The sequence below is a fragment of the Micromonospora arida genome (assembly GCF_003857035.1).
In the GTDB taxonomy this organism is placed as follows: Bacteria; Actinomycetota; Actinomycetes; order Mycobacteriales; family Micromonosporaceae; genus Micromonospora; species Micromonospora arida.
In genome coordinates, this window is the sequence record NZ_QGSY01000161.1 from 1 (window position 1) to 56819 (window position 56819).

The following is a 56819-nucleotide window of genomic DNA, read 5'->3' on the forward strand; positions in this document are numbered from 1 at the left end:
GCGCCATGGCGTAAGTGCGTCGGGGCGCGGTGGGCGGTCGGGGTGGGCTCTGCGTCGATGCTGTGGTGCGTACCACTTCTCGACACAAAGAGGTCATCGTGGCTCTGTCTCACCGGCGCCGCCGATCCGGGCTGATCACCCTCGGCGCCGCCCTCACCCTGGCGGCCGGGTTCACCCCACCCGGCGCGGGAGCGGCCGCCGCCCCGCCGAACAATCCCGACCGCCCGGCGGGTCAACCCCCGGCCGCCGCCGGACGCGCGTCCACCGTCACCCTGATCACCGGTGACACGGTCACCGTCACCACCGCGGCGGACGGCAGCACGGTGTCGACAGTGCGCCGGCCGGACGGCAGCACCCCGAGCTTCCACCGCACCGTGCGCGACGGCGACACCTACGTCTACCCCGACGCCGCGCTGTCCTACGTGACCAGTGGTGTGCTGGACCGGCAACTGTTCAACGTCACCGACCTCATCGCCGACGGCTACGACGACGCGCACACCGACGCGCTTCCGCTGATCGTCACGATGACCGACGCGGCGGCCCGCAACCGCACCCGCCCCACCGTCGACGGCGCCGAACTGGTCCGACCGTTGGACAGCGTGCAGGGCGCGGCGCTGACCCGCCAGCGCGCCACCGCCGACCGGTTCTGGACCGCGCTGACCGCCGGTTCGACCCGGCGTACGGGTGACGCCCCGACCCTGGCCAACGGCATCGCCAAGGTCTGGTTGGACGGTCGGGTGCACGCGGACCTGGCCGAGTCCACCGCGCAGATCGGTGCGCCGAAGCTGTGGGCCGAGGGCAACACCGCCGCCGGTGTCGACGTCGCGGTGCTCGACTCGGGCGCGGACGCCGAACACCCGGATCTTGTCGGCCAGATCGCCGAGTCCAGCAGCTTCGTGCCCGAGGAGCCCGACATCCTCGACTACAAGGGCCACGGCACGCACGTCGCCTCGACGATCGCCGGCACCGGCGCCGCGTCCGGTGGCGCGGAGCGGGGCGTCGCCCCGGGTGCCCGCCTGCACATCGGCAAGGTGCTCAACAGCGAGGGCAGCGGACAGAACTCGTGGATCATCGCCGGCATGGAGTGGGCGGCCCGTGAGCAGAAGGCCCGGGTGGTCAGCATGAGCCTGGGCGGTGAGGCCACCGACGGCAGCGACCCGATGAGCCAGGCGGTCGAGCGACTCAGCGCCGAGACCGGCGCCCTCTTCGTGATCGCCGCCGGTAACAGCGGCCCGGCCACCATCGGCAGCCCGGGTGCCGCCGACTCCGCGCTGACCGTGGGCGCTGTCGACAACACCGACCACCTCGCCGACTTCTCCAGCCAGGGTCCGCGGGCCGGCGACGGCGGGCTCAAGCCCGAGATCACCGCCCCCGGCGTGGACATTCTGGCGGCCCGCTCGCACCTGGTGCGGGGCGGCTCCGGCGACTACACGCTGATGAGCGGCACGTCGATGGCCACCCCGCACGTGGCCGGCACGGCTGCGCTGGTCGCCGCCGCGCACCCGGACTGGACCGGTCAGCGGATCAAGGAAGCGCTGGTCAGCACGGTCAAGGCCACCCCTGAGTACACCCCGTACCAGGCGGGTGCCGGCCGGGTCGACGCGGTCGCTGCCGCGCACGCCACCGTCTTCGCCACCCCGAGCGCCTACTCCGGCTTCCAGGCGTGGCCGCAGCAGCCGGGCAGGACCGTCGACCGTACGGTCACCTACACCAACCTCGGCAGCGCGTCGGTCGACCTGAAGCTGGCCCTCGACGCGGCCACCGCGCCGGCCGGCCTGTTCGCGCTCTCCGCCGACCGGGTCAGCGTGCCCGCGGGCGGCACCGCCACCGTCACGGTGACCGCCGCGTACGACAAGCTGCCGGTGGAGAAGCAGGTCAGCGGCATGATCGTCGCCACCGACGACGCCGGTGCGGTGCGTGGCCGCACCCTGATCGGCGCCGGCAAGGAGGGCCAGCGGCAGAACCTGACGCTGGTCGCCAGGGACCGCGACGGCAAGCCGCTCGTCGGCAAGGTCATCCTCACCGCCGACACCCTCTTCACCGCCGTGGATCTGCCCGAGAGCGGCACCGCCACGCTGCGGCTGCCGGTGGGAAGCTGGAACGGTTGGATCTCCGCGGACGTGCGCGGCGCGCATGGGCCGCACTCCAAGGGCATGGCGATGCTCAGCTTCACCGACGTGAACCTGGACCGCGACCGCACCGTCACCCTGGACGCGCGCGCCGCCCGACAGGTGCAGGCCCGGGTGCCGCAGGAGGCCACCGCCAGCGCGCTGCGGATGGACATCCACCGGTCCACGAAGAACGGTCTCACCGAGAGTCAGGTGCTGCCCGACGACTCGTACGACAGCATGTGGGCGTTGCCGACGAGCCGTCCGGTGACCGACGGCGAGTTCGAGTTCGGTGCCCGCTGGCGGCTGGAGCAGCCGGCCCTGACCGTTTCGGCGGGCGGTCGCTCGTACGACGATCTGTTGGTGAAGCGGGCGACCCCGGCGCTGCCGGCCGGTCGTCGTCAGCTGGACGCGGTCTACGTCGCCGACGCATCGGCGACGGGGCTAGCGAAGCGTCCGGTCCGGGATCGAGCCGTGGTGGTGCGCCGCAGTGACAGCGTGGACATCGCCACCCAGGCGCAGGCCGCCGCGGCGGCCGGAGCGACGGTGCTGCTCGTGGTGAACGACGGCGTCGGTCGGCTCCAGCCGTGGGACGAGGCACCGTGGAGTCCGGAGAGTCCGGCCCCGGTGACCGTGGCGACCCTCGGCGCCGACGAGGGTGGGCAGCTCATCGCCGCGCTGGAGCGCGGCCCGGTGCGGCTCACCGTCGAGTCGCACCCGGAGACCACCTACCTGTACGACGTGGCGCACCACTGGACCGGCACGGTTCCGGCCGACCCCACCTACCGGCCCACGAAGCGGCAGTTGGCCCGGGTCGACGTGGAGTTCCGCAACTACCGGCAGGGCAAGGCGCTGGAGTTCCGCACCGACGTCTGGCGCGGCTGGGCGTCGAGCAACCAGGAGCCGGCCCCGGCGCAGGGCCGACGCACCGACTGGGTGAGCGCCGACCAGCGGTGGATCGACGACGCGTTCATCGCCGGCGAGACCGGTCAGCACCTGATGGCGGTGACCACGTACCCGGCCGGCAAGCCGAGCGCCGTCACCTGGTTCGGGCCGATCCAGCGACCCCGGATGGGCGGCAGCTACGTGCCGGTCCGGTACCTGGACACCGTCTACCTGCCCGCGCCCGGTTGGGGCGACGGGGGCGGGCACATCGGTGAGGCGTACGCGAACTACGACATGGTCAACCGGACCACCCTCTACCAGGGTGACAAGGAGCTGAACTGGGGTAACGCCGAGTACCTCCAGGTCTCCGGGCTGGCGTCTCAGCGACTGCCGTACCGGCTGGTGTTGGAGAACGACCGGGCCGCGTGGACCAACCCGTACTCCCGGCAGACCCGCACCGAGTGGGGCTTCCACTCGTCGGTCACCGGGGAGGAGTCGGCCGAGGTGCTGCCGATGATCCAGCTCGACTACCAGGTGGCCATCGACTCCACCGGCAGGGCGTCGCGGCGGGCACCGCTGACCGTTGTCGCCTCCCACCTGCCCGACGTCACCGGCACGATCGGCGCGGTGACCGTCGAGGTGTCCTACGACGACGGGGCGACCTGGCAGAAGCAGCGGCTGACCCGGCACGGCGACGGCTGGCGTACCTCGCTGGCCGCACCGGCGAAGGCCGGCTTCGTGAGCCTGCGCACCACGGCGCGCGACACCGCCGGCAACACCGTGAGCCAGAGCATCAGCCGGGCGTTCGGCCTGCGCTGACAGCACCGCGGCCGGTGCCGTCAGTGGAGTTCCTCGGCGAGCTGGTCCCAGTCCGTGACGACCGGCAGCAGGTCCCCGGCCAGCCAGGCGGCGCTCTGGTCATTGTGGTGCGGATCGCCGGGCACCCCGCAGGCGCCCAGGGGGACCACCCAGCGGCTGTCCGAGCGGCGGGCCAGGTCCCAGACGAAGCGCGCCGCCGGCCCCCGGAAGCACCAGTGGGTGACCCCGGGGACGCTGGAGGTTGCCAACACACAGTCGTGGTCACCGCCGAGCCGAGGGCCGGGCCCGGTGTCCGGTCCGGGCAGGGCCCGCCACGGCGCCAGCCGGTGCAGGTCCCCCCAGGGCACCTGCCCGGCTGCCGCGTCGGCGACCTCCTCGGCCGCCGCGCGTACCAGCGCGGTGATGTCCACACCGGGCAGCGGGGTCGCGCCGAGCAGGTGCTCCAGCGCGTGACCGACGCGCGGCGTCAGCGCCAGCCAGGGCGCGAACACCTCGGGGTACGCGGGCAGCTCGGCCAGCTCGGCCAGCGCCGGGTGGGCGGCGATCCGGCGTACGACAGCCGCCCGCAGGAGGGCGTAGGCCGCCGCGTCCGTGCTGTCGGCGGCCATCCGGCGGTCCCAGCGCAGCAGTCGTTCACGCAGCGCGGTGGCGGCCTGACCGAGTTCCGTCGACTCGCCGAGGACGGCCAGCAGCGCCCCGGCCGCGCCCAGGTACGTGTCGGTGTGCACCGAGGCCATCTCGTCGGCCGTCCAGGCCGAACGGGCGTCGAGCAGCTCGGCGATGCGATGCGCCCGGTGCGGTGGGGCGAACTCCACTCCGAATGGCGCCGCCAGCCCGCGCTCGTTGGCCATCACCGACCGACCGACCACCTCGGCGCGGGGCATCGGCGCGTGCCAGCCCTGCCAGGCGTACGCGGAGTCCCATCCGGGGACCACCCGCCGGCCGTTCTCCGGGTGCCGCGCCGGCACCGTTCCGGCGACCCGGTGCAACAGCCCTCCGGCGGTGTCCGCCGCCTGCACCACGTTGACCGGCTCCACCCAGTGCCGCAGCGCGTGGTCCACATCGGCCACGGTGCGGGCGCGCAGCAGCTCGGGCAGCGTCGCGAAACCGAGGTCGCCCCGGACCCGGGGCGGGTAGCGCAGGCTGACGGCACTCTCGTCGTCCGGCCCGCCGGCGATCACCGGACCACGATCGGTCTCCACCACCTCGACCTCGACCGGCTCGGCCCTGGCCACCTCGATCGTCTCGACGTGGCGGTGCGCCGGTCGCCAGCCGTCCGGGCCGAGCGCCTGCACCCGGGGGCCGTCGCGGCGCAGCCGCTCCGCGTACACGTCCTGGTAGTCGGCCATCGCGTTGGTGATCGCCCAGGCCACCGCGCCGGTGTGCCCGAAGTGCGCGATGCCCGGCACACCCGGCACCGCCAACCCGACCACGTCGTACTCCGGGCAGGCCAGCCGGATCTGCTGGTAGACGCCGGGATCCTCGATGAACCGGTGCGGATCGCCGGCGAGCAGCGCGGCCCCGGTGCCGGTGCGCTCGGCGGCGAGCAGCCACCCGTTGCTGCCGGCCACGGCCGGCCCGTCGGTGGCGAACAGGTCGATCGCGTCCGGCCCGAGCCGCTGCGCCACGTGCTCGCGCCAGAGCTTGCCGGGAAACCCGGCGAACAGGATGTGGTGGCCCAGCCAGACCGCGAGCGGCGTCCACGGCTCCCACCGACCCGGGCGCAGCCCGGTGGCGGCGAACTCCGGTGATCGGGCCGCCCCGGCGGCGAGAGCGGCGTTGACGCCGTCCACGTAGGCGCCCACCCACTCGGCGGTCGCCGGGTCCAGTGCCGCGTGGCACCGGCGTGCGGTGTCGTCGAGCCGGACCTGCCGCACGAACCGGTCCCAGCCGAGCGCGTCGGGGCCGAGAAACGCCGCGCTGGTGCCTTGGGCGCGGTGCCGTTCCACCTCGATCTGCCAGGCCCGGTCGTACGCGGTCACCCGGCCCTGCGCCGCCGCCAGCGCGAGCGGGTCGTCGGCCCGCAGGTGCGGCACCCCCCACGGGTCGCGGAAACGGCGCTCGTTGCTGTGCTTGCTGGCTCGCTCGCGCCGCTCGCTCACGCCGGCTCCGGGGCCAGGGTGGTGGCGCGGCGTCGGGCCGCGGGGACGACCAGCGGGGTCCCCGTCTCCGGGTCGTCGATCACCCGGCAGGGCAGCCCGAACACCTCCGCCACCAGGTCGGCGGTGACCACCGACGCCGGCTCCCCGGCGGCCACCACGCGCCCGTCGCGCATGGCGATCAGGTGGGTGGCGTAGCGGGCCGCGTGGTTCAGGTCGTGCAGCACCGCGACAAGGGTGCGGCCCTGCTCCTCGTGCAACCGGGCGCAGAGGTCCAGGATCTCGATCTGGTGGGCGATGTCGAGGTACGTGGTCGGCTCGTCGAGCAGCAGCAGGGGCGTCTGCTGGGCCAGCGCCATGGCGATCCAGACCCGCTGCCGCTGCCCGCCGGACAACTCGTCCACCGCCCGGTCGGCGAGGTCGTCGACCCCGGTCGCGGCCATCGACTCCTCGACCACCCGCTCGTCCTCGCGGGACCACTGCCGCAGCAACCCCTGATGGGGGTAGCGACCCCGGGCGACCAGCTCGGCGACGCTGATGCCGTCCGGTGCGATCGACGACTGCGGCAGCAGGCCGAGCGTACGGGCCACCTTGCGGGCCGGCAGATCGTGAATGTCCCGTCCGTCCAGCAGCACCGCACCGGCGCTGGGGCGCAGCATCCGGGACAGGGCGCGCAGCAGCGTCGACTTGCCGCACGCGTTCGGGCCGATGATCACCGTGAAGGACCGGTCGGGCACCGCCACGGTCAGGTTCTCGGCGATGGTGCGCTGGTCGTAGGCGAGGGTCAGCGCGGTGCCGCCGAGTCGGGATTCGCCGGGTCGCATGGGTGCTCCTTCGAGGGCGTCACGGGTGTTCACAGCCGGCCCGCCCGACGTTCCATCGCCAGCAGCCAGACCAGGTAGCCGCCGCCGATCACGCCGGTCACCACGCCGACCGGGAGTTGGTGCCCGGCGAACGCGCGCTGCGCCACCAGGTCGGCCCCGACCAGCAGCGCCGCGCCGACGGCCATCGACGGCAGCAGGTTCGGACCCGGGGCCCGGGTCAGTCGTTTCGCCACGTGTGGGGCGACGAGCGCCACGAAGGACACCGGCCCGGCGGCGGCAGCCGCGAACGAGACCAGCAGCACGGCGGCAGCGAGCAGCACCAGGCGCAGCCGGCGTACCGGCACGCCCAGGGCGCTGGCCGCGTCGTCGCCCAACTCCATCATCCGCAGCGCCGGGGCGCAGCCGACGAGCACCAGCGGCGCCAACACGACCAGGACGACGAGCAGCGGCCCGGCGTTGGCCCAGCCTCGCCCGTCCAGGCTGCCGGTGAGCCAGAGGACCGCGCGGGCGGCCTCCATCAGGGGCGCCCGGGTCAGCAGGTAGCCGTTGACGCCGGTCAGGATCGCGGCCACCCCGATGCCGACCAGGATGAGCCGGTAGCCGTGCACTCCGCGCCGCCAGGCGAGCGCGTAGATCACCAGACCGGTACCGAGGCCACCGACGACCGCGGCGCCGGCCAACGCCAGGCTGCTGCCACCGAGGACGACCACCACGAGCGCTCCGGTCGAGGCACCCTGGGTGAAGCCCAGGATGTCCGGGCTGCCAAGCGGGTTGCGAACCAGCGACTGGAACACCGTGCCGGCGAGAGCCAGTGCCGCACCGACCAACAGGGCGGTGACCAGTCGGGGCAGGCGCAGTTCGAGCACGATGAACTGCTCCGCCACGGTGCCACCGCCGGTCAGCGTGCGTAGCACGTCCGCCGGTCCCATCGGGTAGTCACCACTGCCCAGGGCCACCAGACCGAACCCGGCGGCAAGCACCGCCGCGCCGGCCCCGACGCCCAACGCGCGGGGCCGGAACCGCAGCGACAACCCCCATGAAGTACGCAGAACTGTCACGGTTGCGCCACCGGTCGGCGGGTGACCAGCCACAGGAAGAGCGGGCCGCCCAGCACGGCGGTCACCATGCCGACCTGGAGTTCTCCGGGGCGGCCCAACACCCGGCCGAGCACGTCGGCGCCGAGCAGCAACGCGGGTGCGAGCACCGCGCAGTACGGCAGCAGCCAGCGCAGGTCCGGGCCGGTCAGGGCGCGGACCAGGTGCGGCACCAGCAGCCCGACGAAGACGATCGGCCCGCATGCGGCGGTCGCCGCACCGCAGAGCAGGGTGACGGCGACGATCACGGCGGCGCGGATCAGCGCGGGTCGCGCGCCGAGGGCTCGCGCCGCGTCATCGCCGAGCGCCAGCGCGTTCAGCGGACGAGCGGCACCGAGCGCGACCAGCAGCCCGATGAGGATGAACGGCAGCACCCGGGTGACGGTCGCGGAGTCGGCGCTGGCCAGTGAGCCGACCGTCCAGAAACGCAGCCGCTCCAGCGACGCGGTGTCCAGCAGCATCACCGCGCTCACGTAGGAGTAGAGGGTGGCGTTGAGCGCCGCCCCGGCCAGCGCGAGTCGGGCCGGGGTGGCGCCGCGTCCGCCGCCGACGGTGTAGACGAGCGCGGTCACCGCCGCCGCGCCGAGCAGCGCGAACCAGACGTACCCGCCGACGGCGGTGACGCCCAGGAACGCGGCGGCGGTGGCGACGGCCGCGGACGCGCCGGCATTGATGCCGAGCAGCCCGGGGTCGGCGAGCGGGTTGCGGGTGAGGGCCTGCATGATCGCGCCGGCCACCCCGAGGGCGGCACCGGCGAGCAGCCCGAGCAGGGTGCGGGGCAGGCGCATCCGGTGCACCACGGCGTACTCGGTGGCGTCGCGGTGCAGCAACCCGGACCAGACGTCGGCGAGCGGCATCGCCTTCGCGCCGACCGCGATGCTGAGCACCACGATCACCGCGAGCAGTGCCACGGCGGCGACCAGGCCGGCGGCGCGGGCGGTCCGACGGCCACGCCGGCGAGGGGGTGCGGCCGTTCCCCTGGCCGGCACGGGCGGTGCCGGTCGGGTGACGGTGGGTGTGGCGTCCAGTGTGGGCTCCGGGGTGGTGGCGACACGGCGAACCGCTGTTGACAATGACCGAGGTTAGGCTAACCTAACCCCGCTGCCCCGGTCGACCCCGGCCAACCCTTGATCGAAAGACAACACCATGCCCGATGCTCTGTCCGCCCGTCGCCTCTCCCGCCGTGGCCTGCTGGCCGCCGGTGGCGCTGCCACGCTGGCCACCTTGCTCGCCGCCTGCGGCAAGGACGATGCCGCCAAACCCGCCGCCGGCAACGGAAGTGGCCCCTGGGCGTTCACCGATGACCGCGGCACGAAGGTCGAGGCCCCGGCCCGTCCTGCCCGCGTGGTGGCCTTCACCGGTGTGGCGGCTGCCCTGATCGATTTCGGTCTCGACAAGCAGCTCGTGGGCGTGTTCGGTGAGACCAAGCGCGCCGACGGCACCGCCGACCCGCAGGCCGGCGACCTGAACGTCGAGGGCGTCGAGATCCTCGGCAACGTGTGGGGCGAGTTCAGCCTGGAGAAGTACGCCGCGCTGCGCCCCGAACTGCTGGTCACCCACATGTACGACCCGGACGCGCTCTGGTACGTGCCGGACGAGAGCAAGGCCAAGATCCTTCCGCTGGCGCCCAGTGTGGCGATCACCACCGCCCGGGTGCCGATGACCAAGCCCATCGAGCGGTACGCGGCGCTGGCCGAGTCGCTCGGCGCGGACCTGTCCGCGAAGAAGGTCACCGACGGAAAGGCCCGCTTCGACGCCGCCGCCGAGGCGGTCCGGCAGGCGGTCAAGGCCAACCCAGGGATCAAGGTGATGGCCTGCTCCGGCAGCCCCGACCTCTTCTACGTCTCCAACCCGAAGGTCAGCACCGACCTGATGTACTTCGCCGAGTTGGGCGTCGACATCGTGGTCCCCACCAAGCTCGAATCCGGCGACTACTTCGAGGCGTTGAGCTGGGAGAGCGCCGGCAAGTTCCCGGCCGACCTGATCCTGCTGGACAACCGCAGCACCGCGCTACAGGCCAAGGACCTCACCGCCAAGCCGACCTGGCAGCAACTGCCGGCGGTCAAGGCCAACCAGGTGAGCCCGTGGGACGCCGTACCCCGCTTCTCGTACGCCGGCTCCGCGCCGTTACTGGAGAACCTCGCCACCGCCATCCGGAACGCGAAAAAGGTCAGCTGACGAACACCACATCCCCCAGGCGCACCGCCGCGCCTGGGGTGGGTTCCGGCTGCCCTCGTCCAGAACGTGGAAGGACTACCAGTGACCGTGCCGACGTACCCCGCCGAGACCACCACGCCGCCACCGGCGTCGACCGCCGCGCGGGCCCAGCTGCTGCATGGCGGCTCGGTCGAGCAGTACCGCCGGACGATCGCCGACGGCATCGACCGGGTCGCCCGCCGGGTGGCCACCGTGGACCGTCCCGGCACCGGGATCACGCCGGCCGAGCTGGCCCCCCTGGTCGACCGGGTGGACCTGGACCGTCCGCTGGGCGACGCCGGCGCCGCCCTCGACGAGCTGGAGAACGTCTACCTGCGCGACGCCGTCTGGTTCCACCACCCCCGCTACCTGGCCCACCTCAACTGCCCGGTGGCCATCCCGGCACTGCTCGGTGAGGCGGTGCTCACCGCCGTTAACTCCTCCCTGGACACCTGGGACCAGAGCGCCGGGGCCACCCTCATCGAGCGCCGGCTGATCGACTGGACGGCCGAGCGGATCGGCCTCGGCTCCCGCGCCGACGGCATCTTCACCAGCGGCGGCAGCCAGTCCAACCTCCAGGCGCTGCTGCTGGCCCGGGAGGAGGCGTGCGCCGACGCCATCGGCCCGGCGGCGCGCGCCGAACTGCTGCCCCGGCTGCGCGTGCTCACCTCCGCCGCCGGTCACTTCAGCGTGCAGAAGTCGGCCAAACTGCTCGGCCTCGCCCCGGACGCGGTGATCGCGGTGCCCACCGACGCCCGGCGACGGATCCGGCCGGCCGCCGTCCGCGAGGAGATCGCCCGGTGCCGGCAGGCCGGGCTGGTGGTGATGGCCGTCGTCGGCACCGCCGGTACCACCGACTTCGGCTCGATCGACCCGCTCACGGACCTGGCCGCGATCTGCGCGGCAGCCGGCGTGTGGCTGCACGTGGACGCCGCGTACGGGTGCGGTCTGCTCGTCTCGTCGACGCGCCGGCACCTGCTCGACGGCATCGAGCGGGCCGACTCGGTCACCGTCGACTTCCACAAGTCGTTCTTCCAGCCGGTCAGCTCCAGCGCGCTGCTGGTCCGCGACCGGCGGACGCTGCGGCACGTCACCTACCACGCCGACTACCTCAACCCGGCCCGGATGGTGGAGCAGCGCATTCCCAACCAGGTCGACAAGAGCTTGCAGACCACCCGCCGTTTCGACGCGCTGAAGCTCTGGCTCACCCTGCGGGTGATGGGCCCGGACGCGCTCGGCGGGCTCTTCGACGAGGTCGTCGACCGCGCCGTCGACGCCTGGCAACTGGTCAGCGAGGACCCGCGCTTCGAGGTGGTGACGCGCTCGGAGCTGAGCACAGTGGTGTTCCGCTACCTGCCCACCGGCCCCGGCCGGGAGTTGGCCGACGCCGCCAACCTGTACGCCCGGGAGGCCCTGGCGGCGTCCGGTCTCGCCGTGGTCGCCGGGACCCGGGTGGACGGCCGGCACTTCCTGAAGTTCACCCTGCTCAACCCGGCCACCACCGTCGACGACGTCGGGTACGTGCTCGACCTGATCGCCACCCACGCCGGTCAGTACGTGCACGACCACGTCGACGCCGACCTGACCTGCCCCGTCGGCTGACGCCGGTGACCACGAATCCGCGCCTGGAGACCCCGATGTCCACCCACGACTTCATCGCCATCGGGTTGGGCCCGTACAACCTGGGCCTGGCCTGCCTCACCGCGCCGATCGACGACCTCGACGGGGTGTTCCTGGAGGCCCGGCCGAGCCTCGCCTGGCACCCCGGGATGCTGCTGGAGTCGGCCCGGTTGCAGACCCCGTTCATCGCCGACCTGGTCAGCCTCGCCGACCCGACGTCGCCGTACTCCTTCCTCAACTACCTCAAGGAGATCGGCCGGCTCTACCCGTTCTACATCCGGGAGAGCTTCTACCCGCTGCGCAGTGAGTACGACGCGTACTGCCGGTGGGCGGCGGCGAAACTGCCGAACCTGCGCTTCGGTCAGAGCGTGACCACTGTGGAGTACGACCCCGCTGACGAGCGGTACGTGGTGCGGGCCAGCACCGGCACGGGGGAGACCGTGGAGTACCGGGCCCGGCATCTGGTGCTCGGCACCGGCACCCCGCCGCACCTGCCCCCGGCCGTGGCCGAGTTGCCCGGCGACGCCGTGCACAACTCCCACTACCTGGAGCACCGCACGGCGCTGCGTACCAAGCGCAGCATCACAGTGGTGGGCAGCGGGCAGAGCGCCGCCGAGATCTACCACGACCTGCTCGGCGACATCGACCGGTACGGCTACCAGCTCAACTGGGTGACCCGGTCGCCGCGGTTCTTCCCGCTCGAATACACCAAGCTGACGCTGGAGATGACCTCACCGGACTACGTGGACTACTTCCACGCGCTGCCCGAGGTGACCCGCTACCGGCTGGAGTCCGAGCAGAAGGGCCTGTTCAAGGGGATCAACGTCGACCTGATCAACGACATCTTCGACCTGCTCTACGCGCACAGCGTGGACGGTCCGGTGAACACCCGCCTGCTCACCAACACCGAGCTGGTCAGCGCCGAGCACCAGGACGGGCAGTACACGCTGGGGTTGCGTCAGGTGGAGCAGGAGCACGACTTCGTGCTGCGTACCGAGGGGTTGGTGCTGGCCACCGGCTACCACTACCGGGTGCCGGAGTTCCTCACGCCGGTGCGGGACCGGATCCGTTGGGACGCGCACGGCCGCTTCGACGTGGCCCGCAACTACAGCATCGACCACAGCGGGCGGGGCATCTTCCTGCAGAACGCGGGCACCCACACGCACAGCATCACCTCACCGGACCTGGGCATGGGCGCCTACCGCAACTCCTGGATCATCCGCGAGCTGCTCGGCCGGGAGCACTACCCGATCGAGAAGAGCATCACCTTCCAGGAGTTCGGGGTGTCGTCGTGACCAGCGTCTTCACCCGGGTCGACGAGGGGCTCGGTGAGTTCGCGCTGCGGCCGCTCGATCCGGACGCCGACGCCGCGCTGCTGCACGCCTGGGTGACCCACCCGAAGGCGGCGTTCTGGATGATGCAGGACGCCGACCTGGCCCAGGTCACCGAGGAGTACCGGCGCATCGCCGAGCACCCGCACCACGACGCGTACCTCGGCCTGTGGCGGGGGAGTCCCGCCTTCCTCGCGGAGCGCTACGACCCGGCCCACGTCGAACTGGTCGGCCTGTACGACCACCAGCCCGGTGACGTGGGCATGCACTTCCTCTGCGCGCCGGTCGACGCGCCCGTGCACGGCTTCACCCGGGCGGTGATCGGTGCCGTCATGGCGTGGCTCTTCGACGACCCGACGACCCGGCGGGTGGTGGTCGAACCGGACGTGCGCAACACCGCCGTGCACGCGCTGAACGCCACCGTCGGCTTCACCGTCGTCGGCCCGATCGCCAAGCCCGAGAAGGACGCGCTGCTCAGCGTCTGCACCCGAGCCCAGTTCCAGGCCGCCGCCGACCGCGCCGCCGCCGACCGCGCCGCCGCCGCCGACCGCGCCGCCGTCACCCGAACCGAAGGAGCCCCGGCGTGACCACCACCGCCGTCCCCACTCACCCGCCCGTCGCCACCGCGTACAACGCCTCCGGCGACCCGGTCGGGCACCTCACCCCGCAGCGCTGGGCCCGGGCCAACCGGCTGCTGGTCCGCAAGGCGCTCGCCGAGTTCACCCACGAGCGGCTGCTGGCCCCGGAGGCCGTGGCCGGCCCCGACGACCAGCAGTGGTACGAGGTCCGCAGCGACGACGGCGGTGTCACCTACCGGTTCGCGGCGCGGGTGCTCGCCCTGGCGCACTGGCAGATCGACGCGGACAGCATCACCCGACACCGCGACGGCACCTCCCTGGCCCCGGACGCGGTGGACCTTGTCGTCGAACTGCGCGACACGCTCGGGCTCTCCGCGCGGGTGCTCCCGGTCTACCTGGAGGAGATCACCTCGACGCTGGCGGGTACGGCGTACAAGCTGGCCCAGGCCGCGCCGAGCGCCGCCGAGCTGGCCGAGGCGGACTTCCAGACCATCGAGACCTCGATGACCGAGGGCCACCCCTGCTTCGTGGCGAACAACGGCCGGCTCGGCTTCGGCATCGACGAGTACCACCGGTACGCCCCGGAGGTCGCCGCGCCGGTGCGGCTGGAGTGGCTGGCCGCGCACCGGGACCACTCGACGTTCAGCAGCGCCGCCGACCTCGACTACGACACGCTCATGGAGAGTGAGCTGGACGCCGAGACCCGGACCCGGTTCGCGGCCACGATGGCCGATCTCGGGCTGGATCTCGCCGACTACCACCTGATCCCGGCGCACCCGTGGCAGTGGTGGAACAAGCTGGCGGTCACCTTCGCCGGTGAGCTGGCGGAGCGGCGGCTGGTGCACCTCGGCCCCGGGCCGGACGTGTACCTCGCCCAGCAGTCCATCCGCACCTTCTTCAACGTCAGCGAGCCGGGTCGGCACTACGTCAAGACCGCGCTGTCGGTGCTGAACATGGGCTTCATGCGGGGGCTGTCGGCCACGTACATGGAGGCCACCCCGGCGATCAACGACTGGCTGGCCGGCCTGATCGCCGCCGACGAGGTGCTGACCGGCACCGGCCTGACCGTCATTCGGGAGCGGGCCGCTGTGGGTTACCGGCACCGGCAGTACGAGGCGGCGACCGAGCGCACCTCCCCGTACCGCAAGATGCTGGCCGCCCTGTGGCGGGAGAGCCCGGTGCCCGAGCTGGCACCGGGGCAGCGACTGTCCACCATGGCCGCGCTGCTGCACGTCGACGACGAGGGCGGCTCACTGGCGGCGGCGCTGATCGCCCGGTCTGGCCTGGCGCCCGAGGTATGGCTGCGCCGCTACCTGGACGCCTACCTGACCCCGCTGCTGCACAGTTTCTACGCGCACGACCTGGCCTTCATGCCGCACGGCGAGAACGTCATCCTGGTCCTCGACGAGCAGGACACCGTCCAGCGTGTGATCTTCAAGGACATCGCCGAGGAGATCGCGGTGATGAGTGACAAGGTCGAGCTGCCGGCGGCGGTGGAGCGGATCCGCGTCGAGGTGCCCGACGACACCAAGCTGCTGAGCATCTTCACCGACGTGGTGGACTGCTTCCTGCGGCACCTCAACGCGGTCCTGGTAGAGGCCGGCGTGCTCGCCGAGGACGACTTCTGGCGCACTGTCGCGGCCTGCGCCGCCGACTACTTCGACCGGGTGCCGCACCTGGCCGAGAGGGTCCGTCACTACGACCTGTTCGCCCCGGAGTTCACGCTGTCCTGCCTCAACCGGCTGCAACTGCGCAACAACCAGCAGATGATCGACCTGGCCGACCCGTCGGCGGCGCTCCAGTTCGTCGGCACCCTCACCAACCCGCTCGCCGCTTACGCTCCGGCCCGGTGACCGCTGTCGCGTCTGGTCGGCGGGCACGCCGACGCGTGCAATAGGGCGGATGGGAGTTCTGAGTCGCGCTGCTGTTCACGGCTCAGTCGGTCGGCTCTGCCGTGCCGGCCCGCTGGAACGCGCGGGCCAATTGGGCGAGGTCGAAGCCCTCGAAGTGCTGGAGGAACCGGCGGCGTACGGCGGCCAGGTGGCTGGGCCAGGCCTCCTGCAGGCGGGCGTAGCCCGCGTCGGTGAGGACGGCGTTCCAGCCGCGCGCGTCCTCCTCGCACCGCTCCCGTCGGACCAGGCCCTGCGTCTCCAGCCGGATGATCGTGCGGGTCATGCCGCTGAGGGAGAGGTAGCAGAGCGCGGCCAACTCGTTCATGCGCATCCGCCGGTCCGGTGTCTCGGAGAGGTTCATCAGCGCGGTGTACTCGGTGAGCGGTAGCTGACGGTCACCGACCATGTCCGCGTCGATCGCGCGGGGCAGGACGTGCATCACCTGACCCAGGGCGCGGACCAGGGATTCCTCGTCGGGGGTGAGGGGTTGCGGAGTCGCTGCGGAGGGGTTGGGCATCCTCCCATCGTACTTGTTTGACCGAGCAAATGCTTACCCTCCGTGTGACCACGCCCATAGGCCAGATATTTGCTTGACCAATCAAGCTCCGGTTAGCGTTTCCCGTCGTCAGGCAAGGACCCTCTGAAAGGCGCCACACATGACCAGGATCGGGATCATCCTCGGAAGCACCCGCCCGGGGCGTAACGGCGAGGCCGTCGCCCGCTGGGTGCTCGAGATCGCCAAGCAGCGCTCCGACGCGGAGTACGAGCTGATCGACCTGCTCGACTACCAGCTGCCGCACCTCGACGAGGCGTACCCGCCCTCGATGGGCCAGTACACCCAGCCGCACACCAAGCGGTGGGCCGAGACGATCGCGTCGTTCGACGGGTTCATCATCGTCACCCCCGAGTACAACCACTCGACCTCGGGCGCCCTGAAGAACGCGATCGACTTCCTCTACTCCGAGTGGAACAACAAGGCCGTGGGCTTCGTCAGCTACGGCTCGGTCGGCGGGACGCGCGCCGTGGAGCACCTGCGTCTGATCTCCGGTGAGCTCCAGATGGCCGACGTGCGTTCACAGGTCGCGCTGTCGCTCTTCACCGATTTCGAGAACTTCAGCGTCTTCAAGCCCAACCAGTTCCACCAGGACTCGCTGACCGCCACGCTCGACCAGGTGGTCGCCTGGAGCACGGCGCTCGCTCCGCTGCGCAAGGGCTGAGCGTTTCACGTCGTCCGGAAACGGCCGCGCGGGATCCCGCGGCCGTTTCCGGACGTTCAGGCACGCTGCGCGCCGGCGAACAGGTCCAGCGAGAGCTGCCACAGCCGCGCCGCCGCCGCGGGGTCGATCGCGTGGTCGGCGACGCCGCTCAGCGGGTCCGCCGGGTCGTGGCGCACCGCCTGCTGGCAGTCCTCGAAGTACCGGCCGCCGATGCCCTCCAGCTGCGGCCCCGCAGCGAGCAGCACGGAGGTCGCGGCCCCCTGCTGCGGGGTCTTGAAGTCGAACGCCGGAAGCTGTGCGTAGTCCTCCTCGGTGAGGTGCCGTCCCAGGTTGGTGGCGACCGCCCCCGGGTTGGCCACGTTGACGGTGATGCCGTCGCCGGCCCAGCGCCGGTTCGCCTCGACCGCGAACAGCGCGGTGGCGGTCTTCGACTCGCCGTATGCGAGCAGACGGTCATAGGGGCGTGCCCGGAAGTTGACGTCCTCGAAGACCATCGGGGCCGAAACGTGGGCGATGGAACTCAGCGACACCACACGGGCCCGACCGGCCTCGGCGAGCGCCCGGTGCAGCCCGTTGGCGACTGCGAAGTGACCGAGGTGGTTGGTGGCCAACTGCAACTCCCAACCCTCCGCCGTGCGCATCTCGGGGGTCGCCGACACCCCGGCGTTGTTGACCAGGATGTGCAGGGGCCCGTCCCAGGCGGCCACGAACGCGGCGACCGACCGCTGGTCGGACAGGTCCAACGGCGCGACCCGGAGCAGCCGGTTCCCGGTCCCGGCGCCAACCTCCCGCGCCGTCCGTTCTCCGGCCCGCACGTCCCGTACCGCCAGGGTCACCTCGGCGCCCGCCGTGGCGAGCGCCCGGGCGGTCTCCACCCCGATGCCCGACGAGGCACCGGTGACGATGGCGCGTCGCCCGGTCAGGTCGACACCGGCCACGACGTCGGCGGCGGTGGATCGGGCGTTGAACGGTGTGTTGACGCGTGTTTCCGACATGAACGTCTTCCTTCGGTTGGTGTCCTCACGTGGCCGTGCCGGTTCGCGGTACCGGTGCCGCCCTTCGCACCGATCGTGCGCGGAGGTCTGAGCGGACGGCCAACACGCTCTTCCTGGCGTGGCTACAGTCTGTTCCTGTGGCGACGCCTGAGCTGCGACAACTGCGGTACTTCCTGGTCCTCGCGGAGGAGCTGAGCTTCACCCGGGCCGCCGTCCGCCTGATGATCGCCCAGCAGTCGCTGTCGCAGCAGATCACCGCCCTGGAACGCGCCCTCGGGGCGAAACTGTTCGACCGTGACAGCCGCGGCACCACCCTCACCGACATCGGCGCCCTGTTCGTGCCCGAGGCGCGCGCTGTCACCGACCGCGCCGAGCAGGCCGTCGCCGTCGTGGAACGGGCCCGGCGGGGTCAGGTCGGCACCCTCCGGCTCGCCTTCCTGACCACCGTCGCCAATCACCTGCTGCCCCCGGTGGTCCGGGCAGTCCGCCACCACCTCCCCGACCTGCACGTGGCCACCGAGTCCACCAGCATCGCGACCCTGGTGCAGGGCGTCCTCGAAGGGCGGTTCGACGCCGCCTTCACCCGGACCCCGCTCGTTCCCGGCCTGGAGTCCAGGAGACTGACGACCGAACCGGTCTGCGCGGTGCTGCCCGAGGGCCACCCGCTCGCCGGGCGCGACGAGTTGACCCTCGCCGACCTGGCGAACGAACCGTGGGTCATGACCCCGCGCAGCTCCTGGGAACCCTGGCACCGCGCCTACGAGGAGCAGTTCCGGGAAGCGGGCTTCGTACCGACCGTCGTTCAGGAGGAGGCCGGCGTGCAGAGCCTCCTCGGCCTGGTCGCCGCCGGTCTCGGCGTCACCCGGCTCGCCTGCTCGGCGGCGAGCCTTCGCCGCACCGGCGTGGTGTTCGTTCCGCTGTCCGGCGCCTACGCGTACACCGAGATGGTGTGGTTGGCGGGCAACACCGCGCCCGCGCTGCACCGGTTCCTGGACGTGGTCACGGAACTCGCGGCGACCACCGACCTCACCAGCACCGGCTGACGGCGAGCCGGCCGGCTCACCGCGCCGCGAGGTGGTGGGTGGTGCCGTCGGCGACGGCGCGAAGCTTGTCGGGGTTGGCGACGTTGTGGATGGCGGTGATGCGACCGCCGGCGTCGATGTCGAGGGAGACGGTGGCGACCACCCGACCCCCACCGCTGAACACCAGACCCGGCCCCCCGTTGATCTCGACCAGGGCGGCACGCATGTCGTGCGGCGCGACGCCCTGGTAGGTGACCGTGCCGATGGCCGCGAACCACGCGGCAACCGTTCCCGCACCCCTGATGGGAAGCAGGGCCTGGCGGACCTTGCCGCCACCGTCGGTCCACAACGTGACGTCCGGAGACAGCAGCTCCAGCAGGGTGTTGATGTCGCCACCGGTCGAGGCGGCGAGAAATCGCTCGGTGACCCCACGCTGCTGCGACCGGTCCGCCGTGAAACGTTGCCGCTGGCCTCGCACGTGCTCGCGAGCCCGGTGGGCGGTCTGGCGGACCGCCGCCTCGGAGCGCTCCACCGCCGCCGCGATCTCCGCGTGGCTGAAGCCGAAGACCTCCCGCAGGACGAACACGGCACGTTCGAGCGGGCTGAGCGTCTCCAGCACCACCAGCATCGCCATCGACACCGACTCCGCCTCGGTGACGGCGTCGGCGGCGTCCCCATCGGTCAGGACGGGTTCGGGCAACCACGGCCCCGGATAGGTCTCGCGGTGGTGCCGGGCCGAGCGCAGGCGCTGCAACGCGAGGTTCGACACGATGCGGGCAAGGTACGCCCTGGGGTCGGCGACCTGGGAGCGGTCTGCCGAGGACCAGCTGATCCAGGCGTCCTGCACCGCGTCCTCGGCATCGGCCGCGCTGCCGAGGATCCGGTAGGCCACCGAGAACAGCAGGTTGCGATGACTGTGGAACACCTGCTCGTCGGCGTCCGGCCGGTGCGTCACCGCGCGTCCCGCAGGCGGGTGAAGCGGCCGCCGCGCGGCCAGAGCGCGCCCGAGGAGGGCAACCGCGACATGCGACGGTAGGTCGGCCAGGGCGAAGCGCTCACGGTCTCCTTGTACCAGACCGCCATCCGCCCGGTCAGACACCCGCGGCGAGGGCTGTCGTCGGGGCGGGTGAACTGCACGACCGCGTCGTTACGGCCCAGGCTCACCGGCGTGTGGTAGTAACCGAACCGGAACGGCCTGGGTTGCCTGCCCCGCAGCGCGCGGGCGATCGACACCGCCGCGTGTACACCGGTCGGCATCCCGCTCTGGCAGGTGCCGTGCAGCACCCCGTAACCCTGCCGGATCGCTGCCGCATCGCCGATCGCGTACACGTCGGGGTGCGACACCGACCGCAACGCGGAGTCGGTGACGACGCGACCGCGTTCGTCGACGGTCAACCCGGCGGCGGCGGCCAGCGGCGCCACCCGGGTACCACCCGTCCAGAGGACGACGTCGGCCGCCACGGTCTCCGCACCGGCCAATTCGACCCCGTCGGGCCGGACCCTGGTGACCGCCGCTCCGGTGATCACCTGGACGCCGAGGCGGGTCAGCGCGCCCCGCAGGTACGCCCGGGCCTTCGGGTTCATGCTCGCTCCCGGGTCCTGCTGGCCCACCAGCGTGACACCGATCTGCGGGTGCCGTTCCGCGATCTCCGCGGCCGCCTCGACCCCGGTCAACCCGCAGCCGACCACGACGACCGTGCCGGCACCGAGCCGTGCCAGCCGGTCCGCCAGCGTGGTCGCGCCGCTCGGACCGTCCAGGGCGTACGCGTGCTCCTCGACGCCCGGGACCGCCGCCGTGTCCGTCACGCTGCCCAACGCGTAGACCAGGGTGTCGTAGCGCAGCACCCGACTGTCGTCGACACGGACGGTCTTCGCGTGGGCGTCCACCGCCGTCACCCAGCCGCGCACGAACTGCGCACCGGTTCCCGCCAGCAGCTCAGGGATGTCCAGCTCGGCGAGCCGCTGACCGGTCGCCGTCATGTGCAGCCGGAGACGCTCGGTGAACCGCTCCTGCGCGTTGACCACCGTCACCTGCACGTCGGCCCGCCTGGTCCGGGCCGCCAGTTGGGTCGCCGCGGCCATGCCCGCGTAGCCCGCGCCGAGGATCAGTACGCGGTGTGTGCCCGCCGGGACCTGTCGATGCGCTGTGCTCATTGTTCCGCCTCTCTGATCGGACTGACGACCACGAGATGCGTGGCGCTCGTCGGTTCGTGACATGGCAGCGATGTGACGCCCGCCACGGCCGGCGCAGGAGGGGCGCGTTCACTACCCTTGGCGCGATGAGCCGATCCGTCGCCGCTGGTCGGGCTCCGCTCTGGCGGGACCGGACCTTCGGCACGTACTGGGTCGCCCAGTCGCTCTCCGCGGCCGGCGACTCGTTCGCCTACCTGGCGGTGCCGCTGCTGGTGCTCCAGGCGACCGGGTCGGTGGCGCAGATGGGCCTGCTCACCGCCGTCGCGGGCGCGGCGTCCGTCGTCGCCGGGATCTTCGGTGGGGTGCTGGTCGACCGGTACGACCGGCGCACCCTGATGATCGTGGCGGACCTGACCCGGCTGGTGCTCTACGCCCTGGTGCCACTGGCGTGGCTCGCGGGCCCGCAGGTCTGGCTGCTCTTCGTCGTGCTGCCCATCTGCGAGGCGGCCGGCATGCTGTTCCAGGTCGCCGCGGTGACCGCGGTCCGCAACCTCGTCGACTCCGACCGGATCACCGAGGCCAACGGCCGGTTGCAGGCGACGTACGCGTCGGCGGCCGTCCTAGGGCCGCTGCTCGCCGGTGTGGTGGCGGCCCGCTTCGGCCCGGCCACCGCCATCGCCGTCAACGCGGCGAGCTTCGCGCTCTCGGCGGCCGGCCTGTGGCTGATCCGACTGCGCCCCGTCCAGGTGGACGAGGGGGTGGCCCGGCAACGCCCGCTGGCCGAGTTCCTGGCCGGGGCGCGGTTCCTGTGGCGACAGCCCGTCCTGCGCGCGCTGACCGTCCTGTTGTCGGTCTTCATCTTCCTCACCTACGGCTTCGTCGACGTGCTGATCTATCACGTCACGCACGACCTCGGCGGCTCGGAGGGCACCGTCGGCACGGTGCTCGGCCTGGCGGCGCTGGGCACGGTCGCCGGCGCGCTGCTGGTGGCGCCGCTGCGCCGCCGTCGCGGCTTCGGCGCCACCTGGATCGGCGCGCACGCGATCTGCGGTTTCGCCGTGGCGGGGGTCGGCCTCGCCACCACCGTGCCCGCGGTCACCACGCTGACCGCGGTGTACCTGTGCTGTCTCAGCGTCGGCGGGATCTGTTCGATGTCCCTGCGGCAGGAGATCACCCCCGATCACCTGCTGGGCCGGGTCACGTCGGCGTTCTGGAGCACGCACTACGCCCTCGGTCCGGCCGGGGCTGTCGTGCTGACCTGGGCCGCCGGCCGCTACGGTGCGCCGGCGGTCACACTCACGGCCGGCGCGGGGTGCCTGCTGGTCGCGGTCGGCGCCCTCTTCACCCCGATCCGCCGTGCCGGCGCGGAGCCGGCCGCCGGCCAGCCCAAACTGCGCCCGGCCCCGGCCGGCGGCTGAGTCCTCCCGGTCGATCATGGACTTATGGTGGGCGCGTTGTGAGCGCCTGCCCCTTTTGCACACCACCACAAGTCCATGATCGACCGGAGGCCGGCGCGGGCCGGCGTGGGCGCGGTCAGAACTCCTGGTACATCACGTGCAGGCCGACCCGGCCGAGGGTGGGGTGACGGAACGCGCCTGGCACGGTCCCGACCACCTCGAAGCCCTCCCGCCGATACAGCCGCACCGCCGAACTGTTGCTCTCCGCCACGGCGTTGAACTGCATGCCGGCGTACCCCTGCCGGCGGGCCCAGGTGAGGGCGTCGCGGCACAGCGCGGTGCCCACGCCCCGGCCCCGCGCGTCGGCGGCGACCATGAAGCTCGCGGTGGACACGTGCGCGCCCGGCCCGGGCCGGTTGGTGCCCATCTTCGCGGTGCCCAGCACCCGTTCGCCGTCGACCGCCACGACGGTCCGCCCCGGCGCCGCCTCGACCCACATGCCGTACGACTCCTCGGCGGTCATCGCGGGGTCGTAGGGGAACGTCTCCTGGGCCCGGATCACCTCCTCGATGATCGGCCACACCTGCGACCAGTCCCGGTCGACGAACTCCCGAATCAGCACCCGGGGAGGTTAGGCCCGGGCAGGAGCCCCGGACAATCCGTTATCCGTGGGTGCATCTGCGCGGCCTACCCGGTGCGAAGCATGGATCGTGACGAGACGTCACGGATCCGTCGCTTCGACGAAAGGCCCGCTGATGAAGATCGCACGACTCGCCGCCAGGATGGCGGTGGGCGCCATGGCCACCGCGCTGGCCACCACGGCCATCGCTGTGCCGGCCGCTCAGGCGACCGGCAAGGCCAAGCCGCTCGGCACGAACTCACTCGCCGCGGTGCTCACGAAGGACACCAGCGGTTTCGACCGCAACTCGCGGGACTTCGACGTGCTGACGGCGGCTGTGCTGGCCGTGTTGGAGGCCAAGCCGAACTCTCCGGTCAAGGTGCTCACCGATGGCACCGTGGCGCTGACCGCGTTCATCCCCACCGACGCTGCCTTCCAGCAGTTGGTCCGCGAGATCACGCAGGCCCGGAAGCTGCCGAGTGAGAGTGCCGCTTTCACCGCCGTAGCCGGGCTGGGCATCGACACCGTCGAGTCGGTGCTGCTCTACCACGTGGTCCCGGGGGCAACCATCGACCGCAAGACGGCGGTCCGGGCCGACGGCACGGACCTGACCACCGCGCTCGGCTCGACCGTCGAGGTCGACGTGCGCACCTACCTGTACTTCTTCCGGCAGGTGCGACTGGTCGACGCCGACACCGACGACCGTGACGCGCGGGTCGTCTCCTACGACGTCAACAAGGGCAACCGGCAGATCGCGCACGCCGTGGACCGGGTGCTGCGCCCGATCGACCTGCCCTGACCGAGGGCGGGTGGCGTCCGACCACGCGTCGGACGCCACCCGCGCCGGGCGGTCAGCCCGAGGCGAGCGCGGCCAGTTCCTCGTCGAGCAGGGCCGTCAGCCCGGCCTGCCGTCCGGGATGGCTGTGCGCGGTCATCCCACGGCTGGGCATCTCCACAATCATCAGCAGGTACAGGTGCAACCGGTAGAGACCGAGCCGGCGGCGTGCCGAAGCGTCCAGCACCAGCGGTTCGGCTGCGCTGGCCTGGTAGCCGCGCAGCAGAGGGTGCTCCGGCTCGTCCTCGACGCGCCGGAAGAGCAGCGGCGACACCAGGTCCAGCAGTGGGTCGCCGTAGAGGAACCGCTCGCCGTCCACCAGGCCGCGCAGCCGCAACCGGCCGTCCCCGTCGGGCGCCACCAGCACGTTGCCGTCCCAGCAGTCGAAGTGCAGCAGCGCGGGCCGGCGCACCTCGTCGAGCACGTCGCCGTGCCGCCCCACCAGCGCGTGCAGCTGCTCCGGGGTCACCGGCAGTGGGACGTCCCAGTCGACCGCGTCGGCCAGGAGCGCGTCGAGCATCGCCGTGAACGCCGCCCGCCAGGTCGGTGCGCCGGCCCGGTCGTCGTCGTACCCGAACCGCTCACCGGTCACCCGGTGCAACGCGGCGAGAGCCACCCCGAGGTCGTAGCGCGCCGGGCCGTCGTCGACCACGACACCGGCCTCGGCCAGGTCGGCCAGCGACCGGCCGGGCAGCAGCGCGGTGACCAACCACTCGCCGTACGCCGGGTCGGCGCCGCGCCAGAGCACCGGGGGGACGGGCACCTGCGGCGCCCGCTGCGCGACGAGCCGAAAGTACCGCTCCTCGGCAGCGCAGAGCCCGCGCTCGTAGCGCAGCAGCGGCGTTCCGGCCGGCGGAGCCAACTTCAGCACCACCCGACGGTCGTCGTCGAGCAGCGCCCACCAGACCGTCGCGTAGCCGCCGCCGGCCAGCGGGCCGGCGTGCTTGACCCGGGTGTGTGGCCCGAACGACGCACCGACCAGGTACGCCACATCGGCGCGCGTGAGGGGCCGCTGAGTCGGGCTGGCACCGGTCATGACGTGCTGTCACCTCGTCGTGCACGTGGCGCGGAACCTGCCGTGGCGCGGGTGGACGGTGGGACGAAACCGGCGGTGTCGCGGCGGACCAGCTCGGCGGGGAGCACCTCGACCCGGGGCGTCGGGGCCCCGACGCCGAGCACCAGGGACATCGCCCGCACACCCATGTCGACGAGGGGCAGCCGCACGGTGGTCAGCGCCGGGGTCACGTCCCGGGCGATCGGCATGTCGTCGAAACCCAGCACCGAGATCTGCTGCGGCACGGCCAACCCACGCGCGCGCAGGGTGGCGAGCGCGCCGATGGCCATCGAGTCGTTGAGCGCCACGATCGCGGTCAGCTCCGGGTCGGCGTCGAGCAGTCGGGCGGTGGCCTCGGCGCCACCGTCGCGGTCGAACTCCGCGTACCGGATGCGCCGTTCGGGCAGCTCGCGGCCCTGCTCGCTGAGGGCCTGCCGGAGCCCGGCGAGCCGGTCGGTGGTGGTGGTCAGGATGCGCGGGCCGGCGACCACGCCGATCGCGCGGTGCCCCAGACCGCACAGCTCCCGCCCGGCGAGGTAGCCGCCGGTCCGGTTGTCCGGCATCACCGCGTCGCCGGAGTGCTCGTGCCGGCCGATCACCGCCACCCGCCCGCCGGTGGCCTCGTACGCGGCGAGCTTCTCGTTGAGTTGCCGGGTGAACGCCTCGTCGTGGTAGCCCGAGCCGGCCAGGATCAGCGCCGCCACCTGGTGGCCGCGCAGCAGCTCCACGTACTCCAACTCGCGGTCCGGGTCGCGGTAGCTGTTGCAGATCATCAGCAGCCGGCCCTGGTCGGTGGCGACCCGTTGCAGCCCTCTGGTTATCTCGGCGAAGTACGGGTCGGAGACGTCGTGCACGATCACGCCGACCGCGCTGCGGTGCGAGCGGGCCAGCAGTTGGGCGTGCGCGTTCGGCACGTACTGCAACTCGGCGACGGCGGCGAGCACCCGTTCGCGCAGCTCATCGGTGACCGGCTTGCTGCTGCCGTTGATGACGCGGGAGGCGGTGGCGGGCGAGACGCCCGCACGGCGGGCCACATCGGACAGGGTCGCCATGGCCCGCCCCCTCGATCTGTTGACGGCGTTTCGTCGTGCCGGCTAGCGTCACCGTACCGCAGAGAAAGCCCTTTCCCGCAGGGAGGTCCGGCCGTGTCCGATCGCTTCGCGGTACTTCAACTTGACGACCTGCCCGCCCGGCGCTGCTCGTGTGGGACCACCCGCCGGGGTTTCATCGCCGAGAGCGAGGGCCAGGCCAGCGTGCATCTGCTCCAGGTGCAGGACGCGGTGACCCACCACCACCGGATCGCCACCGAGTACTACGTCGTGCTCGCCGGTGAGGGCGAGATCGAGCTGGACGGCGTCCGGCACCCGGCCCGGCCGATGTCCGCGTTCCTGATCAAGCCGGGCTGCCGGCACCGGGCGATCGGCGATCTCACCGTGCTGCTGGTGTCCCTGCCGGCGGCGGACGACGCCGACGAGTACTTCGATGCGTGATCGGCCGGCACCGCTGCCCGGCGGGGTCGGCGTGTCCCGGCTGCGCGTCTACGACACCGTGGCCGCGGACGGCCTGGTCGGCGGCACCCCGCACGTGCACCTGTGCTGCACAGAGGGGTACGTGGTGACCGACGGCGAGGGCGCGGTGCAGACCCTGACCACGGCCGGCTACCGGGAGACGCCGCTGCGGCCGGGGGTGGTGGTCTGGTTCGAGCCGGGCACCGTGCACCGCCTGGTCAACACCGGCGGGCTGCGCATCGTGGTGCTGATGCAGAACAGCGGCCTGCCCGAGGCCGGCGACGCGGTGCTGACCTTCCCACCAGAGGTGCTGGCCGACCCGGCCGCGTACGACGCCGCGGCGGCGTTGCCCGACGGGGGAGCGCCGGGCGCGGACGTGCACGCCGCGTACCGCCGTCGGGATCTGGCGGTGACCGGCTTCCAGGCGCTGCGGTCGGGCGGTCCGGCGGCGCTGGCCGCGTTCCACGCCGCCGCGATCGCCCTGCGCCAGCCGTTGCTGACGCGGTGGCGGCAGCGGTGGGAGGCCGGCGCGGGCCGCGCCGCCGCCGACACCGCCGCGCAGCTCGACGCCCTGGAGCGGGGGGATCCCGCCCATCTGGGCGACGCCGGTGTGTACGCGGTGAACGAGCCGGTCGAGCGGGGCCGGTTGGGCATGTGCGGCCTCCTCGACACCTATCCGGCGACCGGCTGACCGTCCCTTCGGGACAGTTGGCGGACTGCCAGGCATCGGCGGAAACAGATCGAGGAAAGGCCTTGCCCGGCGTGAGGGGGCCGCCTACGCTCCAGGAAAGCGTTTGCCTGATCCGCCGAATGCCCGGTCCATGGGTGCCGTGCCGGGCCCCGAGGAGGTTCCGCGTGACCGAGAACTCTTTGGACACGGCGGGCCGGCAGGCCGCCGCCGACCAGGCCAGTGGTGCGCGAGCAGCCGCTGCCGGGCCCGGCAGCGTTGGTGCGGGGGACGGCCTCGACGGTGCGGCCTCGTCCACGGTGGCGATACCGCCACCCAGCGGCGGCCGTCCACCACGTCCCACGCTCGGTCGCCGGGCGGTGACCTTCGCCGACTCGCTCTGGCGCCCGGCGCTGGTGCTCGCGGTCTTCTTCGCCGCCTGGTGGTTCGTGGCGGCCCGCGAGTACGTCCCGAACTACCTGGTGCCCACCCCCGGCCAGGTGTGGGAGACGATGACCACCCAGTGGTCGGAGCTGGCCCGGCACACCCTGGTCACCCTCTACGAGACGGTGCTCGGCTTCGTGCTGGCCGCCGCGTTGGGTCTGGTCACCGCGGTCGCCATCGCCTACTCCCGCACCCTGGACAAGGCGCTCTACCCGATCGTCCTGTTCGCACAGGTCATTCCGAAGATCGCCATCGCTCCGCTGCTGGTGGTCTGGTTCGGCCTCGGCCTCACCCCGAAGATCATCCTGGCGGTGCTCATCGCGTTCTTCCCGGTGGTCATCTCCGGGGTGGCAGGGCTGCGCTCCACCGACCCGGAGTTGCTCGACCTCGCCGCCACGATGGGCGCCGGGCCGTGGCGCACCTTCCGCAAGATCCGCTTCCCGAACGCGTTGCCGCACCTGATGGCCGGCCTGAAGGTGGCCGTCACCCTCGCCGTGGTCGGCGCCGTGGTCGGTGAGTTCGTCGGCGCCAGCGAGGGGCTCGGCTATGTCCTGTTGCTGGCCAACGGCAACCTCGACGCCCCACTGCTGTTCGCCGACCTGATCCTGATGTCGGCCATCGGCATCGTCCTGTTCGTCCTGGTCGAGATCGCCGAGGCACTGCTCATTCCGTGGCACGCCAGCCGTCGGGCCGGCGTGTCCCTCACCACCTCCTGACCGACCCCATCACGGAGGCACCGATGAAACGCACCGCCACCACCATCCTGGCCACCGCCGCCCTGCTCCTCGCCGCCACCGGCTGCGGTGGGGACGATCCCGCCGGCAAGACCGGCGCGGACGGCAAGAAGCAGGTCACCCTCACCCTCAACTGGGTGCCCTACGGCGAGCACGCGCCCTTCTACTACGGCCTGCAGAAGGGTTACTACTCCGCCGAGGGCATCGACCTGAAGATCCTGCCCGGCAACGGCTCGGGCAACACCATCAAGCAGGTCGCCCAGAAGCAGACCGACTTCGGGTGGGCGGACAGCCCGGTGCTGCTGAAGTCGGTGGCCAGCGGCATGCCGGTGCGCAGCCTCGGCGCGTACCTGGAGAAGGGGCCCTCCTCGGTGGAGTTCTTCACCGAGGAGAACATCAAGACACCGGCCGACCTCAAGGGCAAGACCGTCGGCGGCACCCCCGGCGACGCCCTCTACGCCACCTTCCCGGCCTGGCTTGAGAAGAACGGCCTCAAGAAGGACGACGTCAAGGTGGTCAACGTCGACGCCGCCGGCAAGATCGCCGCCCTGGCCGAGGGCAAGGTCGACGCCATCATGGGCTTCTTCCACGACCAGGCGCCCACCATCGAGAGCAAGACCGGCAAGAAGGTCGACGTGCTGCTCTTCGCCGACTACGGGATGAACCTGCTCGGCACCGGCCTGATCGCCAACACCCAGACCCTGCAGAAGGACCCGGAGTTGGTCCGCAAGTTCGTCCGGGCCACCCAGAAGTCCTGGGCCGACGCCGCCCGGGACCCGGCCGGCGCGGTGAGCGCGATGACGGCTCTGGCCGAGAACGAGCCGGCGCCCGAGGTGCTCACCAAGCAGCTCACGCTCAACATGCCGCTGATCGGCGCGGACGGCCCGCCCGGCGTGAACACCGAGGCCCAGTGGACCGAGACCATCAACCTGATGTCCCGCTACGCCGAGCTGAAGGACCCGGGAGCGCCCAGCGCGTACTGGGACTCCTCGTACGCGGCGCAGGGGTGACCCGGTGACCGCCGCGCCGGCAGCCACCGGCACCGCCATCGGGATGTCCGGGCTGACCGTCCGGTTCACCACCCGACGGGCGCAGACCACCGCGTTGGACGACGTGTCGCTGGACATCGAGCCGGGCGAGTTCGTCACGATCGTCGGCCCGTCCGGCTGCGGCAAGTCCACCCTCCTGAAGATCGTCGCGGGGTTGGTCAAGCCGACCAGCGGTGACGTGTCGCTGTTGCAGCGCCCGGTGCGCGGCCCGCAGAAGGAGATCGGCTTCGTCTTCCAGAAGGCCGCGTTGCTGGAGTGGCGCGGTGCCCGAGCCAACATCCTGCTCCAGGCCGAGATGCGCGGCATGGACCGGGCGCAGGCGGCCCGCCGCGCCGACGAGCTGATCGAGATGACCGGCCTGACCGGCTTCGAGAAGGCGTTGCCACACGAGCTGTCCGGCGGCATGCAGCAACGGGTGGCGCTCTGCCGCGCGCTGCTGCACTCCCCACCGGTGCTGCTGATGGACGAACCGTTCGGCGCCCTGGATGCGCTGACCCGGGAGCAGATGAACGCCGAACTGCACCGGATCTGGCGGGAGACCGGGACCACTGTGGTGCTGGTCACCCACTCCATCGCCGAGGCGGTCTTCCTCGGCACCCGGGTCGTGGTGATGAGTCCCCGGCCCGGCCGGATCATCCGCACCTTCTCGGTCGAGCTGCCGGCGCACCGCGACTACGCGCAGGTGATGTCGGATCCCCGCTTCGACCGGCTCGCCACCGACCTGCGTGGGTTGCTCGGCAGCGCGGCCGCCAACCACTGAGCGCAGATCGGCACGACCAGCACGACGGAAGGAACACCATGACCCGCAGGTCGATCGGCATCATCGTCAACGGCGTGACCGGACGGATGGGCTACCGGCAGCACCTCGTCCGGTCGCTGCTGGCCATCCGTGAATCCGGTGGTGTGGCGTTGGCCGACGGCACCACCATCTGGCCGGAACCGGTCCTGGTCGGGCGCAACGAGACGAAGCTCCGGGAGCTCGCCGAGCGGCACGGGCTGACCGACTGGACCACCGACCTGACCTCGGCGCTGGCCCGCGACGACGTCGAGATCTACTTCGACGCGCAGGTCACCCAGCAACGGGAGAAGGCGATCCGGCAGGCCATCGAGGCCGGCAAGCACATCTACACGGAGAAGCCGCTGGCCGAGGACACCGCGGCGGCCCTCGACCTGGCCCGGGCGGCGGACGCGGCCGGCGTCCGCACCGGTGTCGTGCAGGACAAGCTCTTCCTGCCCGGTCTGCGCAAACTCAAGCGCCTCATCGACGGCGGCTTCTTCGGCCGGATCCTCTCGGTGCGCGGCGAGTTCGGGTACTGGGTCTTCGAGGGCGACTGGCAGCCCGCTCAGCGGCCGTCGTGGAACTACCGGACCGAGGACGGCGGCGGCATCGTGGTCGACATGTTCCCGCACTGGCACTACGTGCTGGAGGAGCTGTTCGGCCGGGTCACCGCCGTCTCCTGTGTGACCGCCACCCACGTGCCCGAACGGGTCGACGAGGCCGGTCACCCGTATGCCGCCACCGCCGACGACGCCGCGTACGCCACCTTCGAACTCGACGGCGGGGTGATCGCGCAGATCAACTCCTCCTGGGCCGTGCGGGTGTACCGCGACGAGTTGGTGGAGTTCCAGGTCGACGGCACGGAGGGCAGCGCGATCGCCGGCCTGCGCAACTGCCGGGTGCAGCACCGGGCGGTCACCCCGAAGCCGGTCTGGAACCCGGACCTGCCGGCCACCGAGGACTTCCGCGCCCAGTGGGCCGAGGTGCCCGACAACGAGGAGTTCGACAACGGCTTCAAGGTGCAGTGGGAGGCGTACCTGCGGCACGTGGTGGCCGACGAGCCGTTCCGGTGGAACTTCCTGGCCGGCGCGCGCGGCGTGCAGCTCGCCGAGCTGGGGCTGCGCTCGGCCCGCGAGGGCGGTCGCATCGAGGTGCCGGAGCTGCACTCATGAGCGCCGAGGTGGTGCTACCCGGCGGACGGCGACACCGACTCGCCGGGGGTGGCGGCTTCGCCCGCCCGGCCGCGCCGGCGACCAGCCGGATCGCGTACGCCGCCGCTCACGTGGTCGCCGACCCGGGCGCGGAGAACGTGCCGGGTGCCCCGGCTGCGGTGGACTGGGACACCACCCTCGCCTTTCGACGGCACCTCTGGTCGTACGGGCTGGGGGTCGCCGAGGCGATGGACACCGCCCAGCGGGGGATGGGGCTGGACTATCCGGCCACCCGTGAGCTGATCCGGCGCAGCGCCGCCGAGGCCCGTGCGGTCGACGGGCGGATCGTCGCCGGGGTCGGCACCGACCAGCTGCCGGTCGGCCCGGCCACCCTGGCGGCGGTCACCGCCGCGTACGCCGAGCAGCTCGACGACGTCCGCGCCGCCGGCGCCCGGCCGGTGCTGATGTGCAGCCGACACCTGGCCGCCGCGGCCCGTGGCCCGGAGGACTACCTGCGGGTGTACGACGAGCTGCTGAGCGCCGCCGACGAACCGGTGGTGCTGCACTGGTTGGGTCCGATGTTCGATCCGGCGTTGACCGGCTACTGGGGTGCGGTCGACCTGGACCTGGCCGCCGACACGGTGATCGAGCTGATCAAGGCGCACCAGTCCAGGGTGGACGGCATCAAGGTGTCGCTGTTGGACGCCGACCGCGAGGTCGCGTTGCGCCGCCGCCTGCCGGCCGGGGTACGCCTCTACACCGGTGACGACTTCCACTACCCGGAGCTGATCCGCGGTGACGAGGTGGGTCACTCCGACGCGCTGCTCGGGGTGTTCGCGGCCATCGCGCCGGCCGCCGCTGCCGCGCTGGCCGCCCTGGACCGGGGGGACCTGACGGCGTACGACGAGATCTTCGGGCCCACCGTGCCGCTGGCCCGGCACCTGTTCGCGGTGCCGACCTGGCACTACAAGACGGGGATCGTCTTCCTGGCCTGGTTGGCCGGGCACCAGGACCATTTCACGATGGTCGCTGGCGCGCAGTCCGGCCGGTCCCCGGTGCACCTGGCCATGCTGCTCACCCTGGCCGACGCGGCCGGGCTGCTGCCCGACGCCGACCTGGCCGCCGCTCGCGCCCGAGCGCTGTTCACCGTGGCGGGGGTGGCCCAGTGAGCGCGAGGAGTGAGCCGGTTTTGCGAGCCCCGCAGTCGCGAGCAGAGACCAGCCCAGTGAGCGCGAGGAGTGAGCCGGTTTTGCGAGCCCCGCAGTCGCGAGCAGAGACCAGCCCAGTGAGCCTCGCGCGCTTCTCGTTCAACCAGGCGACCGCCCAGCGCTGGCCGCTGCCCGAGGTGGTTGCCGGGTGCGTGGCGGCCGGTGTACCGGGCATCGGCCTGTGGCGGGAGCCGGTGGCCGAGTACGGGTTGGCCCGCTCGGCGAAACTGGTCCGCGACGCCGGCCTCGCCGTCACGTCGCTGTGCCGGGGCGGGTTCTTCTCCGCCGACGACTGGCGCGCGGAGAACCTGCGGGCCATCGAGGAGGCCGCTGCCCTCGGAGCCCCGGAGCTGGTGCTGGTCTCCGGTGGGCTGCCGGCCGGCAGCCGGGACGTCGACGGCGCACGACGTCGGGTCGCCGACGCGATCGGCGAGCTCGCCCCGCACGCCGAGGCCGCCGGCGTACGGCTGGCCATCGAGCCGCTGCACCCGATGTTCGCCTCCGACCGGTGCGTGATTACCACCCTCGGCCAGGCGCTGGACGTCGCCGAGCGGTTCGACCCGGCTGTGGTCGGCGTGGTCGTGGACGCGTACCACGTCTGGTGGGACGACACGGTGTACGCGCAGATCGCGCGGGCCGCCGCCCGGATCGCCGCGTTCCAGGTCTGCGACTGGGTGACCCCGCTGCCGGAAGGGGTGCTGCTCGGCCGGGCGCTGCCCGGCGACGGCTGCATCGAGCTGCGTCGGCTGCGCGAGGCGGTGGACGCGGCCGGCTACGTCGGCCCGATCGAGGTGGAGGTCTTCTCCGCCGAGGTGTGGGCGCGTCCGGGCGCGGAGGTGCTCGACGCGGCGATCGCCGGCTACCTGCGCCACGTTGCCTGACGTCCCCGAGCGGCGGTGGCCGGCGGCGGTCGGTGCCTGGCTGGGCATCGGCACCGCACCCGCCACGCTGGTGCTCGGTGCGGCGATGGCCGCCCGACACGGCGGCGCGGTGCCGGTGGCCGGGCTGCTGGTCGGCGGGGTGCTGATGGCGGCCCTGCTCTGGGGGCAGGGCCGGATCGGGCTGCGCCGGCCGCTGGGCGACGGCGGGACGTTGACCGCGGTGCTGCCCGCGTACCTGGGGGACACCTCGCGGCTGCTGCTGGCGGCGGTGCTGGCCGTGTCGATGGTCGGTTGGAACGGGTTCAACGTCGGGCTCGGCGGAGCCTCGCTGGCCGCGCTGACCCACCTGCCGGGCTGGGCCGGGCCGGTGCTGCTGGAGATGGCGGTCCTCGCCGTCTCCTGGGCGCCGGCCCGGCTCGGCAACCGGGTCGCGGTGGTCACCACGCTCAGCGCGGTGGTGCTGGTCGGCTGGTGCCTGACGGTGCTTCCACCACCCGGTGCGCCGGTCCGCCTCGCTGGCGGCGGGCTCGCCGACGCCGCCGCGCTGATCGGGTACGCGGCCGTGTTCGCGCTGCGCGCACCAGACTTCAGCGTGGGCCTTTCTCGAAGGCGGGACCTGGCCTGGTGCGTGGGGCTGCTGATCGGGCCGGCGCTGCTCGGGGTGCTCGCCGGGGCCGGCCTGTGGCTGCGGACCGGCTCGGCCGACGTGGTCGCGCTGCTCGCCGCCGGCTCGGGGCTGGCCGCGTACGCGAATCTGTTCGTTGCGGTGGCGGTCTTCGCGGCGGCGCTGACCACCACGTACTCCGGTTCCCTGGCGTTGCGTGGTCTGGCTCCCCGCCTGCCGGCGCGGGCGGCGATGCTGCTCGTCGCGGTGCTCGGCGGGATGCTGGCGGTGGCGCGGTTCGACCGGCTGGTGCTGCCCTGGCTGACCCTGCTGGCCGCGGCGTTGCCGGTGCTGGTGGTGCCGATGGCCGTGGAAGCCGCGGCCCGTCGGAGCGGTCGTGCCCCGCGTACCGTGCCCGCCTGGTGCTGGGTGCCGCCGGCGCTGCTCGCGGTGGCCTGCACGCTCGCCGGTGTGGGTGTCGCCCCGCTGCTCGGTCTGGCCCTGGCCGCGGCGTGCACAGTGCTCTGGCGCCGCCGAGGGGGCGCGGACCACTCGGTTGGCGGCGCTTAGCGGGTGGCGTGCGAGCCGTGGTCGCTGACCTGGGCATCGAACCAGTGGTGCAGTGCGTCGCGGAGCCCCGCGTCGTCCGTGGCGTAGGTGGCGCGTGCACCGTCGGGAATGGCTTCGTACGTGATGGTGATCCGCCCGCCGTGTGCTCGAAGCGTTGCCAGGCCGGGCATCTCGGTGCCGTGGATGCGGGCCGGGTCGCTGAAGTCACCGCGCCGGAACCGCTCGACCTCGGCGCTCACATGCTGTTGGACAAGGGTGATCTGGGTGCTGTCCCGGGGGTCGTCGGCGACCACGGTCTGCACGCCGCCGGTGTCGGTCCTGGTGAAGCGGTGTGTGGTGCGCTCCAGGTCGAAGGGCATGACCGAAGCGCCTCGCTCGGCGACGTCGGCCTGTCGATTCGAGGTGGTCGTTGTCGGTGTCGACGGTGCCGAGTCGTCGGCGCAGCCGCCGTTGAGCGCGGCGGCAGCGACGGCCACCAGGAGCAGAGCCCGAGGGGGACGAGGGTGGTCAGAACGGTTCACCGGTGGCCTCCGCGAGGGTCTGGAGCGCACGCACCACTGACGCGCGCTGGTCGTCGGGAACGCGATCGAGCAGGGCGGTGAGCCGGGCCCGACGGGCGTCGGCCTGTCGGGCGGCGGCCGTGGTGCCCGCGGCAGTCAGCAGAAGCAGGACGCCGCGACCGTCACCCTCGGCTGTCTCCCGGTGCACCCAGCCCCGGTTGACCAGGTTGGTGACCAGGCGGCTGACGCTGCTCTTCTCCAGACGCAGCCGGCGAGCCAACTCCACCTGCCGGATCTGCCCCTCCCGGGCGATCTCCACCATGGCGTGCGCCTCGGAAACCGGCAGCGGCTGCCCGCAGGGAGTCCGGTCGGGCTGATGGAGGCCGAAGTTGCGGACGAACCGCATCAGTGCCTCCTGCGCCGCGTCGAGCTCGCCAGTCTGCATGGTTCGACGGTACAACCAGATGGTTCGACCGTGCAACCATTGTGGAGAGAACCCGCATCTGAGCCCCCACGGGAGACATGGCATGACACCGGAAAGCGACCGTTACGTGGTCCGGCCCGGCCGAGCCAGCGACGCCGCTGAACTAGCCCGCCTGCACGCCTCGGTTCAGCTCCAGGCGGTGACCGGCGGCCAACCACACCCCGGCATCGCTGCCTGGGTGGAAGACCTGCTGGACGGTCACCCCTCCGTCGTGCCCGACGACTTCCTGGTTGCCGAGGACTCGGCCACCGGATGTCCGGTGGCAAGTCTGGTGGGGCTGCGGCAGCACTGGAGCCTGGCCGGGGTTCGGCTGCCGGTGGCCCAGGTCGAGTTGGTCGGAACAGCGCCTGAGCACCGCGGCAACCGGCTCACCGAACGGTTGTTCGCCGCACTGCATCAGCAGTACGCGGCCGATGGTGTGCCGGTGCAGGTGATCGAGGGGATCCCGTACTTCTACCGGCGGCTCGGCTATGACTACTCGCTGGCGAACGACGGCGCTCCGACGGTGCCCATCGCCGCGCTGCTGGCCATCGAGCACGATCGCTCCACTCACCGCACGGTCCGACCGGCCACCGTCGCCGATGCGGACGCGCTCGCCCGCATCGACCGACGGCTCGCCGACGGGGAGGTCCTGGTCTGCCCGCGAGACGCCGCGGTCTGGCGGTACGAGATCGCCGGTCGCCGTCCGGCGGATCTCGCCCGGCGGGAGGTCGCCGTGCTGGTCCACGGCGGCGACGTGGGTGGCTACCTGGTGCACAGTTCCCGGCTCTCGGCAGCCGGTGAGCTGATCGTGTTCGCGGCCACCGCCGACCGGCCGGCCGACTGGCCGCAGGCCGCCGTCGCCATGCACAGGTACCTCGCCCAGGTCGGCCGGCGGTACGAGGCGTCGATGGAAGGGTCGTTCACCGCAGTCCGCCCCATCCTCGGCCCCGAGCACCCACTGGTCCGGCTCAGCCCGACCGGCGTACCGAGGCGGCCCAGAGGCTGGTACGTCCGCACCGGTGACCCGGCCGACCTGCTTGCCCGGCTGCAACCGCTGTTGCGGGCCCGCTGGCAGGCAGCCGGTCTGCGATGGCACGAGCCGACGATGACCATCGACATGTACGGTCGCGCCGCCCGGCTCGAATTCACCGACGGCAGGCTGAGCGGTGTGACCGGCGTGCGCGGCGCCATCAGCCCGTCCACCGAACCCGGAACCCACGCCGCCATCCCACCGGGCGCCCTACTCCAGCTGGCCCTCGGTCACCGCACCCTGCCCGAGGTGCTCGACACCTGGCCCGACTGCCTCCTCCGGGACCGCCGCACGGAAGACTTCCTGACCACGGCCTTTCCCCGGGTGCCGGTCCAGGTCTGGCCCCGCAACTGACCGAGGCTCGGCAACGGTGGGAAACGGTCGGCCAACGCCACCACCGAAGCCGGACCGGCGGCCGTCAGCGCGTCGTCGGGTGCGGCGACGGCGGGCGCCGACGGCCATGCGTCGCGCCGCTACTCGGGCTGGCCCTGGCCGGGGTGTACGCCCTGCTCCGGCATCGTCTAGAGAAAGTGATCTAGGCGCGACCGGCAGAACGTGATCTTATACGCACCGGCGATCCGTAACACCGTGCAAACCATCGATTAACCATCGGCGGCTTAGGTGGGGGAGCGCTCCCATGGGCGGGTCGCAATCGATGAGAAGCTCCACAAGGGAGCAACCGAAAGGAGCCTCGTGGCTACAGGCACGAGCGGAAACAGGCTGCGAAGACTGGCGATACCTACGCTGGTCGTCGCCCTGATCACCGGTACCACCGGTGTAGCGGGAACGGCGTCGGCGGCACCCGCTGGGCCGTCGGGTAACGGCAGTGGCACCGGCTACTTCACCGCCGGGTCCGACCGGAAGGTCACCCTGACCGACGGGGCCGACCGCCGACCCGGTGGCACCCGTGCGGCCACGCCGAAGGCAGCCGTCGACGAGACCGGCTCCGGCATGTACGTCGTCGAGTTGGCCGAGGACCCGTTGACCACGTACACCGGTGGGGTGTCCGGTCTGGCGCGGACCCGCCCCGCAGCGGGTAACCGGCTGGACGTGACGTCGACGCCGTCGCAGGCGTACCGCCGGCACCTCGACACGCAGCGGGGCGCCGTCGCCGCCGCGGCCGGGGTCACCGTCAACGCCGTCTACACCGCCGCCTTCAACGGGTTCTCGGCGAAGCTGACCGCTCAGCAGGTGAGCACGTTGCGGGCGGACAAGCGCGTTCGCGCCGTCACCGCCTCGCGGGCCCTCGGCACCCCCTCTGCGCCGCCCACCGCGAGCACGGCGACCGCCGACAACCCGACGCCCGCCACCCCCGGTGGCGCGGACCAGTCGGCGCCGACGGACCGTTCCGGCCGGCCGGCCAAGCCCGGCCCCGGCACCGGCGCGGGCATGGTGATCGGCGTCCTGGACACCGGCATCTGGCCGGAGAGCGCATCGTTCGACAAGAAGATGCCCGCTCCCGCGAACTGGCACGGCACCTGCCAGACCGGTGTGGCCTTCGTGGCCGCGCACTGCAACGGCAAGATCGTCGGTGCCCGGTACTTCGCCGACTCGTGGCTCGCCGGCGGTGGCTCGGTGCCCGAGGGCGAGTTCCTGTCCCCCCGCGACGCGTCCGGGCACGGCACCCACACCGCCTCCACGGCGGCCGGCCTGCCCATCGCGAACGTCACCATCGACGGTCGCCGCTACGGTCCCGTCTCCGGGGTGGCGCCGGATGCCCAGATCGCCGTCTACAAGGTGCTCTGGGGTGGCATGGGCTACGACGCCGACATCATCGCCGGAATCGACGCGGCCGTTGCCGACGGCGTGCAGGTGCTGAACTTCTCGATCGGTTCCGACCTCGGCGACTGGGAGGCCAACACCCCCATCGGCGTGGCGTTCCTCAACGCCTCGCTGGCCGGGGTCTTCGTCGCGGCGTCGGCCGGCAACACCGGCATCGTGAGTGGAGCTATCAGCAACGCGGCGCCCTGGGTGACCACGGTCGGCGCGGCGGTGACCAAGCTCGACGAGGCCACCGCCAAGCTGGGCGACGGCACCAAGCTGGTCGGCGGCTCGCTGGACGCCCTGCCCGGCGGTGGCGCACGGCCGCTGGTCTTCGGTGACCAGGCCGGCTCGCCGGATCTGGGCGCGGTCTACTGCGAGCCCGGCAGCCTGGACCCCGCCAAGATCAAGGGCAAGGTGGTCGCCTGCGCGCTGTCCGACATGTTCGGCTCCGCCGCCGAGATCAAGGCCAAGGGCGGGGCGGCGATGGTGGTGTTCGACCCGGTCGGCAACTACCGGATCAACTCCATCTTCAACTTCCCCGTGGTATATCTGCCGACCGAGAAGCAGGCCGGCACGCTGTTCAACTACCTGATGCGCCACCCCACCGACGCGACCGTGTCGTTGCGCACCGGCGGTGACGGCTCCAGCGTCCCGGGCATACCGAGCGTCGCGGACTTCTCCTCCACCGGCCCGGACAAGGTGACCCTCGGCGTCTTCAAGCCGGACCTGGTCGCACCCGGATCGAACATCATCGCGGCGGTCTCACCAGCGGGCAACTTCGGTCGACAGTACGACGCGTACTCCGGCACCTCGATGGCCTCGCCGTACGTGGCCGGGGCGGCGGCGATCCTGCGCGCCTCGCACCCGGACTGGTCACCCGGCGCGGTCGCCTCCGCGCTGCGCACCACCGCCACCGACACCGTCGGCACCAGCAGCCCCCTGGAGCAGGGCAGCGGCTTCATCAATCTGCCCCGGGCCACCGACCCGGGACTGGTCATCGAGCCCACTGCGGCAGAGCTGATCGAGTTCAGCGAGACGGCCGAACCCGACGGCAAGGCACTCAACCTGCCGGCCATCTCGTTGCGCGAGTACGACGGGACCCGCCCGGTGACCCTCACCCGCACCCTGACCAACGTGGGCAAGGCGCGGGAGACCTACCGTTCGTCGGTGTCCGGTCTGCCCGGCATGAAGGTCACCGTCTCGCCGGCATCGGTGACGCTGGCACCCGGCAAGTCCGCGACGGTCAGCATCACGCTGCGTCGGGGCAGCGCGCCCTGGGACCGGTACGTGACCGGGTCGATCACCTGGCAGGGTAAGGCGCACAGCGCCCGGATCCCGGTCGCCGCCCGTCCGTGGGGTATCGCGGCCCGGCCGTACGCGGACGACGGCGAGGAGTTCGCCCGGATGGCCAACGGTGCCTTCGGCATGGTCCAGCCCGGCTTCACCGGCCCGCTCGTCGGTCGCAGCACCGGTTACACCCCGATGCGGCGCACGTCGTACTCCATGCCGGCCGGCGTCTACGGGGGCGTGTTCGACCCGAGCGCCACCGGAGTGAAGAAGGTCGACTTCACCGTGCCGGCGAACACCGCCGGCATTGTCGTCAAGGCCAACACCGCCGATCCGAACACGAACCTCGATCTCTACCTGTACAAGGGCGACACCCTCGTCTACAGCAGTGACAGGTTCTGGACCAGCGACGAGCAGGCGTACAAGTTCCTGCCCGAGCCGGGGCGCTACACCGCGTACGTGTTCGCGCAGTACCCCGGTGGTCCGGTCATCGACTTCGACCTCAGTCACGCCATCATCGGCCGTAACGCCAAGTATTCCGGTGCCACCCTCACGCTGCCCTCCACCTCGGAGCGCGGTCAGGGCTTCAACTTCACACTGAAGCCGAACAAGCCGCTGGCCGAGGGTGACTTCTGGGCGTACACCGAGTACAGCACCAACGGCACGGTGGTCCCCGGCAACCTCGTCTACACCCAGCAGAGTTCCTGGCAGTAACCGTGCAACCGGGCGTGGGGCGGTGCGACGTGCACCGTCCCACGCCCGGCAGGAGATGGTCTGTCAGGCAAACGCCTGCCCCCCTTTTCTCGGATGTCTTCGCCTGGACCGAGTGTCACACTGTCGCGGTGGAGGGCTTTCGGTGTGCGAGCTGTGGGAACACGCTGAGCGTCCCGGTCCGGTTGGTGGAGCTGCCGACGGAGCCGCACTGGTCGCTCCTGGATTGCCATCACGTGAACCCGCCGCTCCTCGACCCCGGCACGTACGCCGTCGATGAGGCCGCCTATGGCCGTGATCAGGTCATCGGCACTTTCGTTCTCTCACCCGGCGACGTCCGCGGGACACGCATCGTCCATGAGCTTGTTCGCACGGGCTGCTGGTCGATGGTGGGGTGGATCCCCTGTGTGGCCTGTGAAGGCTGTGGTGCCCTGGTCGCCTCCCGGACGGACGACTGCAGGGTGGCCCAGGAAACGCGCTTCTACCCTGCGATGGTTGACCGGGTGGCGTGTGACGATGAGTCGGACCGCGCCACGGATCCTTTCGCGCTGATCGCCGACTGGGACAGCCCCGCGCCCGACACCAGACAACACGGCTGGGTGCCCGAACCGATCCGCCCTCGTCCCGAACTCGTCGCGACCCGCTGGGGCGGACGAGGTTTGAAAGAGCACCTTTTTCGAGATGACCCGCCGGCCTGACCAGCTGGCCGACGTCGGGCCTCGACGGTCGGCGTCAGGAATTGGTCCGCCTCTTCGGCAGGCCGACATGGACCATCAACGAGCAACCACTCGACCGACGGCGCACGTCCCGCCACAGCGCACTGATCTGCCGCTGGTCGAGCGGCACCGGAGCTGTCACGCCATCAGGGACGCTTCCAGGTCGCGGCGGGTGAGGGCGGCGCGGAGCTGTAGCGCCTCGACCGCGAGATTTTCCCGACCACCCTGCTCGCGGTCGATGGCGCAGACCACTGTCTCCACCTGCGCGCCGATGGACCGTAGCTGCGCGCACGATGCCAGTAGTGCGCCTCCCGTGGTGACGACGTCCTCGATCAGCACGACACGCCGTCCGTTCACCGGACCGCCCTCGGCGGCCTTGTTGGTGCCGTACTCCTTGGCGTGCTTCCGCACGAAGACTGTGGGCAGCCCGGTCAGCTGTGACATCACCGTGGCGAGAGGGATGCCGCCCATCTCCATCCCCGCCAGCACATCGCACTCCGGCAGCATGGTCACCATCGCTTCGGCGACCTCGCGCAACAGATCCGGCTGCCCCTCGAACAGGTACTTGTCGAAGTACTCCTCGCTGACCTGCCCGGATCGGAGACGGAAACGTCCGGTGAGATGGCAGGTGTCGTAGACGCGGCGCGCGAGTGGGTAGGTCATCCGCTCAGCCTCGCATCTCGCCTAAATCAACAGCCTGGAGGTTCGGATCGCGGCGGCCGCGGTCCCGCCTTCAGGGCAGCGAATACGCCGTGAGGCGGTCGGCGAGTTGCTTCGGGTGGCTGAGCGTCACCGCGTGGCCGCCGTCGATCTCGTCCGGGACGACGCCGAGTCGGTCGGCGGCAACCCGGCGCTGGAAGTCTGCCGGGAAGAACCGGTCCTCGCGTGCGAGGAGCACCGTCGTCGAAACGTCTGGCCAGGCGTCCAGGGGCCACGGCTCGTCGCCCTCCGCACTGACCTGGCCCCGGTTGTGTGATGCTGCCTCCGCGATGATCTCGGCCGGGACACCGTTGAAGAACTGCTGCTCCTCACTGAGCCCTTCGGCACTGCGGTAACCGGTGTTGGCCCACCAGTCACCGGGCCTTTCACCGGGCTTGGGGATCATCGGTGTGAGCAGGACGAGCAGCCGTACCGGCAGCTTGTCGGCAATGAGCGGCGCGGTGAACGCACCGTACGAGTGCCCGACGACCACGAGGTCGCTCCGGTCGCCGATCGCGTCGACGACCGTCTGGCAGAACTCGGCGAACCCCGCGGATGTGTCCTCGATCGGCAGTTCCGGTACTACCACGTCGTGGCCGCGGCTGGTCAGCTCGGGGACAAGGAGATGCCAGTCCCAGGCGCTGCCCCCGCCGCCGTGGATCAGAACGAAAGTCGCCATGCCCGGAAGCCTCACACACGGGTACGACACCCGCCTCTGTCGATGACAGATCCACTGGATACGGACGACGAAAGCGCTTCGGGTCAGTCAGATCGAGGCTGAGGTCAGTAGGGTGCCGTCGATGCGGTACCGGCCACCCCGGAGATGGTCCTCGGCGTGGCTCAGGTGACATCTGCCGATTGCGAAGGAAGCCCGACATGAGCAGCCCACGCGAAACTTTCCTCCGACTGGTGAACGGTGTTTGCGACGGTCCGTACGAGGACTTGGCCGACCTGTACGCCGAACAGACCCACGTCACGCATCCGTTCCATCCGCTCAACCCGCCGCCGCTGCATAGCCGCAACGAACTGCACGAGCACTTCACCGCGCCGCCTCCGGTCGCCCGGACGCTGGTCCGTAAGCCGGTCGACGTGACAATTCACGAGACGGTGGACCCTGAGGTGATTGTCGCCGAGTTTGCCTATCAGGGGCGGGTAGCCGAGACAGGTGAGGCATTCACGGTGCCCTGCGTCTTCGTGATGCGTATCCGCAATGGGCTCATCATCGAGTCCAGAGACTACATCGACCCCATCGCCAGCGCGCGGGCCTGGGGTCAACTCGACAGTCTCTTGGCCGCACTGCGTCCGCAAGAAAGCACCCCCATCGAGGGCACAGCCCGACCCTGATTCGCGCCCGACGCCCTGCGCACGCATCTGCCGCGGCCAGTGCCTCACCCAGACCAGCGCGAGCGCGACACAGGCGACCCATCGGCGGCGCGCGGACCGGCGTGACCGCCAACGAGTGCCGCCGTCGCCGCGCCGAACGTGAGCGCACCGCTGAACACCTCGCGCAGCGTCCCATTGACGCGTCCCAGAAGTCGTGGCGGCGTGACGTGCTGGCGGAACGACATCAACACCACGCTGTCGCAACCGACCGTGAAAATCAGCTGGTCTTCTACGCGCGGACGCGGCGAGGTGACGCGCTCCTCGGCAGCTGATGACTTGGCCGAGGAACTCCGGGATCTGGGCGGTCCGCTTGGTAGCGCCGGCGGACGGGACGCTCCCGCCCGCCGACGACCGGGTCAGCTGACCGTGATGGTCAGGTTGAGCGAGCGGGTCTCCCCGCTGGTGTAGGTGACCGTCACCCGGGCGGTGAAGGTCCCCTTGCGGGGGTAGCTGTGGGCCGTCGACCGTAGTGTCGCCCCGTGCGTGATGGCGCTGTTGTCGCCGAAGTCCCACGCGTAGTCGGTGATGCTCTGCCCGGACGGCGCCGTCGCCGTGGCGGTGAGTGTGGTGGTCAGCGGTGCGGCGCCGCCGGTCGGGTTGGCGGCCAGGGACAGCGTCCCGCCCGGCTCCTGTTTGACCCCGGCGCCGTTGAACCGCAACCAGTCCAGGGCGAGCAGGTCCGGGGTGCCGTTGACCTGGGCGGAGTTGACGAACTTCGCGTACAGGGTGGTCGTGCCGGTGGGCTTGTTGGTCAGCGTGACGGTGGGGGAGACCAGGTTGTCCCACCCGCCGGTGGAGCCGATGGTGGCCGTGCCGATCAGCGTGCCGGTGGGCGAGCCGGTGCGCAGTTCGATGGTGCCGCCGAGCCCTCCGTTGGTCACCCCGAGCGTCACCGAGCCGACGTTGCGCAGGTCCGCCGGCCCGAACGCCACCCAGTCGTTGTGGTCGACCTCGCCGAGCCGCTTGCCGGCGCGGGCGGTGGCCCGGTCGTTGACCGTGATGCCGGACTGGGCGCTGAAGTGCTCGGCCTCCTTGCTCTTGGGCTGCAACTGCACGCGGGTCGAGCCGGTCAGCGCCGGTACGCCGCCGGCCGCGCCGCCGTCGGTGTACTGCGCGGTGATCAGGGTGTAGAGGTTCTGCCCCGGGCCGTGGCCGTCACCGGCGTCCGCCTCGGTGGCGAGCAGGCCCGAGCAGCCGGTGTAGACGTCCAGCGGGTGGGCGTGGGAGTCGTGGCCGAGCTGCGTCTGCACGGTGACCTTGGCGCAGTCGATGGTGCTCTCCTCCGGGTCGGTGACCGTCACCGTGTACGGGATCTTGTCGCCGAAGTCGAAGAACCCACCGTCGGGAACGGTGATGGTCACCGTCGGTCGGGTGTTGCCGACCACCACCTCGGTGACCGCGGTGGCAGTCAACCCGTTGCCGCTGTTGCGCACGGTCAGCCGGGCGGTGTGCTTCCCGGCCGTCGAGTAGGTGAAGCTCGGGTTGGCGGCGGTGGAGTCGGTGCTGCCGTCGTTGGTGAAGTCCCAGGCGTAGCTGAGCGCCGACCCGTCACCGGCGGACGACCCGGCCGAGGAGAACGCCACCGCGAGCGGCGTACGTCCGCTGTCCGGGCTGGCGGCGATCTTCGCGGTCGGTGGCCGCCCGTTGGCGACGTAGTCGATCCGGTAGATGCCCGCGCCGGCGTTGCTGCCGCCGCGACCGCTGCCGGTGCCCTCGCCGAAGTCGATGACGTAGAGCGAACCGTCCGGGCCGAACTCCGCCTCGAAGGGCTGGATCCAGCTCATGGTGCCGAAGATCCCGTTGATCGACTGGAGGTCACCCACGGCGGTCGGGCCGAAGCGCGCGTTGCTGAAGGTCTGCGCCGTCTTGTGGATCGACAGCGTCTTGAACCACCTGCGGGTCAGCTCGTAGGTGATCCACTTTCCCTCGAAGTACTCGGGGAACTTCGTGGTGCGGGTGTTGGCCGGGTCGTAGTCGTAGACCGGGCCGCTCATCGGCCCGCCACCGCCGGTGCCCAGCTCGGGGAACTGGGTGGAGGCGGAGTACGCGTACCAGACCAGCGCGGACTTCGCCGCCGGCAGGGTGGTCAGGCCGGTGTTGTTGGGTGAGTTGTTCACCGGTGCGGCGCAGTTGAACTTCGCCCCCGAGGTGTTGGTGGCGAAGTTGTAGTCGTTGAACGGGATGTTGTTGCCCACGCAGTACGGCCATCCGAAGTTGCCGGCGCTGGTGATCCGGTTGAACTCGACAGTCCCCTCTGGACCACGGTTGGGGTCGGCGGCGCGGGCGTCCGGACCGTAGTCGGCCACCAGCACCGCGTTGGTCTGCGGTTCGATGGTGATCCGGAACGGGTTGCGCATGCCCATCGCGTAGATCTCCGGCCGGGTCCTCGCGGTGCCGGCTGGGAAGAGGTTGCCGCTGGGCACGGTGTACGTACCGTCGGATTGTGGGGTGATCCGCAGGATCTTGCCGCGCAGGTCGTTGGTGTTGCCGGCGGTGCCCTGGGCGTCCCAGGCGGCGCGGCCGGCGCGTTCGTCGACAGGGGTGTAGCCGCTGGAGGCGAACGGGTCGGTGTTGTCACCGATCGCCGCGTAGAGCCGGCCGGTGGCGTCCATGGCCAACGAACCGCCCATGTGCGAGTTGGCCCGGCCCTCACCCCGGTAGGTGGGGACGGTCAGCAGCCGTTTCTCCGAGGAGAGCGCGACGCTGTTGTCGGCGACCGTGAACCGGGACAGGTTGAGTTGTTTGAGGGTCTTGTCCGACCAGAGCAGGTAGATCCAGCCGTTGCTGGCGAAGTTGCGGTCCAGGGTCATCCCGAGCAACCCGTCGGACTGGTCGGTCATCGCCGAGGTGTACGCGAAGTCCAGCAGCGTGGTGACCTGGAGGGTGTCGGAGTTGACCACCTTCAACGCGCCGGTGCGTTGGATGTAGTAGACCTTCCGGTCCGGGCCGACGGCCAGCTCGAAGGGGTCGGCCAGGTTCTCGGTGACCAGCCCCACCCGCTCGAAGTTGCTGGTCTTGGTGGCTGAGCAGTCACCGGCGACCGCGCCGGCCGCCCACTCGATGCCGTAGCGCAGGTGCTCCAAGAAGGTCGCGCTGCTGAACTGCGAGCTGGCGTGCCCACCGGCGGTGAACCAGGACCGGCCGCCGTCGTAGGGCTGACACCAGGAGTACGCGTGGTCGACGCCCTCGTCCAAGCCGTTGATCCCGTCGCGCACCTTGATCTGGGCGAGGGTGTGCACGTTGCCGGTCGGGTTGGTCCGCCAGTTGTACCACTCCTCGCTCTGCTCCCAGAGCTCCGGCAGGTTGCGCGTGGAGGGGTGCGCCCGGTCGAGCACCTTGACCCGGCCGGGAAAGGTGCCGCCGGTGGACGAGAAGTCGGGGTGGTAGTCGAAGATCGTGCCGACCAGGCCCTCGTACCACTGCCAGTCACGTTCGCTGGCCGAGGCGGCGTGCAGGCCGGCCCAACCACCGCCGTTGCGGATGAACGTCTGCAACGCGGCCCGCTGGCTGGCGTTGAGCAGGTCACCCGAGGTCGGGAGGCTGTTGGTGTTGTTGAACACGAGAGCGTCGAAGGTGGCGAGGTTGGCGTCGGTGAACGCCGCCGCGTCGGTGGTGGCGACGACCTCGAAGTTGTGGGCGGCGCCGAGCTGCTGGATCGCGGCGATACCGGCCGGAATCGAGTCGTGGTAGAAGTTGGTGATCTTGGAGAAGACCAACACACGGAAGCGCGGGGCGGCCTCGGCGGGCAGGGCGGTGGTGCTGCTCACCACGGTGGCGATGGCAAGCAGGATCAGGCAGAACGCACGGAGGTGTCGGGGCATGGGGGCGCTCCCTGTCGGACGGTGAGGGGTCGGAAAGCGCTTTCTCGCTGCCCGCATCACGGTACTGACAGCCAGTTACGACCGTCAATAGCCATCTGGTAAGCGGTTTCCCGCCTCGGTGGCGTCCGTGCGTCGGTGGACCCCAAAGGCCCATGGGTACGACTTAGGACGTCCTCTGGATACGTCCGGTGACCCTATGGATGCGGCGTGCCCCGTCGACCTGGGGAGGTCTCGTGACGCTGCCGTCCACGGGTCCTTCATGGGTCAGGCAAATGGCTTCGGGTCGAAGCTGATGCCGCCCCGTTCGGCCATCCGGAGCACTCGATTGCCGTAACGCGGGGGTTGGCGCAGGTGAAGGGTGTACCCCGATGCCTGGAACCTCAGGTCCAGGTCGCGTCCCTCCAGGCGCCAGCAGGGCTCCCCTGACTGTGCGGGAGCCTCCGGGCGCAGGTCTTTCAACTCGAACGGCAGACAGACGGAGTGCAGGCTGCCGACGATGTCCCAAACGTTGTGGAAGATCAAGGTGGACGGCGCGACCCAGAAGTGAATCTGCCGCATCGGCCCCGGATCGACCCGGCGCACGATGTAGTCCAGGTCGAGATGCAGCTGCAGGGCCGACGGTGCGGTGGGGTCGAGGTCGTCGTCCTCCCGATAGTCCAGGGTCGGGTCGTCGGGCGGACCCTCGTCGTCGGTGACCGCGAGCGCGTGAATTCGGCAGTGGTCCCACGATGTCTCCACCAGGTCCTGATCCGTCAAGGTGGCCTTCCGGAGACCGGACTCAGGGTGCACATCCGTCGTCATAGAACGATTATCGCCACCCGCGTCGACAACGCCAGATGTCAATCTTTGCGTGCGGCCTCCGCCGGTCGGGTGAAGAAGCGAACGATGTCTTCCGCCGCGGTGGGGGACAGCATCATCGCCTGGACTCGTGCGGACATTTCGGCGATCGGGTGAATCCTGCTGAACATCGACTCTTCGTACGTCCGAATCGCCGAATTCGGGTCGGCGGGGTTGGCGGCGAGTTGGCCGGCGAGTTCTGCGGCGTCGAGCATGGCCTGGTTGGCGCCCTCGCCGACCGGTGGCATGAGGTGTGCGGCGTCGCCGATGAGGGTGACGTCCGGCCGGCTGGTCCAGCGCGTACCGATGGGCATCGCCTCGATCAGGCGTGGCGTCGGCGCGCTCTCGGCGGCCTCGATGAGTGCGGTGAGGCGGGGGTTCCAGCCGGCGAACAGGTCCAGCAGGGCCTGCTTACTGCGGTACGTGTCGAGGGGCTGGTCCTCCGCGCGCAGCGAGATCCCGACCTGGAGGCTGCCGTCGCCGAGACGTTGCGCTGCCAGGATCTGGTTCACGCCGATACACCACAGGTTCCCGGGCCCGACCAGCTCGGCGAGATCGGGATGGCGCCGGTCGACGTCTACGACGCTCAGCTGCACGAGAGTGGCCACGTAGGACAGTTCGACGTCGGTCAGCAGGGACCGGACGGCTGAGCGCGCGCCGTCCGCGCCGATGAGGATGTCGCAGCTGGCTCGTTGACCGTCGTCGAATGTCAGGTCCCAGCCCTCGGCGGGTCGGTGGGTCGCCGCGACGAGCCGGTGCCGCCAGGCAACCGTGTCGTCGGGGAGGGAGTCGAGCAGGAGATCACGTAGTGCGCCCCGGTCGATCTCGGGACGTCCGGAGAACGAGCCAGGGTGCGGCACGTGGTGGACCAGGGTGCGTCCGGTCGGGTCGAGGATGCGATGTTCCTCGCCCTCGGGCCGCGCCTCCGACCGGAACTGGCCGGCGAGCCCGGCCTCGGCCAGGGCCAGTTGCCCGGACTCCGGGTGTAGATCGAGGGCGCCGCCCTGGGGGCGCGCGGATCGGCTTGCTTCCCGGTCGTACACCACCGCGTCGATGCCGTGTCGGTGCAGGATCCGTGCCAGCGTCAACCCGCCGAGTCCGCCACCGGCGATCGCAATTCGCGTTCTCACGGCGCTACCGTACACTGTATTGGTGGATACACCGTACGGTAGCGGGCCGGTGCCCGTCTGGGAACGGCCCGAACCTCAGCCGCGGGCGGTGCCGGTGCCGTTGAGCCGAGAGAAGATCGCCGCTACGGCGATCCGGCTTGCCGACGAGCACGGCCTCGACGGGCTGTCATTGCGCAAGATCGCCAAAGAGCTCGGTGTCGGGCCGATGCGGCTCTACGACTACGTGATCAACAAGTCGGAGCTGCTCGATCTCATGGTCGACGTCGTCTATGCCCGGATCGCCGAGGTGGGCCAGCGCTCCGGGTGGCGCGACACGGTGCTGGCCATCGCCCACGCGACCCGCGACGCCGCCCTTGACCACGAGTGGTTCTCCGACGTGCTCGGCGGACGGCCGCACCTGGGACCACACGCGCTCGCCGTGGGCGAAGCGACCGCCGCGGCGCTCAGTGCGGCCCCCGGCGTGCGGGACATCGACGATCTCCAGCGAGCCGTGGGCGCCCTCAACGCCTTCATCGTCGGATCGGTCCGCAGAGAGGTCACCGAACGACGCACCGCACGTGCCACCGGCACCGATGAAGCTGCCTTCCAGGCCAGCCTCGGCCCCTACCTCACGCGCATGTTGAAAACCGGCAGGTACCCCACCGTGGCCCGACTCGTCATCGACGGCGCCCACCTCAACGCCGAGGAGACCTTCAACCACAACCTGACCACCATCCTGGACGGCATCACCAGCCGACCCGCGACGTGATCCCGAATCCAGACAGGAGGCCACGAGTGGACGTCAGCCTGGCGACGAGCGCCGGAAGGGCCAATCGGTCGAACGAGGACTTCGTCGGTGCGGTTCCCGGCGCTGTCGTCCTGCTCGACGGTGCCGGCATTCCGGGAGCCGAGTCACTCTGCTCCCACGGCGTCGCCTGGTACACGCACCGCCTCGGCGGCGTGCTGCTCGGCCAACTGTCGCGCGGCGACGGGCGAGAGCTCGCCACGATCCTCGCCACCGCCATCGGCGAGATCGCCGCCGAGCACGGCGACACCTGCGACATCGCGGACCCCAGCAGCCCGCAGGCCACCGTCGCGATGGTCCGCGCCCGGCAGGACCGCCTGGACTGGCTCCTGCTCGCGGACTCCTTCCTCGTCATCGACCAGGTCGACGCCGGCCCGCTGGTGATCACCGATGAGCGCGAGATGACTGCCCGGCGGGAATGCTCGGCGCCGCTGGCCGGCATCGCTCAAAAAACGCCAGAGTACGACCGGGTGCGAGCCTCCTGCGCCACCGCGCTGCGTGCCCGCCGGAACCAGCCGGGCGGCTACTGGATCGCCAAGGACGACCCGCGCGCCGCGCGGGAAGCGGTGACCGGCAGTCGATCCCTCGCCGACGTGAACGGTGTCGCGTTGCTCAGCAACGGTGCCAGCCGCATCGTCAGCCCGTACGGTCGGACCGACTGGCCGGGCGTGCTGGACCTGCTTCGGGTCAGCGGGCCGGCCGGCGTCATCGCCTGCGTCCGGCAGGCCGAGGCGCAGACCACCGGTGACGCGGATGCGCACAGCCCAGACGACGCCACAGTGGCCCACTGCACGCACCTGCCACGTTGAGCACCTGCCCGCAAAGTGCCGATGACCCCGTCAGTCGACCCGTGCCGCGAGAGAATGCTCGGCTTCACGCGTGAGACGGGGGAGCTGCGACAGGGGCTCGGTCGTCCGACCCCTCCGGCGCGGTGATCGGGGCCGCGATGATCCGGCTGGGCACCACCGGAGCGTCCCGGCCGGTGCCCCGCTGGCTGTCGCCTCCGCCTCCGGAGGATTCCTCGTGGTAGTCCTGCTCCACGTTGACCGACCAGACGTCGTGCGTACTCCCGGTGGCGATGTTCTCGGCGGTGAGCATCGCGGTTAACATCGAGTGGTCCTGGTTGTTGTAGCGGTGCATGCCGTTGCGGCCCACCGGGTGCACGTTCGGCACCGCCTCGGTCAGCCAGGCCCGAATCACGTCCACGTTGTGCTGGTAGCGCTCGTCGTACACCGGGTAGGCCTTGGGCATGCGCACGACGTAGCCGGCCTCCACCACGCCGGGTCGAACCAATCCCAGCCGCTCCAGCTCCGCGGTGGCGAGGGCCACGAGGTCGGCATCGGGGGTACGCCACATCTCGTCGTCCTCGAACACGAAGTACTCCAGGCCCAGGCAGGTGCGGCCGTCCTTGACGAGGTACGGCGACCAGGAGCCGAAGTTCTGGATTCGGCCCACCCGTACCCCCGGGTCGTGCACGTAGATCCAGTTGTCCGGGAACGAGAACTCTGCCGGCACGACCAGGGCGACCGTCAAGAAGTCGCGGTAGCGCAGGTCGGCCGCGCAGGCCAGCACCTCCGGCGGTGGCGGCGGATGCAGCGCGGTCACCAGCTCCGAGATCGGCATGGACGAGATCACGTGGTCGGCAGCTTCGGTACGCTGCCCGCCCGCGCCGTTGACCGTCACGCTGATCGCCCGCCGACGGGCCGGGTCTCGGTGCACGGCGGTGACCCAACTGCCGGTGGACAGTTGGCCGCCGCGCTCGCGAACCTGCTCGGCGCAGCGCTCCCACATCATCCCGGGCCCGTACTTCGGGTACTGGAACTCCTCGATCAGGCTGGTCACGTCGGTGCGTCGACGTCGGGGCAGCAGCGCGTTGCGGATCGCCGTGGCCAGCGACAGGTTCTTGATCCGCTGCGCCGCCCAGTCGGCCTGCAACCGGTCCGCCGGCATGCCCCAGACCTTCTCCGTGTAGGTCTTGAAGAAGATCGAGTACAGCCGCCAGCCGAACCGGGCCGACACCCAGCCCTCGAAGTGTGACTGGTCCCGTGGCGGCCGCAGCCGGGCGCGGGCATACGAGCCGAGGCAGCGGACGGCCTCCGGCAGACCCAGGTTGCGCAGCGCGTTCACGGCGCTGAGCGGGTAGTTGAACAGGGCGCCCCGGTAGAAGATGCGGCTCATCCGGGGCCGGGTCAGGAAGTCCTCGTCCGGCAGGATCTCGTGCCAGAACGCCTCCACCCGGGGCACCTTGGTGAAGAACCGGTGCCCGCCGATGTCGAACCGCCACCCGTCGCGCTCCACGGTCCGACTGATCCCGCCGACCACCTCGTCGGCCTCGAACACCTGAACCGACCGGCCGTGCCGGAGCAGCTCGTACGCCGCGGTGAGCCCGGCCGGCCCCGCACCGATGACCACCGTGCCGTTCTGCTCGCTCATGCTGACGCGCTCCCTGCTCATCGCCATGGTTGAGGCGCGGCGTCCAGCCGTTAAGCGCAGAATGTCATACTTAGTGGTGGTTGGTCCTGGCTTCGGCGGGGCGCGCTGCGGCGTACCACGAGAAGAGCGACTCCCCGTGCGACCGGGGGATCGGGGAAGCGGGACGGATGGACCGGTGGGGCAGCGGCGCGACGACGCTGGCCGCCCGGGCGGTCGCGGCCGGCCGCGGCGGAGCGCGCCTGGCCCGCCGGGTGCCGGCGCCCTGGCCGTACGTCATCGGCCTGTTCCTCGGCGCGAAGCTGCTACTCACCCTGCTCGGGCTCCTGGTCCTGCACGCCTGGGACGACATCCCCGGCGCTCCGCCGGCCGACGAGACGTTGATGTGGGCGCAACAGCGGGAGATCTCCGGGCATCGGTGGATCTCCTTCTGGTTCGCCTGGGACTCGCTGCTCTACCTGCGGCTGAGCGAGCTGCCTCTGACCGGGCCGTGGCGAGACTTCGGATTCCCGCTGCTGTACCCGTTCCTGGCCCGGCCCCTCGGCGCGGTGCTCGGCGGCGACACCGCACTGGCCCTGTTGCTGATCAGCAACGTCGCGTTCCTGCTGGCGCTCTGGTACGGCTACCGGCTGGCGGAGCTGCTGCTCGGCGACGCGGACGCGGCCCGCCGGTTCACCCGTTACCTGGTGCTGCTGCCGACCGCGTTCCTGTTCCAGGCCGCGCTGACCGAGTCGCTCTTCGTCTGCCTCGCGTTGGCCACCTTCTACTACGCCGAGCGACGCCGGTGGCTGCTGGTCGGCGTGATCGGCTACTTCCTGGCGATGAGCCGCTCCGTCGGCCTGCTCGTGGCGCTGCCGCTGGCCCTGGTGCTGCTCCGGCAGCACGACTGGCGGCTCGGCCCACGCGCCCTGCTCGACTACCTCCGGATCGGCTGGCCGTTGGTGCTGCTACCCGCCGGATGGTTCACCTTCATGGCGTACTGCCGGTGGCGGGGCGGTGACTGGTTCGCCTACCAGCACGCCCAGAAGACCGGATGGGGCATCGAGGTGCAGAACCCCGTTCCGGTGCTGCTCAACGGGTTGACCGGGGAGCCGCGCGACGCCGCCCGGGTGTGGTTCGCCGTGGCCGTCCTCGCCGTGCTGGTCGCCGGGTTCCGCCGCCGGGAGCTGGCCTACCTGGTGTACGGCGTCCTCATGGTGCTGGTGCCGCTGTCGATGGGCCCGCCGGTGTACAAGAGCCTGCTGCGCTATCTGCTCGCTGCCTTTCCGGTGGCCCTGGTGCTGGCCCGCTGGGCCCGCCACGCCAGCGTCGACGTGTGGCTGACCGCGACGCTCGCCGTGGTGCAGGGCGTGCTGTTCGTGCTCTGGCTCAGCTACTGGACCCACATGATCATCTGATTGGCGCTGCCCTCGGCCGGGCAAGATGTACGCGATGACCGAGCCACGGGTACGCCTCGACGACCTGGGCGCCTGGCTGATCAAGGGCAACGCGGACCTGGTCGACCTCGCCGCCCGGTTCGCCCGTGGGCCACTGGTGAGAAGCTGGTGCGTGCGTCCCGGCTACCGGGCGCGGTTGATGCGCGCCGGGCAGCCGGTGGTCTTCTGGGCCAGTGGCAGCCGGGGCCGACTGCCGTACGGAGTGTGGGGCGTCGGGCGGGTCACCGGGGCGGCCGAGCCAGGCGCACCGGGGCAGCCGTGGTCGGTACCGCTGGATCTGCCCATCCTCGCCGAACGGGACCGGGTCTCCCGGCTCCTGTTGCGCGCCGATGACCGGCTCGCCGCCCTGGAGGTGTTCCGTCAGCCGCAGGCCGCCAACCCCTCCTACCTGACCGTGGCCCAGTTCGCCGCGCTGCGGACCCACCTGCCGGGGTGAGCGCTGCGGGCCTACCTGCCGGGGTGAGCGCGGAGGGCGGCCGTGCCTCGACCGAGGTGCCTGTGCGAGCCTGCTACGGACGTGAGAAGCGCATTGACTGGAGGCCCGGTGTTCGCCCTGCCGTTGACCGAGGACGTCGAGCTGCGCCCGTTGAACCCGTGGCGGGCCGAGGAGTTCCTCGCCCACCTCGATCGGGCCCGTGAGCACATCCAGCCCTGGGTGTCGCCGTCGTTCGTCGCCACCGACCTGCCGTCGGCCCGTGCGGTGTTGCAGCGCTACGCCGACCGCTGGGCCAGCGACAGCGGTGGCATCTGGGGGCTGTGGTGGCGGGACACGCTCGTCGGTGGGGTGATGTTCGTGTCGTTCGACGTGACCCGGGGCGTCTGCGAGGTCGGTTGCTGGGTGGAGCCGGCGGCGCAGGGCAGAGGCCTGGTCGCCCCGGCGGTGCGCCGGATCGTCGACTGGGCGGTGCGCGAGCGCGGCATCCAGCGGGTGGAGTGGCGTACCAACGCCGACAACACCCGCAGCAAGGCCCTCGCCGACCGGCTCGGCCTGCGCCTCGACGGCACGCTGCGCCAGGTCAGCCCGGGTCCGCACGGTCGGATCGACCTTGAGGTCTGGTCGGTGCTGGCCGACGAGTGGTCCGCCGCGCCACGCACCGTCCACTGACGACAGCGAATAGTTGTCATACCCGCGCGGCACCATGCATCCATGGCCGTCCCCGCGCTCACCCCTCATTCCGACCCGCCGCGTTCCGTGCCGCTGCGTGAGGCGCGCACCCGGTTCAGCCAGCTCGTCGCGCTGGCCGAGCTGACCGACGCGGTCACCGTCGTCACCCGCGACGGCGATCCCCGCCCGGTCGCCGCGATCGTCCCCGCCGCAGCCGCCCGCAGCGGCGCCCAGGCTCGCGCCGACGCCGATCGGCTCGCGACGGTCACCGCCGGCTGGGCCCGCCGCCTCGAGGAGCAGCACCGACGCAGCACACAGCGGCACGCCGCCGAGCTTGGCGCGGTCCGCGCGGCGCTGGCCGAGGCGTGGGCCGAGCTGGACAGCCGGGTTGTCCCGGGCAGCGATCCGACGCTGGCCCGGCTGCGCGCCGCACACGCCGACCTGCTCGCCGACTGACCCGCGTTCGCGTACCCGGCCGGGGTCAGCCGGTGGCCGGGTACGCGTGGGTCTCGGTCGCCTTGACCGCCACCCAGACCCGCTGGCCGGGGATCAGCCGCAGCTGGGCGGCGGCGGCCGGCGTGACGTCGGCGGCCACCCCGATCGGTCCGTCCAGTTGCACCCGCACGTTGTCACCGTGGCGCTGGACGCCGGCCACTGTGCCCGCCCAGGTGTTCCGTGGGCTGCCCTCCGGCCGGGCCGGGTGCAGAGCCACCGCTGCCGGGCGAAACGCCACGAACGCTTCGCCGTCCAACCGGTCGGCGACCGTGAGGGTCAGCTCCGGCGACACCCGCACTCCGTGCCCGTCGGCGTGACCCCGGTACAGGTTCAGCCCGACCAGCCGGGCGACGTAGTCGGTGCGCGGGCGGGCGGTGACGCTCGGCCCGTCGCCCTCCTGCACCACCCGGCCACCCTCGACGATGACCAGCCGGTCGGCCAACGCCAGCGCGTCCAGCGGGTCGTGGGTGACCAGCACCGTCGCGCCCGCGTGCGCCGACAGGTGCCGGTGCAGCTCTGCGCGGGTGTCCAGCCGGGTGCGGGCGTCCAGCGCGGCGAGCGGCTCGTCCAACAGCAGCAGCGACGGCGCCACGGCCAGCGCGCGGGCCAGCGCCACCCGCTGCGCCTGACCGCCGGAGAGCTGCCGCGGCCGGCGCTGCGCCTGCGCGTCAAGCCCCACCCGACCCAGCCAATCCCGGGCCGTGGCGCGGGCGGCCCGCCGCTCGACGCCGTGCTGGCGCGGCCCGAAGGCCACGTTGTCCAATGCGCTGAGGTGCGGAAACAGCAGGTAGTCCTGGAAGACCACGCCGATCGACCGGCGTTCGGTGGGCACCCAGCCACCGGTCGCCGGGCGGTCCAGGTCGACGTCGTCGAGGGTGACGTGCCCGTCGGTGAGGGGATGCAGCCCGGCCAGCGCCCGCAGCGCGGTGGTCTTGCCGGCGCCGTTCGGGCCGAGCAGCGCCACCACCTCGCCCGGCGCGACCCGCAGCGGCACGTCGAGCCGGAAGACGCCCCGGTCGACGACGAGCCGCGCGTCGAGAAGTCGGTCGCTCATGCGGTGGTCATCCAGCGGTCCCGCAACGCCACCAGGATGCCCACCGACACGACGAGCAGCACCAGGCTGAGCACGATCGCGGACTCCAGGTCCGTCTCCAACGCCAGATAGACGGCGAGCGGCATGGTCTGCGTCCTACCGGGGTAGTTGCCGGCGAAGGTGATGGTGGCACCGAACTCGCCGAGCGCCCGCGCCCAGCAGAGCACCGCCCCGGCGGCCAGACCGGGCGCCACCAGCGGCAGCGTGACGTGGGTGAAGGTGGTCCACCGGCTGGCGCCCAACGTCGCCGCGGCCTCCTCGAAGCGGTGGTCGGCGGCGCGTAGCGCACCCTCCACGGCGATCACCAGGAACGGCATGGCGACGAACGCCTCGGCCAGCACGACACCCGTGGTGGTGAAGGGCAGGGTGACGCCGAACGTGCTGTCGAGCCAGCCCCCGAGCAGACCGCGCCGGCCGAAGACCAGCAACAGCGCCACCCCACCGACCACCGGCGGCAGCACCAGCGGCACGGTGACCAGCGCGCGTACCAGCCGACGGCCGGGAAACTCGACCCGGGCCAGCACCCAGGCGAGCGGCACCCCGAGCAGCAGACACAGCGCGGTGGCCAGGGTGGCGGTCTGCACCGACAGCCGCAGGGCGGTCAACGCGCCCGGCTCGGTGAGCCGCTGCGGCAGGGTCGTCCACGGTGCCCGGATCAGCAGCCCCGCCAACGGCAGGACGATAAACAGCAACCCCAGCCCGGCGGGGATCAGCAGCGCCGCCGGCACCCGACCGCGCCGTCGAGGCGTGGCCGGTCGACGGCGGGCTGTGTTGTGCTCGTGGACCTGCCTCACGGAGCCTGGAACCCCGCCTCGGCAAG

52 protein-coding genes (1 of these 52 running past the window's edge) are annotated in these 56819 nt (G+C 71.4%); 30 read left to right on the plus strand and 22 right to left on the minus strand.

Annotated features, from left to right (window positions below):
- Positions 1 to 98 precede the first annotated feature (98 nt).
- Positions 99 to 3812 (plus strand): S8 family serine peptidase, encoded by a 3714-nt coding sequence (locus tag DLJ58_RS12465; RefSeq protein WP_124855977.1) that lies wholly within the window; start codon positions 99 to 101, stop codon positions 3810 to 3812.
- A gap of 20 nt (positions 3813 to 3832) precedes the next feature.
- Here DLJ58_RS12465 and DLJ58_RS12470 read toward each other — a convergent pair whose 3' ends face one another.
- Genes DLJ58_RS12470 through DLJ58_RS12485 form a run of 4 tightly spaced genes read right to left on the minus strand, consistent with a single transcriptional unit; the run spans position 3833 to position 8902 of the window.
- Positions 3833 to 5914, minus strand: coding sequence for a penicillin acylase family protein (locus DLJ58_RS12470; protein ID WP_124855979.1), 2082 nt, complete (start codon positions 5912 to 5914; stop codon positions 3833 to 3835).
- Positions 5911 to 6735, minus strand: a complete 825-nt coding sequence (locus DLJ58_RS12475) for an ABC transporter ATP-binding protein (protein ID WP_124855981.1) — start codon at positions 6733 to 6735, stop codon at positions 5911 to 5913. The genes DLJ58_RS12470 and DLJ58_RS12475 overlap by 4 nt, the downstream gene beginning before the upstream one ends.
- Positions 6736 to 6764: 29 nt before the next feature.
- Entirely contained in the window at positions 6765 to 7793 is a 1029-nt protein-coding gene (locus DLJ58_RS12480; RefSeq protein WP_124855983.1) for a FecCD family ABC transporter permease, read from the minus strand.
- Entirely contained in the window at positions 7790 to 8902 is a 1113-nt protein-coding gene (locus tag DLJ58_RS12485) for a FecCD family ABC transporter permease (RefSeq protein ID WP_425271309.1), read from the minus strand. The genes DLJ58_RS12480 and DLJ58_RS12485 overlap by 4 nt, the downstream gene beginning before the upstream one ends.
- 73 nt (positions 8903 to 8975) lie before the next feature.
- Here DLJ58_RS12485 and DLJ58_RS12490 point away from each other — a divergent pair, with 73 nt between their 5' ends.
- The 5 genes from DLJ58_RS12490 to DLJ58_RS12510 all read left to right on the plus strand — a co-directional run bounded on the left by DLJ58_RS12490 (position 8976) and on the right by DLJ58_RS12510 (position 15407).
- A complete protein-coding gene (locus DLJ58_RS12490) occupies positions 8976 to 10007 on the plus strand; it encodes an ABC transporter substrate-binding protein (protein WP_124855985.1) in 1032 nt (343 codons plus the stop codon).
- Positions 10008 to 10088: 81 nt separating this feature from the next.
- Complete coding sequence (locus DLJ58_RS12495) at positions 10089 to 11627, plus strand: pyridoxal phosphate-dependent decarboxylase family protein (protein WP_148097987.1); 1539 nt, start codon at positions 10089 to 10091, stop codon at positions 11625 to 11627.
- 35 nt (positions 11628 to 11662) lie between these two features.
- Complete coding sequence (locus DLJ58_RS12500; protein WP_124856107.1) at positions 11663 to 12940, plus strand: lysine N(6)-hydroxylase/L-ornithine N(5)-oxygenase family protein; 1278 nt, start codon at positions 11663 to 11665, stop codon at positions 12938 to 12940.
- A complete protein-coding gene (locus DLJ58_RS12505; protein WP_124855989.1) occupies positions 12937 to 13563 on the plus strand; it encodes a GNAT family N-acetyltransferase in 627 nt (208 codons plus the stop codon). Before DLJ58_RS12500 ends, DLJ58_RS12505 begins: the two co-directional genes overlap by 4 nt.
- A complete protein-coding gene (locus tag DLJ58_RS12510; protein WP_124855991.1) occupies positions 13560 to 15407 on the plus strand; it encodes an IucA/IucC family protein in 1848 nt (615 codons plus the stop codon). The genes DLJ58_RS12505 and DLJ58_RS12510 overlap by 4 nt, the downstream gene beginning before the upstream one ends.
- An 82-nt stretch (positions 15408 to 15489) precedes the next feature.
- On the opposite strand, the gene DLJ58_RS12515 is transcribed toward DLJ58_RS12510, so the two are convergent.
- Positions 15490 to 15963, minus strand: a complete 474-nt coding sequence (locus DLJ58_RS12515; protein WP_124855993.1) for a MarR family winged helix-turn-helix transcriptional regulator — start codon at positions 15961 to 15963, stop codon at positions 15490 to 15492.
- A gap of 139 nt (positions 15964 to 16102) precedes the next feature.
- Between DLJ58_RS12515 and DLJ58_RS12520 the strand changes: the two genes are divergently transcribed.
- Positions 16103 to 16663: an NADPH-dependent FMN reductase gene (locus DLJ58_RS12520; RefSeq protein ID WP_124855995.1), complete on the plus strand. Its 561-nt coding sequence runs from the start codon at positions 16103 to 16105 to the stop codon at positions 16661 to 16663.
- A 56-nt stretch (positions 16664 to 16719) separates the two neighbouring features.
- Here the strand turns inward: DLJ58_RS12520 and DLJ58_RS12525 are convergent, their stop codons facing one another.
- On the minus strand, positions 16720 to 17658 hold the full coding sequence (locus tag DLJ58_RS12525; protein ID WP_124855997.1) for an SDR family NAD(P)-dependent oxidoreductase: 939 nt from the start codon (positions 17656 to 17658) through the stop codon (positions 16720 to 16722).
- Positions 17659 to 17795: 137 nt separating this feature from the next.
- Here DLJ58_RS12525 and DLJ58_RS12530 point away from each other — a divergent pair, with 137 nt between their 5' ends.
- Entirely contained in the window at positions 17796 to 18701 is a 906-nt protein-coding gene (locus DLJ58_RS12530) for a LysR family transcriptional regulator (protein WP_124855999.1), read from the plus strand.
- Positions 18702 to 18717: 16 nt separating this feature from the next.
- Here the strand turns inward: DLJ58_RS12530 and DLJ58_RS12535 are convergent, their stop codons facing one another.
- Positions 18718 to 19635, minus strand: coding sequence for an RNA polymerase sigma-70 factor (locus DLJ58_RS12535; RefSeq protein ID WP_124856001.1), 918 nt, complete (start codon positions 19633 to 19635; stop codon positions 18718 to 18720).
- The gene (locus DLJ58_RS12540; RefSeq protein ID WP_124856003.1) at positions 19632 to 20834 is read right to left on the minus strand and encodes an NAD(P)/FAD-dependent oxidoreductase; all 1203 of its coding nucleotides are present in this window, start codon (positions 20832 to 20834) and stop codon (positions 19632 to 19634) included. Before DLJ58_RS12540 ends, DLJ58_RS12535 begins: the two co-directional genes overlap by 4 nt.
- Positions 20835 to 20959: 125 nt before the next feature.
- Here DLJ58_RS12540 and DLJ58_RS12545 point away from each other — a divergent pair, with 125 nt between their 5' ends.
- Positions 20960 to 22231, plus strand: a complete 1272-nt coding sequence (locus DLJ58_RS12545) for an MFS transporter (RefSeq protein WP_124856005.1) — start codon at positions 20960 to 20962, stop codon at positions 22229 to 22231.
- A gap of 115 nt (positions 22232 to 22346) precedes the next feature.
- On the opposite strand, the gene DLJ58_RS12550 is transcribed toward DLJ58_RS12545, so the two are convergent.
- Positions 22347 to 22832, minus strand: coding sequence for a GNAT family N-acetyltransferase (locus DLJ58_RS12550; protein ID WP_124856007.1), 486 nt, complete (start codon positions 22830 to 22832; stop codon positions 22347 to 22349).
- 133 nt (positions 22833 to 22965) lie between these two features.
- Here DLJ58_RS12550 and DLJ58_RS12555 point away from each other — a divergent pair, with 133 nt between their 5' ends.
- Complete coding sequence (locus DLJ58_RS12555) at positions 22966 to 23628, plus strand: fasciclin domain-containing protein (protein WP_124856009.1); 663 nt, start codon at positions 22966 to 22968, stop codon at positions 23626 to 23628.
- Positions 23629 to 23680: 52 nt separating this feature from the next.
- Here DLJ58_RS12555 and DLJ58_RS12560 read toward each other — a convergent pair whose 3' ends face one another.
- Positions 23681 to 24700: a phosphotransferase family protein gene (locus tag DLJ58_RS12560; RefSeq protein WP_124856011.1), complete on the minus strand. Its 1020-nt coding sequence runs from the start codon at positions 24698 to 24700 to the stop codon at positions 23681 to 23683.
- Positions 24697 to 25770 carry a LacI family DNA-binding transcriptional regulator gene (locus DLJ58_RS12565; RefSeq protein ID WP_124856013.1) on the minus strand — a complete coding sequence of 358 codons (1074 nt, stop codon included), beginning with the start codon at positions 25768 to 25770 and terminating at the stop codon, positions 24697 to 24699. Before DLJ58_RS12565 ends, DLJ58_RS12560 begins: the two co-directional genes overlap by 4 nt.
- Before the next feature lie 93 nt (positions 25771 to 25863).
- Between DLJ58_RS12565 and DLJ58_RS12570 the strand changes: the two genes are divergently transcribed.
- From DLJ58_RS12570 to DLJ58_RS12610, 9 genes are all read left to right on the plus strand, one after another.
- Entirely contained in the window at positions 25864 to 26208 is a 345-nt protein-coding gene (locus DLJ58_RS12570) for a cupin domain-containing protein (protein ID WP_124856015.1), read from the plus strand.
- Entirely contained in the window at positions 26201 to 26917 is a 717-nt protein-coding gene (locus DLJ58_RS12575; protein WP_124856017.1) for a cupin domain-containing protein, read from the plus strand. The genes DLJ58_RS12570 and DLJ58_RS12575 overlap by 8 nt, the downstream gene beginning before the upstream one ends.
- A 164-nt stretch (positions 26918 to 27081) precedes the next feature.
- Positions 27082 to 28053 (plus strand): ABC transporter permease, encoded by a 972-nt coding sequence (locus tag DLJ58_RS12580; RefSeq protein WP_208741055.1) that lies wholly within the window; start codon positions 27082 to 27084, stop codon positions 28051 to 28053.
- Between the two features lie 23 nt (positions 28054 to 28076).
- Positions 28077 to 29081, plus strand: coding sequence for an ABC transporter substrate-binding protein (locus DLJ58_RS12585; RefSeq protein WP_124856019.1), 1005 nt, complete (start codon positions 28077 to 28079; stop codon positions 29079 to 29081).
- Positions 29082 to 29124: 43 nt separating this feature from the next.
- On the plus strand, positions 29125 to 29880 hold the full coding sequence (locus tag DLJ58_RS12590) for an ABC transporter ATP-binding protein (RefSeq protein WP_425271310.1): 756 nt from the start codon (positions 29125 to 29127) through the stop codon (positions 29878 to 29880).
- A 38-nt stretch (positions 29881 to 29918) separates the two neighbouring features.
- Positions 29919 to 31070, plus strand: a complete 1152-nt coding sequence (locus DLJ58_RS12595; protein ID WP_124856023.1) for a Gfo/Idh/MocA family protein — start codon at positions 29919 to 29921, stop codon at positions 31068 to 31070.
- Complete coding sequence (locus tag DLJ58_RS12600) at positions 31067 to 32218, plus strand: dihydrodipicolinate synthase family protein (protein WP_124856025.1); 1152 nt, start codon at positions 31067 to 31069, stop codon at positions 32216 to 32218. Before DLJ58_RS12595 ends, DLJ58_RS12600 begins: the two co-directional genes overlap by 4 nt.
- 116 nt (positions 32219 to 32334) lie before the next feature.
- Positions 32335 to 33138 (plus strand): sugar phosphate isomerase/epimerase family protein, encoded by an 804-nt coding sequence (locus DLJ58_RS12605; RefSeq protein WP_124856027.1) that lies wholly within the window; start codon positions 32335 to 32337, stop codon positions 33136 to 33138.
- Positions 33131 to 34312, plus strand: coding sequence for a purine-cytosine permease family protein (locus tag DLJ58_RS12610; protein WP_124856029.1), 1182 nt, complete (start codon positions 33131 to 33133; stop codon positions 34310 to 34312). The genes DLJ58_RS12605 and DLJ58_RS12610 overlap by 8 nt, the downstream gene beginning before the upstream one ends.
- Here the strand turns inward: DLJ58_RS12610 and DLJ58_RS12615 are convergent.
- Positions 34309 to 34833, minus strand: coding sequence for an aspartate carbamoyltransferase (locus DLJ58_RS12615; RefSeq protein WP_124856031.1), 525 nt, complete (start codon positions 34831 to 34833; stop codon positions 34309 to 34311). The two genes, DLJ58_RS12610 and DLJ58_RS12615, sit on opposite strands and share 4 nt — an antisense overlap.
- On the minus strand, positions 34820 to 35257 hold the full coding sequence (locus DLJ58_RS12620) for a MarR family winged helix-turn-helix transcriptional regulator (protein ID WP_124856033.1): 438 nt from the start codon (positions 35255 to 35257) through the stop codon (positions 34820 to 34822). The genes DLJ58_RS12615 and DLJ58_RS12620 overlap by 14 nt, the downstream gene beginning before the upstream one ends.
- 82 nt (positions 35258 to 35339) lie before the next feature.
- On the opposite strand from DLJ58_RS12620, the gene DLJ58_RS12625 reads away from it, so the two are divergent.
- The 3 genes from DLJ58_RS12625 (at position 35340) to DLJ58_RS12635 (ending at position 40768) form a co-directional block, all read left to right on the plus strand.
- The gene (locus tag DLJ58_RS12625; RefSeq protein ID WP_124856035.1) at positions 35340 to 36662 is read left to right on the plus strand and encodes a GNAT family N-acetyltransferase; all 1323 of its coding nucleotides are present in this window, start codon (positions 35340 to 35342) and stop codon (positions 36660 to 36662) included.
- A 339-nt stretch (positions 36663 to 37001) separates the two neighbouring features.
- Positions 37002 to 40073, plus strand: a complete 3072-nt coding sequence (locus DLJ58_RS34875) for a S8 family serine peptidase (protein ID WP_124856037.1) — start codon at positions 37002 to 37004, stop codon at positions 40071 to 40073.
- Positions 40074 to 40258: 185 nt separating this feature from the next.
- Positions 40259 to 40768 (plus strand): hypothetical protein, encoded by a 510-nt coding sequence (locus DLJ58_RS12635; protein ID WP_244218912.1) that lies wholly within the window; start codon positions 40259 to 40261, stop codon positions 40766 to 40768.
- A 156-nt stretch (positions 40769 to 40924) separates the two neighbouring features.
- On the opposite strand, the gene pyrE is transcribed toward DLJ58_RS12635, so the two are convergent.
- Together pyrE and DLJ58_RS12645 are read right to left on the minus strand one after the other, a co-directional pair.
- Positions 40925 to 41449, minus strand: coding sequence for an orotate phosphoribosyltransferase (gene pyrE, locus DLJ58_RS12640; protein WP_124856041.1), 525 nt, complete (start codon positions 41447 to 41449; stop codon positions 40925 to 40927).
- A gap of 70 nt (positions 41450 to 41519) precedes the next feature.
- Positions 41520 to 42164, minus strand: a complete 645-nt coding sequence (locus DLJ58_RS12645; protein WP_124856043.1) for an alpha/beta fold hydrolase — start codon at positions 42162 to 42164, stop codon at positions 41520 to 41522.
- A 197-nt stretch (positions 42165 to 42361) separates the two neighbouring features.
- On the opposite strand from DLJ58_RS12645, the gene DLJ58_RS12650 reads away from it, so the two are divergent.
- Both DLJ58_RS12650 and DLJ58_RS12655 read left to right on the plus strand, forming a co-directional pair.
- Complete coding sequence (locus DLJ58_RS12650; protein WP_124856045.1) at positions 42362 to 42829, plus strand: nuclear transport factor 2 family protein; 468 nt, start codon at positions 42362 to 42364, stop codon at positions 42827 to 42829.
- A 101-nt stretch (positions 42830 to 42930) separates the two neighbouring features.
- Positions 42931 to 43140, plus strand: a complete 210-nt coding sequence (locus DLJ58_RS12655) for a hypothetical protein (RefSeq protein ID WP_124856047.1) — start codon at positions 42931 to 42933, stop codon at positions 43138 to 43140.
- An 84-nt stretch (positions 43141 to 43224) separates the two neighbouring features.
- Here DLJ58_RS12655 and DLJ58_RS12660 read toward each other — a convergent pair whose 3' ends face one another.
- The 3 genes from DLJ58_RS12660 to DLJ58_RS12670 all read right to left on the minus strand — a co-directional run bounded on the left by DLJ58_RS12660 (position 43225) and on the right by DLJ58_RS12670 (position 48656).
- The gene (locus DLJ58_RS12660) at positions 43225 to 46689 is read right to left on the minus strand and encodes a ThuA domain-containing protein (protein ID WP_124856049.1); all 3465 of its coding nucleotides are present in this window, start codon (positions 46687 to 46689) and stop codon (positions 43225 to 43227) included.
- A 264-nt stretch (positions 46690 to 46953) separates the two neighbouring features.
- Positions 46954 to 47490, minus strand: coding sequence for a hypothetical protein (locus DLJ58_RS12665; RefSeq protein WP_124856051.1), 537 nt, complete (start codon positions 47488 to 47490; stop codon positions 46954 to 46956).
- Positions 47491 to 47528: 38 nt separating this feature from the next.
- Positions 47529 to 48656 carry an FAD-dependent oxidoreductase gene (locus DLJ58_RS12670; RefSeq protein ID WP_124856053.1) on the minus strand — a complete coding sequence of 376 codons (1128 nt, stop codon included), beginning with the start codon at positions 48654 to 48656 and terminating at the stop codon, positions 47529 to 47531.
- A gap of 22 nt (positions 48657 to 48678) precedes the next feature.
- On the opposite strand from DLJ58_RS12670, the gene DLJ58_RS12675 reads away from it, so the two are divergent.
- Positions 48679 to 49404, plus strand: a complete 726-nt coding sequence (locus tag DLJ58_RS12675) for a TetR/AcrR family transcriptional regulator (protein ID WP_244218913.1) — start codon at positions 48679 to 48681, stop codon at positions 49402 to 49404.
- 26 nt (positions 49405 to 49430) lie between these two features.
- Positions 49431 to 50249, plus strand: a complete 819-nt coding sequence (locus DLJ58_RS12680) for a hypothetical protein (RefSeq protein ID WP_167493698.1) — start codon at positions 49431 to 49433, stop codon at positions 50247 to 50249.
- Positions 50250 to 50313: 64 nt separating this feature from the next.
- On the opposite strand, the gene DLJ58_RS12685 is transcribed toward DLJ58_RS12680, so the two are convergent.
- Complete coding sequence (locus DLJ58_RS12685) at positions 50314 to 51873, minus strand: NAD(P)/FAD-dependent oxidoreductase (RefSeq protein WP_124856057.1); 1560 nt, start codon at positions 51871 to 51873, stop codon at positions 50314 to 50316.
- 167 nt (positions 51874 to 52040) lie between these two features.
- Here DLJ58_RS12685 and DLJ58_RS12690 point away from each other — a divergent pair, with 167 nt between their 5' ends.
- The 4 genes from DLJ58_RS12690 to DLJ58_RS12705 all read left to right on the plus strand — a co-directional run bounded on the left by DLJ58_RS12690 (position 52041) and on the right by DLJ58_RS12705 (position 54867).
- Positions 52041 to 53267, plus strand: a complete 1227-nt coding sequence (locus DLJ58_RS12690; RefSeq protein ID WP_124856059.1) for a hypothetical protein — start codon at positions 52041 to 52043, stop codon at positions 53265 to 53267.
- Between the two features lie 34 nt (positions 53268 to 53301).
- Positions 53302 to 53742, plus strand: a complete 441-nt coding sequence (locus DLJ58_RS12695) for a hypothetical protein (protein WP_124856061.1) — start codon at positions 53302 to 53304, stop codon at positions 53740 to 53742.
- A 108-nt stretch (positions 53743 to 53850) separates the two neighbouring features.
- On the plus strand, positions 53851 to 54411 hold the full coding sequence (locus tag DLJ58_RS12700) for a GNAT family N-acetyltransferase (RefSeq protein WP_124856063.1): 561 nt from the start codon (positions 53851 to 53853) through the stop codon (positions 54409 to 54411).
- 42 nt (positions 54412 to 54453) lie between these two features.
- Positions 54454 to 54867 carry a type II toxin-antitoxin system Phd/YefM family antitoxin gene (locus DLJ58_RS12705; protein WP_124856065.1) on the plus strand — a complete coding sequence of 138 codons (414 nt, stop codon included), beginning with the start codon at positions 54454 to 54456 and terminating at the stop codon, positions 54865 to 54867.
- Between the two features lie 25 nt (positions 54868 to 54892).
- Here the strand turns inward: DLJ58_RS12705 and DLJ58_RS12710 are convergent, their stop codons facing one another.
- The 3 genes in view from DLJ58_RS12710 to modA are tightly spaced (each overlapping or abutting the next) and all read right to left on the minus strand, a layout consistent with a single transcriptional unit that may run on beyond the window.
- Positions 54893 to 55960, minus strand: coding sequence for an ABC transporter ATP-binding protein (locus DLJ58_RS12710; protein WP_124856067.1), 1068 nt, complete (start codon positions 55958 to 55960; stop codon positions 54893 to 54895).
- Complete coding sequence (locus DLJ58_RS12715; RefSeq protein ID WP_124856069.1) at positions 55957 to 56793, minus strand: ABC transporter permease; 837 nt, start codon at positions 56791 to 56793, stop codon at positions 55957 to 55959. The genes DLJ58_RS12710 and DLJ58_RS12715 overlap by 4 nt, the downstream gene beginning before the upstream one ends.
- Positions 56790 to 56819: the final stretch of a molybdate ABC transporter substrate-binding protein gene (gene modA / locus DLJ58_RS12720; RefSeq protein ID WP_124856111.1), read on the minus strand. It continues 762 nt past the right edge of the window; 30 of the gene's 792 nt are visible here — the last part of the coding sequence; its start codon lies off the right edge, out of view; its stop codon occupies positions 56790 to 56792. Before modA ends, DLJ58_RS12715 begins: the two co-directional genes overlap by 4 nt.

What these genes read in the sequence shown, in the direction of transcription:
- pyrE (WP_124856041.1), bottom strand. Translation starts at nt 41,449, where the DNA reads ATGACCTACCCACTCGCGCGCCGCGTCTACGACACCTGCCATCTCACC.
- DLJ58_RS12625 (WP_124856035.1), top strand. Translation starts at nt 35,340, where the DNA reads ATGACACCGGAAAGCGACCGTTACGTGGTCCGGCCCGGCCGAGCCAGC.
- DLJ58_RS12490 (WP_124855985.1), top strand. Translation starts at nt 8,976, where the DNA reads ATGCCCGATGCTCTGTCCGCCCGTCGCCTCTCCCGCCGTGGCCTGCTG.
- DLJ58_RS12705 (WP_124856065.1), top strand. Translation starts at nt 54,454, where the DNA reads ATGGCCGTCCCCGCGCTCACCCCTCATTCCGACCCGCCGCGTTCCGTG.
- DLJ58_RS12595 (WP_124856023.1), top strand. Translation starts at nt 29,919, where the DNA reads ATGACCCGCAGGTCGATCGGCATCATCGTCAACGGCGTGACCGGACGG.
- DLJ58_RS12685 (WP_124856057.1), bottom strand. Translation starts at nt 51,873, where the DNA reads ATGAGCGAGCAGAACGGCACGGTGGTCATCGGTGCGGGGCCGGCCGGG.
- DLJ58_RS12695 (WP_124856061.1), top strand. Translation starts at nt 53,302, where the DNA reads ATGACCGAGCCACGGGTACGCCTCGACGACCTGGGCGCCTGGCTGATC.
- DLJ58_RS12525 (WP_124855997.1), bottom strand. Translation starts at nt 17,658, where the DNA reads ATGTCGGAAACACGCGTCAACACACCGTTCAACGCCCGATCCACCGCC.
- DLJ58_RS12620 (WP_124856033.1), bottom strand. Translation starts at nt 35,257, where the DNA reads ATGCAGACTGGCGAGCTCGACGCGGCGCAGGAGGCACTGATGCGGTTC.
- DLJ58_RS12650 (WP_124856045.1), top strand. Translation starts at nt 42,362, where the DNA reads ATGAGCAGCCCACGCGAAACTTTCCTCCGACTGGTGAACGGTGTTTGC.
- DLJ58_RS12660 (WP_124856049.1), bottom strand. Translation starts at nt 46,689, where the DNA reads ATGCCCCGACACCTCCGTGCGTTCTGCCTGATCCTGCTTGCCATCGCC.
- DLJ58_RS12690 (WP_124856059.1), top strand. Translation starts at nt 52,041, where the DNA reads ATGGACCGGTGGGGCAGCGGCGCGACGACGCTGGCCGCCCGGGCGGTC.
- DLJ58_RS12590 (WP_425271310.1), top strand. Translation starts at nt 29,125, where the DNA reads ATGTCCGGGCTGACCGTCCGGTTCACCACCCGACGGGCGCAGACCACC.
- DLJ58_RS12545 (WP_124856005.1), top strand. Translation starts at nt 20,960, where the DNA reads ATGAGCCGATCCGTCGCCGCTGGTCGGGCTCCGCTCTGGCGGGACCGG.
- DLJ58_RS12540 (WP_124856003.1), bottom strand. Translation starts at nt 20,834, where the DNA reads ATGAGCACAGCGCATCGACAGGTCCCGGCGGGCACACACCGCGTACTG.
- DLJ58_RS12500 (WP_124856107.1), top strand. Translation starts at nt 11,663, where the DNA reads ATGTCCACCCACGACTTCATCGCCATCGGGTTGGGCCCGTACAACCTG.
- DLJ58_RS12585 (WP_124856019.1), top strand. Translation starts at nt 28,077, where the DNA reads ATGAAACGCACCGCCACCACCATCCTGGCCACCGCCGCCCTGCTCCTC.
- DLJ58_RS12645 (WP_124856043.1), bottom strand. Translation starts at nt 42,164, where the DNA reads ATGGCGACTTTCGTTCTGATCCACGGCGGCGGGGGCAGCGCCTGGGAC.
- DLJ58_RS12560 (WP_124856011.1), bottom strand. Translation starts at nt 24,700, where the DNA reads ATGACCGGTGCCAGCCCGACTCAGCGGCCCCTCACGCGCGCCGATGTG.
- DLJ58_RS12600 (WP_124856025.1), top strand. Translation starts at nt 31,067, where the DNA reads ATGAGCGCCGAGGTGGTGCTACCCGGCGGACGGCGACACCGACTCGCC.
- DLJ58_RS12520 (WP_124855995.1), top strand. Translation starts at nt 16,103, where the DNA reads ATGACCAGGATCGGGATCATCCTCGGAAGCACCCGCCCGGGGCGTAAC.
- DLJ58_RS12710 (WP_124856067.1), bottom strand. Translation starts at nt 55,960, where the DNA reads ATGAGCGACCGACTTCTCGACGCGCGGCTCGTCGTCGACCGGGGCGTC.
- DLJ58_RS12555 (WP_124856009.1), top strand. Translation starts at nt 22,966, where the DNA reads ATGAAGATCGCACGACTCGCCGCCAGGATGGCGGTGGGCGCCATGGCC.
- DLJ58_RS12515 (WP_124855993.1), bottom strand. Translation starts at nt 15,963, where the DNA reads ATGCCCAACCCCTCCGCAGCGACTCCGCAACCCCTCACCCCCGACGAG.
- DLJ58_RS12575 (WP_124856017.1), top strand. Translation starts at nt 26,201, where the DNA reads ATGCGTGATCGGCCGGCACCGCTGCCCGGCGGGGTCGGCGTGTCCCGG.
- DLJ58_RS12475 (WP_124855981.1), bottom strand. Translation starts at nt 6,735, where the DNA reads ATGCGACCCGGCGAATCCCGACTCGGCGGCACCGCGCTGACCCTCGCC.
- DLJ58_RS12565 (WP_124856013.1), bottom strand. Translation starts at nt 25,770, where the DNA reads ATGGCGACCCTGTCCGATGTGGCCCGCCGTGCGGGCGTCTCGCCCGCC.
- DLJ58_RS12665 (WP_124856051.1), bottom strand. Translation starts at nt 47,490, where the DNA reads ATGACGACGGATGTGCACCCTGAGTCCGGTCTCCGGAAGGCCACCTTG.